The sequence below is a fragment of the Rhodoglobus sp. GW821-FHT12B09 genome, assembly GCF_058809925.1.
The window spans coordinates 697,094-753,809 of the sequence record NZ_JBXATB010000001.1 but is presented as its reverse complement, the minus strand read 5'-3'; the positions used below and the strand labels follow the sequence as shown (position 1 = coordinate 753,809).

Sequence of the window (56,716 nt, the reverse complement as noted above, 5' to 3'; positions counted from 1 at the left end):
CGCCCACGAGGGCGCCATCCACGTTGGGCTCGCGCATGAACGCGGCGATGTTGCCCGACTTGACGGAACCGCCGTACAGGATGCGCGTGGCCTCCGCGACCTCAGCGCCCAGCAGCTCGGCGAGGGTCTCGCGCAGCTTCGCGGCCACCTGCTCGGCCTGCTCGGGGGTCGCCGCCTGGCCCGAGCCGATCGCCCAGACCGGCTCATACGCCACGACGAGGTCGGGCGTGCCCGAGATGCCCTCGAGGGCGGCCTTCAGCTGGGCGACGGGGACGGCGCTCGGGCCGTGCTTCTCGAGGTCCTCCGCGGTCTCCCCCACGCACAGCACCGGGACGAGCCCGTGCTTGAGCGCAGCGGCTACCTTGCGGCCGAGGAGCTCGTCCGTCTCGCCGTGGTACTGGCGCCGCTCCGAGTGGCCGATGATGACGTACGTCGCATCGAGGGCCTTGAGGAACGCCCCGGAGATCTCGCCGGTGTAGGCGCCGGAGTCGTGCTCCGAGACATCCTGGCCCCCGAAGACGATCTCGAGCTTGTCGGCCGAGATGAGCGTCTGCACGGAGCGCAGGTCGGTGAACGGCGGGAACACTGCGACCTCCGCGCCGCCCACGCCGAACTCGTGCTTGGCGTCCTTGAGCGTCCACGCGAGCTTCTGCACGGTGGCGATCGCCTGCAGGTGGTCGAGGTTCATCTTCCAGTTGCCCGCGATGAGCGGGACGCGCTTTACTGCCATCCGAGTACCTCCAGGCCCGGGAGGCGCTTGCCCTCGAGGAACTCGAGGCTGGCACCCCCACCGGTAGAAATGTGGCCGAACTGGTCGTCCTTGAATCCGAGCTCGCGGACTGCGGCCGCGGAGTCGCCTCCGCCCACCACCCCGAACCCGTCGAATGTGGAGAGGGCGGATGCCACGGCCCGGGTGCCCGCGGCGAAGGGCGCGAGCTCGAACACGCCCATGGGGCCGTTCCAGAACACGGTCTTCGAGTCTGCGATCACCGCGGCGAACGCTGCCGAGGTCTCGGGACCGATGTCGAGCCCGAGGCCCGAGGCGCCGAACGGGCTCTCCTCGATCGTGTCCGCGGGGGTCACGACGTGCTCGGCGTCGCCGCCGAACTTCGACGCGACGACGATGTCGGTGGGCAGCACGATCTGCACGCCCAACTCTTTCGCCTTCTCGAGGTAGCCCTTGACGACGTCCACCTGGTCGGCCTCGAGCAGGCTCGCGCCCACCTTGTGGCCGAGCGCGTAGAGGAAGGTGAAGAGCATCCCGCCGCCGATGAGCAGCGAGTCGACCTTCGGCAGCAGCGCGTCGATGACGCTCAGCTTGTCCGACACCTTCGAGCCGCCCAGCACGACCGTGTAGGGCTTCTCCGGCGTGACCGTGAGACGCTCGAGCACCTCGAGCTCCTGCTGGATCAGCAGGCCCGCGGCGCTCGGAAGCTCCTCCGCGAGCTCGTAGACGCTCGCCTGCTTGCGGTGCACCACGCCGAACCCGTCGGAGACGAAGGCATCGCCGAACTTCGCGAGCTTCTTCGCGAAGTCCTTGCGGTCGCTGTCGTCCTTCGTGGTCTCGTGCGCGTTGAACCGGAGGTTCTCGAGCAGCGCGACATCGCCGTCCTGCAGGCCGTCCACGGCCTCCTGCGCGGCCGAGCCCACGGTGTCCTTGGCGAAGACCACGGGCTTGCCCAGAAGCTCGGAGAGCCGCTGAGCGACCGGCTCGAGACTGTACTTGGCGTCGGGCTCCCCGTCGGGGCGGCCGAGGTGCGAGATCACGACGACGCGCGCGCCGGCGTGGATGAGGGCGTTGAGGGTCGGCAACGAGGCGCGCACGCGCCCGTCGTCCGTGATCTGGCCGTTCTTCAGGGGAACGTTCAGATCACAGCGCACTACGACCCGCTTGCCCCGCAGGTCACCGAGTGACTCGAGGGTGCGGAGGCTCATGGTGCCGGTTACAGCTTCGCGCCGACGTACTCGGTGATGTCGACGAGGCGGTTGGAGTATCCCCACTCGTTGTCGTACCACGAGGCAACCTTGACCTGGTCGCCGATCACCTTGGTGAGGCCGGCGTCGAAGATCGAGGAGTGCGGGTCGCCCACGATGTCGCTCGAGACGATCTCGTCCTCGGTGTACTTGAGGATGCCCTTGAGGGGGCCCTCGGCGGCGGCCTTGTAGGCGGCGTTGACCTCCTCGACGGTGACCGGGCGCGACGCCGTGACCGTGAGGTCGGTGATCGAGCCGGTGATCACGGGCACCCGGAGGGCGTAGCCGTCGAGCTTGCCGACGAGCTCCGGGATGACCAGGCCGAGGGCCTTGGCCGCACCGGTGGAGGTGGGGATGATGTTGGCGGCGGCGGCGCGGGCGCGGCGGAGGTCGCTGTGCGGGCCGTCCTGCAGGTTCTGGTCGGCCGTGTAGGCGTGGACCGTGGTCATGAGACCGCGCTCGATGCCGAAGCTCTCCATGAACACCTTGGCGAGCGGCGCGAGGCAGTTCGTGGTGCAGGAGGCGTTCGAGATGATGTCGTGGACCGCGGCGTCGTAGGTCTCCTCGTTCACGCCGAGCACGAGCGTCGCGACGTCCGAGCCCGTGGCGGGAGCGGAGACGATGACCTTCTTGGCGCCCGCGGTGATGTGCTTGCGCGCATCCTCGGACTTGGTGAAGCGACCTGTCGACTCGATGACGATGTCGACGCCGAGCTCGCCCCAGGGAAGGAGCGCGGGGTCGCGCTCGGCCAGGACCTTGATCGGCTTGCCGTTGACGATGATGGTGTCGCCGTTGACCTCGATGGTGGCGTCGAGACGGCCGCCGACCGTGTCGTACTGGAGGAGGTGCGCGAGGGCCGCGGGGTTGTCGAGGTCGTTGACGGCGACGATCTCGAGGTCGCTTCCCTTGGCGAGTGCCGCCCTGAAGAAGTTACGGCCGATGCGGCCGAATCCGTTGATACCGATCTTGACGGTCACTTGCGCTCCAGTTGTTCGTGCGTCGCAAGACGCTCACTGCTCTTTGTGGTGGTGGGGTGGTACGAAGTGTGGCCGGGGCGGCTCTCACGAGCACTGCACCCCGGCCACGACGCCGTTATGAGAGTAGCAGCAGCCCGTTCGTCTTCTCGCGCGCTGCGTCGAAGCGCGCCTGCACGTTGCCCCAGTTGGCAATGTTCCAGAACGCCTTGACGTAGTCGGCGCGCACGTTCTTGTAGTCGAGGTAGTACGCGTGCTCCCACACGTCGAGCATGAGGAGCGGCACGATGCCGGCGGGCAGATTGCCCTGCTGGTCGAAGAACTGCACGATGATCAGGTTCTCGCCGATCGAGTCCCACGCCAGGACAGCCCAGCCCGAGCCCTGCACGCCCATCGCCACGGCAGTGAAGTGGGCCGTGAACTTGTCGAACGAGCCGAAGTGGTCGTCGATCGCGCTGGCGAGGTCGCCGGTGGGCTTGTCGCCGCCGTCGGGCGAGAGGTTGGTCCAGAAGATCGAGTGGTTGACGTGGCCGCCGAGGTTGAACGACAGGTCTTTCTCGAGCTTGTTGACGTTGGCGAGATCGCCCTTGTCACGCGCCTCGGCGAGACCGGCGAGTGCCGCGTTGGCCCCCGTCACGTACGCCTGGTGGTGCTTGCTGTGGTGAAGCTCCATGATCTGGCCGCTGATGCTCGGCGCGAGGGCCGAGTAGTCGTAGGCGAGTTCGGGGAGGGTGTATTCAGCCATCGTTTCTCCTAGCAAATAGGCCCCAGAACACGACTCTCAGGCCGAGCCGGGGTGACTTTTCCAGTCTACTCACGACAACCAGAGGGTCTCCCGGATGCTTCCCCTACTCGTCGAGGTCGGGCGGGAGATTCGCGTCCGTGCCCGGGATGCCGAGGTCGGAGGCCCGCTTGTCGGCCATCGCCAGGAGGCGGCGGATGCGGCCGGCGACCGCGTCCTTCGTCATGGGCGGGTCAGCGTGGTGGCCGAGCTCGTCGAGGCTGGAGTCGCGGAAGCGAAGGCGCAGCTCTCCCGCGTACTGCAGGTGCTTCGGCACGTCGCCCTCGAGGATCTCGAGCGCGCGCTCGACCCTGGCGCACGCCGCCACCGCCGCCTGCGCCGAGCGGCGGAGGTTCGCGTCGTCGAAGTTCACGAGCCGGTTGGCGGTGGCTCGCACCTCGCGGCGCTGGCGCATCTCGTTCCACGCCTCCACGCTGCGCTCGGCGCCCATGAGCACGAGCATGGCGCCGATCGCCTCGCCGTCTCGCACCACGACGCGGTGCACGCCGCGAACCTCGCGCGCCTTCGCGGCGATCTTGAGCCGGCCCGCAGCGCCCACGAGCGCCATGGCGGCTTCGTTGCCGGGGCAGGTGACCTCGAGGGCCGCGGAGCGGCCCGGGTCGGTGAGCGTGCCCGCGGCGAGGAACGCTCCGCGCCAGACGGCGGCCAGCTCCTCGCGGCTGCCCGTGGTGAGACGGTTCGGAAGTCCGCGGATCGGGCGGCGGCGCGCATCCAGCAGCCCGGTCTGACGGGCGAGAGTCTCGCCGCCGTCGAGGACTCGCACCAGGTAGTGGCTCGTTCGTCGGGTGCCCGACGCCGAGATGACGGAGACGTCGGCGCGCACGCCGTAGAGCTCCGCGATGTCCTTTCGGACCCGGCGCGCAAGGGCCTCGGTGTCGACCTCGGACTCGACGGCGATACGGCCCGAGATGACGTGCAGCCCGCCCGAGAAGCGCAGGATCGTTGCGAGCTCCGCCGCGCGGATGGTCGTCTTGCCCGACAGGATGCCTGTCAGCTCGTCTTTGACCTCGGCGGTAAGTGCCACGCGCGGTCCTCCTTCTGTGTTGTTATTCGCGCCCGAGGTCGCGGTGCATGACGCTCACGACCACTCCGGGCAGGCTGCTGAGCCTGGTCGCGAGCTCTTCGGCAATCGCGACAGACCGGTGCTTTCCCCCAGTGCAGCCAATGGCGATCGTAGCGTGTCGCTTGTTCTCGCGCTGGAAGCCGGCGAACACCGGCTCCATCGCGCGGGCGTAGTCATCGACGAACTCCGCCGCGCCCTCGCGGGAGAGGACGAACTCGCGCACGGACTCATCGAGGCCGTTGAGGGCCTTGAGCTCCGGGATCCAGAACGGGTTCGGGAGGAAGCGGCAGTCCGCCACGATATCGGCGTCGGCGGGAAGGCCGTACTTGTATCCGAAGCTCTCGATGGTCACCCGCAGGCCCGCGTCGTCGTCCGTGGAGAACTCCTCGCGGATATCGGTCGCGAGCTGGTGGATGTTGAGGTCGGAGGTGTCGATCACGATGTCCGCAGCGGCGCGGATCTCGGCGAGCCGCTCGCGCTCCGCCACGATGCCGTCAAGGGTCGTGCCGTTGCCCTGGAGCGGATGCGGGCGCCGGACGTTCTCGAACCTGCGCACGAGCGTCGCATCCGTCGCCTCGAGGAACAGCAGTCTGAGCACGATGGAATCGCGGAGCGCGTCGATGCTGCTGCGCACGTCCTGGAACATCGCGCCGCCGCGCACATCGACCACGGCGGCGATCCGCGGCAGGGAGTTGCCGGCGTGCTGCGCGAGCTCCACGAGGGGCTTGAGCATCTGGGGCGGCAGGTTGTCGACGACGTACCACCCGAGGTCCTCGAGAGCGTTGCCCACGGTAGATCGACCGGCACCGGACATGCCGGTGACGATGAGCATCTCCTGCTGTGGACTCTCGGGGGGCATTGTGGAACCAGACTACCCGCCGACGGGCTACTGCCGGAGTCGTTCGACGACGACCTGCGCCAGTTGCGGGCCGATCCCCCGCACCTCGGAGATGGCGGCGGCATCGGCGCTCTTGAGCCGCGCGACGGACCCGAAGTGCTTCAGCAGCTCGCGAACGCGCGACGGCCCGAGCCCCGGTATCTCGCCCAGCACCGACTGGATGTCGTTCTTGCGCTTCTGCCGCTGGTAGCTGATCGCGAAGCGGTGCGCCTCGTCGCGGATGCGCTGGATGAGGAACAGCGCGTCACTGTTGCGCGGCAGGATCACGGGGTAGTCGGAGTCGGGAAGCCAGATCTCCTCGAGCCGCTTCGCGATGCCGGCGAGCTGGATGCCCGTGATGCCGGCCTCGACGAGCGCCCGTTTCGCCGCGGCGACCTGAGGCTGGCCGCCGTCGACGATCAGCAGTTGCGGCGGGTACGCGAACTTCTTCCGGCGCTTCTCCTCGGCCTGGCCCGGGTCGTCGACAACGGCCGCGAGTGCCGGCTCCTCCTTGAGGTACGCGAGCCGCCGCGTGAGCACCTGGTGGATCGACTCGGTGTCGTCGGTCGACTCGGGGATGCTGAAGCGGCGGTACTGGTCTTTGCGGGGCAGACCGTCTTCAAAGACGACCATCGACGCGACGATGTTGGTCCCGCTCAGGTGAGAGACGTCGTAGCACTCCATGCGCAGGGGCGCCTCGTCCATGCCGAGCGCCTCCTGGATGTCGGCCAGAGCCTGGGAGCGGGCCACGAAGTCGCCGCTGCGGCGGGTCTTGTACAGGATGAGGGCGTTCTGCGCGTTCTGCGCGACCGTGAGGGCGAGTGCCGCCTTGTCGCCGCGCTTCGCCACCCCGAGCTTCACCCGCGAGCCGGGGCCGCGCAGCTCCCCCAGCCAGCGCTCGAGCGCGGGCGCGTCCTCGGGGAGCGCGGGGACGAACACGTCTCGGGGCGGGGTCGCATCCTCATAGGCGTTCTGGAGCACCGACTCGACGAGCTCTGCCAGCTCAAGGTCGAGCTCCTTGTCGACCACCCAGCTGCGCACGCCGCGGATGCGTCCGCCACGGACGATGAACTGCTGCACGGCGGCCGCGAGCTCGTCGTGGGCGATGCCGAACAGGTCGGCGTCCACCTCCTCGTCGAGCACGACGGCGTTCTTGGCGAGGGCGGTCTCCATCGCCGCCACCTGATCGCGGTAGCGGGCCGCCGACTCGAAGTCGAGGGCCGCAGAGGCGTCCTTCATGCGCTTCGTGATCGTCGTGACGTAGCGGGAGTCGTTGCCGCCCATGAAGCTCGCGAAGTCGAGCGCGATCGACTTGTGCTCCTCCAGCGTGACCCGGCCGACGCACGGCGCGGCGCACTTGCCGATATCGCCGAGGAGGCACGGCCGGCCGGTCTGCTGGGCGCGCTTGTAGGTGGAATCCGAGCAGCTGCGCATCGGGAACGCCTTGAGCATGATGTCGACGGTCTCGCGGATCGCCCACGCACGGCTGTACGGCCCGAAGTAGCGCGCGTTCGGGATCTTCCGGTTGCGGGTCACGAGCACTCTCGGCACCGGGTCGCCGAGGGTGATCGCCAGGTACGGGTAGGACTTGTCGTCCTTGTACTGGACGTTGAACGGCGGATCGAACTCCTTGATCCAGGTGTACTCCAGCTGCAGCGCCTCGAAGTCGTTGCCGACGACAGTCCACTCGACTGACGACGCGGTCAGCACCATCTTCCGGGTGCGGTCGTGGAGGGTGCTCAGAGGCGCGAAGTAGTTGCTCAGCCTCTGGCGGAGGTTCTTCGCCTTCCCGACGTAGAGCACACGGGACGAGGCATCCCGGAACCTGTACACGCCCGCCTGCTGCGGGATCTCGCCCGCCTTCGGGCGCCAGGCAACGGTCGACGCCATCAGACCCGCGTGCCCTCCAGTACCTCTTTGAGGAACACGCCCGTGTGGCTGCCCTCCACCGTGGCGAGCTGCTCCGGAGTGCCGATCGAGAGCACCTCGCCGCCGCCCGCGCCGCCCTCGGGGCCGAGGTCGATGAGCCAGTCGGCCGACTTGATCACGTCGAGGTTGTGCTCGATGACGATCACGGTGTTGCCCTTGTCGACGAGGCCGTTGAGCACCATGAGGAGCTTGCGGACATCCTCGAAGTGCAGGCCGGTCGTGGGCTCGTCGAGCACGTAGATGCTCCGGCCCATGGAGCGGCGCTGGAGCTCGGTCGCGAGCTTGACCCGCTGGGCCTCGCCGCCGGAGAGCGTGGTGGCGCTCTGGCCGAGGCGCACGTAGCCGAGGCCGACCTCCTCGAGAGTCTTCAGGTAGCGGTGGATGCTGGAGATCGCCTCGAAGAACTCGGCGGCCTCGCTGATCGGCATGTCGAGCACTTCGGCGATGTTCTTCGACTTGTACTTCACAGCGAGGGTCTCGCGGTTGTAGCGCGCACCCCCGCAGACCTCGCACGCGACGTAGACGTCGGGCAGGAAGTTCATCTCGATCTTGATCGTGCCGTCGCCCGAGCAGTTCTCGCAGCGACCGCCCTTGACGTTGAAGCTGAACCGGCCGGGAAGGTAGCCGCGAGCCTTGGCGTCGGCCGTCTCGGAGAAGAGCGTGCGGATCTTGTCGAAGACGCCGGTGTAGGTGGCGGGGTTCGAGCGCGGGGTGCGGCCGATCGGCGCCTGGTCGACGTGCACGACCTTGTCGAGGTCGTCGAGACCCGTGACTCGGGTGTGCTTGCCGGGGATCTGGCGGGCGCCGTTGAGCTGGTTCGCGAGCACCTTGTACAGGATGTCGTTCACGAGGCTGGACTTGCCCGAGCCGCTCACGCCGGTGACTGCCGTGAGCACGCCGAGCGGGAACCCGACGGTCACGCTCTTGAGGTTGTTGGCGCGCGCGCCCTCGACGACGACCTGGCGCTTCTTGTCGATCGGCCGGCGCTTCTTCGGCGTCGCGATCGACTTGCGGCCGGAGAGGTAGTCGCCCGTGATCGACGCGGTGTTCGCGATCAGATCCTCATAGGAGCCGGAATGCACGACGACGCCGCCGTGCTCCCCTGCTCCCGGGCCGATGTCGACGATCCAGTCCGCGGTGCGGATGGTGTCCTCGTCGTGCTCCACGACGATGAGCGTGTTGCCGAGGTTCTTGAGCTTCACGAGCGTCTCGATGAGCCGCCGGTTGTCGCGCTGGTGCAGGCCGATGCTGGGCTCGTCGAGCACGTAGAGCACTCCGGTGAGGCCGGAACCGATCTGGGTCGCCAGCCGGATGCGTTGCGCCTCGCCGCCCGAGAGGGTGGCTGCCGCGCGCATGAGGTCGAGGTAGCTGAGGCCGACCTCGATGAGGAACTCGAGACGAAGCCGGATCTCCCGCAGCACCTGGGCCGCGATCTTTGCATCGCGTGCGGAGAGCTCGAGCTGCTGCATGAACTCGTGCGCCTTGACCAGGCTGAGCTCGCACACGTCGGCGATGCTCGCGCCGTGCACGGTGACCGCGAGCACCTCGGGCTTGAGGCGCTTGCCGTCGCACACCGGGCACGGGATCTCGCGGAGGTACTCGGAGACGCGCTGGCGCTGCACGTCAGTCTCCGCCTCCAGGTACTTGCGCTCCATGTACGGGATGACGCCCTCGAAGCCGGTGGAGTACTTCATCTCCCGGCCGTAGCGGTTCTTCCACTTGACCGTGACCTGGAAGTTGTTGCCGCGCAGGATCGCCTCCTGCACGCTCGCGGGCAGCTCGCCCCACGGGGTGTCGAGGGAGAAGTCGAGGTCGCGCGCGAGGCCGTCGAGCAGCTTCTCGAAGTAGTTGAAGAGGCCCTTGCCCTGACTGGTCCACGGGAGGATCGCACCGTCGGCGATGCTGACCGACTCGTCGGCGATGAGCAGGTCGGCGTCCACGGACATGCGGGTGCCGAGGCCGGAGCACTCCGGGCACGCGCCGAAGGGGGCGTTGAACGAGAACGTGCGCGGCTCGATCTCGGTGAGCTGCAGCGGGTGGCCGTTCGGGCACGACAGCTTCTCGCTGAAGTTGCGCCACGCGGCATCCCCGGTCTCGTCAACGTAGTTGATCGACACTAGGCCGTCGGTGAGGCGCAGGGCCGTCTCCAGGGAGTCGGTGAGGCGCGTGAGGATGTCGTCGCCCGCCACGAGCCGGTCGATCACGACCGAGATGTCGTGCTTGAACTGCTTCTTCAGCTTGGGCGGGTCGCTCAGCTGGATCTGCTCGCCGTCGACGATCGCGCGCGAGTACCCGCTGGTCGCCAGCTCTTTGAAGAGGTCGACGAACTCGCCCTTCTTCTGCGAGATGACCGGGCTCACGATCTGGTACCGCGTGCCGGTCTCGAGCTCCATCAGCTGGTCGGCGATCTGCTGCACCGTCTGCTTCTCGATGCGCTCACCGCAGACCGGGCAGTGCGGCACGCCGATGCGAGCCCAGAGAAGGCGCATGTAGTCGTAGATCTCGGTGATCGTGCCGACCGTCGAGCGCGGGTTGCGGTTCGTGGATTTCTGGTCGATGGATACCGCGGGGCTCAGTCCCTCGATGAAGTCGACATCCGGCCGGTCCACCTGGCCGAGGAACTGCCGCGCGTACGCGGAGAGGGACTCGACGTAGCGGCGCTGCCCCTCGGCGAAGATCGTGTCGAACGCGAGGCTGGACTTGCCCGAGCCGGAGAGCCCGGTGAACACCACGAGCGAATCGCGCGGGATCTCGAGGTCGACATTGCGCAGGTTGTGAACGCGGGCGCCTCGCACCGTGAGCTTGCCGTTGGGCGCCGACTTTCCTTCGATCGCAGCCAACATGGACTCCTCGTCCAGCTCTTCAATCTCGGTTATCGACACTCTGTCCATTCTATGGAAGCCACTGACATTGCCCGGACCCGTTCGCCCGGAGCGGAGACCCAGTGCGGAGAACCCGGTGCGGAGACCCGGTGCGGAGAACCCGGTGCGGAGAACCCGGCGCTGACGACCCAGTGCTGAGGACCGCTACTTCAGGTGGCCCGCCTGCTCCATCTGCCGCAGCTCCTTCTTGAGGTCCTGCACTTCGTCACGCAGGCGGCCCGCGAGCTCGAACTTGAGCTCGGCCGCGGCCGCGAGCATCTGCTCGGTGAGGTCGGCCACGATCTTCTCGAGGTCGTTGCCGCCCTGCGCCGCGAGCCCCTCACGGCTGCGGACGCCCTCGCGCTTGAGGTTGGGCGTGGGCGCGCGCTTGCGACTCGCGTCGTTCTTGCCACTGAGCAGCTCTGCGGTGTCGCCGGCCTCGCGCATGATCTGGTCGGTGATGTCCGCGATCTTCTTGCGCAGCGGCTGCGGGTCGATGCCGCGCTCCTTGTTGTACGCGATCTGCTTGTCGCGACGGCGGTCGGTCTCCTCGATGGCCTTGGCCATCGAGTCGGTCATGACGTCCGCGTACATGTGGACCTCGCCCGACACGTTGCGCGCCGCACGGCCGATGGTCTGGATCAGGGAGGTGCCCGAGCGCAGGAACCCCTCCTTGTCGGCGTCGAGGATCGCCACGAGGGAGACCTCCGGCAGGTCGAGGCCCTCGCGCAGGAGGTTGATGCCCACGAGCACGTCGTAGACGCCCTGCCGCAGCTCCGTGAGGAGCTCCACGCGGCGTAGCGTGTCCACGTCCGAGTGGAGGTACCGCACGCGCACACCGTGCTCGCCGAGGAACTCCGTGAGCTCTTCCGCCATCTTCTTCGTGAGGGTGGTGACGAGCACGCGCTCGTTCTTCTCCACGCGGAGGCGGATCTGCTCCAGGAGGTCGTCGATCTGCCCCTTCGACGGCTTGACGATGATCGCGGGGTCGACCAGGCCGGTGGGCCGGATGACCTGCTCGACTATCGAGTCGGTGATCCCGAGCTCGTACTTGCCGGGGGTGGCGGAGAGGTAGACCTTCTGCCCGACTCGGGCGAGGAACTCCTCCCAGCGGAGCGGCCGGTTGTCCAGGGCGCTCGGAAGGCGGAACCCGTGCTCGACGAGGGTGCGCTTGCGCGAGGCATCCCCCTCGTACATCGCACCGATCTGCGGGACGGTCACGTGCGACTCGTCGATCACGACGAGGAAGTCTTCGGGGAAGTAGTCGAGCAGGCAACTGGGAGCCTCGCCGGGCTGACGGCCGTCCATGTGGCGGGAGTAGTTCTCGATGCCGTTGCAGAAGCCGATCTGCTCCATCATCTCGATGTCGAACGTCGTGCGCATCCGGAGCCGCTGGGCCTCCAGCAGCTTGCCCTGCCGCTCGAGCTCCTGGAGGCGCTCGGCCAGCTCCTCCTGAATGGAGACGATGGCGCGCTGGATCGTCTGGGGGCTCGCGGCGTAGTGGGTTCCCGGGAACACCGAGACGGCGTCCATCGTCTTCACCACGTCACCGGTGAGCGGGTGCAGCGCGTAGATGTGCTCGATCTCGTCGCCGAACATCTCGATGCGGATCGCGAGCTCCTCGTACACCGGGATGATCTCGATGGTGTCGCCGCGCACCCGGAAGGTGCCGCGCGAGAAGTCGTAGTCGTTGCGCTGGTACTGCATCGAGACGAACTTCCGGATGAGCGTCTCCCGGTCGATCCGCATGCCGACCTGGAGCGCGATCATCGCGTCGAGGTAGGACTCGGCCGCGCCGAGGCCGTAGATGCAGGAGACGGTGGACACCACGACCGTGTCGCGGCGGCTCAGCAGGGAGTTCGTCGTGGAGTGGCGCAAGCGCTCCACCTCGGCGTTGATCGAGGAGTCCTTCTCGATGAAGGTGTCCGTCTGCGGGATGTACGCCTCGGGCTGGTAGTAGTCGTAGTACGACACGAAGTACTCGACCGCGTTGTCGGGCATCAGGTCGCGGAACTCGTTGGCGAGCTGCGCCGCGAGGGTCTTGTTGTGCGAGAGCACGAGGGTCGGGCGCTGCACCTGCTCGATCAGCCAGGCTGTCGTCGCGGACTTTCCGGTACCGGTAGCACCCAGCAGCACGACGTCCGTCTCCCCCGCGTTGATGCGCTGGGCGAGCTCGGCGATCGCGGCCGGCTGGTCGCCGCTCGGCATGTACTCGCTGACGACCTTGAACGGCCGAACGGCTCGGGTGGGCTCCATGCATTCAGCATAGGCAGGGCCACCGACGCTAGAGGGCCTGTGCGCTATGAGCGGACGCGGCCGCCATCTCCCAGAGCTCGTCCGCCTGCTCGAGGGTGTGCTCGAGGGTCCCGTTGCTGTCGATCACGATGTCCGCGATCGCGAGCCTCTCCGCGTCGGAGGCCTGCGAGTTGAGCCGGTGGGTAGCCTCTTCCCGGGTCATCCCGCGCAGTTCCATCATGCGGTTCAGACGCACGGCCGTGTCGGCGTGGACGACGACCACGAGGTCGTACTTGCGCGGCCGCTCGTGCACCGCCTCGACGAGGAGCGGCACGTCGTAGACGCCCACGGCGTGGGGGTCCGCGGCGTCGGCGTCGGCGAACAGCCGGTTGCCGAGGCGCTGGATCTCGGGATGGGTGATGGCGTTGAGCGCCTCGCGCCGCTCCGGGTCGCTGAAGATGATCGCGCCGAGCGCCGCGCGATCGAGAGTGCCTTCGGGCGTGATCACGCCGGGGAACTCCTCCGCGATCCGGGCGAGGCCGGGGGTGCCCGGCTCCACGACGCGGCGGGCGAGCACGTCCGCATCGACCACGACTGCGCCGTGACTCGCAAGGCGCTCGGCGACCACGGACTTGCCGGACGCGATACCACCGGTGAGGGCGATCAGGTACATCCCGTAATGCTAGCCTCGGCGTGAACGAGGGCGTGAACGAGAGGATGCCGCATGTTCGAGGTGCTCACCGGCGCCGGGCTCGCTGTTGCGGCCGGCCTCAACGCCTACATCCCGCTGCTCGTCCTCGGGCTCGCCGGCCGGTTCCTCGACTTCGTCGACCTGCCCGCCCAGTGGCAGTGGCTCTCGAACCCGTGGGTGCTGGGGATACTGGGCGTGCTGCTCGTCATCGAGATCGTCGCCGACAAGATCCCGGTGGTCGATTCGATCAACGACTGGATCCAGCTCTTCGTCCGCCCCGTCGCCGGCGGCATCGCGTTCGGCACGGGATCGAGCTCCGGCACCGCGGTGGTCTCCGACCCCGCGCAGTTCTTCACCTCGAACGCGTGGGTGCCCATCGCCGTCGGCATCCTTCTCGCGCTCGCCACCCACATCGGCAAGGCCGTGTCCCGTCCGGCGCTCAACGTCGCCACGGTCGGCACTGCGACCCCTGTCGTCAGCACCGCCGAGGACTTCGGCAGCGTCATCCTGAGCGTGCTCGCCCTGCTGCTGCCCGTGCTGGTGATCATCGCGATCGGGGGCGTGATCGTGGGGTTCGTCCTGCTCTTCCGGCGGTTCCGGCGCGGGCGGCGCAGCGGCGCCGAAGTCACCACCTAGGCGCGGGAGACCCCGGTCCTCGGCCGCGAATCGGCTCCGAACGCGACGAAAACGCAGGACATTGGGCAATTTAGCGGCCCGAATATCGGGATGCCGCGGCTCACGTGACTGATCTCCTGCGTTTTCGGCGCGCAGCGGAAACGACGAACGGCCGGCCCTCCGAAGAGGACCGGCCGTTCGTTGCTGACTAGTTCAGCCTAGGAGTTGTTCGACAGCTTCTCGCGAAGCGCAGCGAGCGACTCGTCGTCGGCGAGGGTGCCGCCGCTGGCGGGGGCCTCATCGCTCGAGAAAGAGGACGCGCCAGCCGGGACGGAGCTGCTGGAGGAGATGACGTCCTCCTGCAGGGCTGCGGCCGCGACCTGCTTCTTGTGCTGCTCCCAGCGGGCCTGGGCGGCAGCGTAGTCCTGCTCCCACTTCTCGCGCTGGGTCTCGAAGCCTTCCTTCCACTCGTTGGTCTCCGGGTCGAAGCCGTCAGGGTACTTGTAGTTGCCCTGCTCGTCGTACTCGGTGAGCATTCCGTAGAGTGCCGGGTCGAACTCGGTGCCCTCGGGGTCGACGCCCTCGTTCGCCTGCTTCAGCGAGAGGCTGATGCGGCGACGCTCGAGGTCGATGTCGATGACCTTGACGAACACCTCGTCGCCGACCGAGACAACCTGCTCGGCGAGCTCGACGTGCTTGCCCGACAGCTCCGAGATGTGCACGAGGCCCTCGATGCCCTCGGCAACGCGGACGAACGCGCCGAAGGGGACGAGCTTCGTGACCTTTCCGGGAGCAACCTGGCCGATAGCGTGCGTGCGGGCGAACACCTGCCACGGGTCTTCCTGGGTGGCCTTGAGGGAGAGCGACACGCGCTCGCGCTCGAGGTCGACCTCGAGGATCTCGACGGTGACCTCCTGGCCGACCTCGACAACCTCGGACGCGTGCTCGATGTGCTTCCACGACAGCTCGGAGACGTGAACGAGGCCGTCCACACCGCCGAGGTCGACGAAGGCACCGAAGTTGACGATCGACGACACGACGCCCTTGCGAACCTGGCCCTTGGCGAGGTTGTTGAGGAACGTAGTGCGGCTCTCGCTCTGCGTCTGCTCGAGGAGCGCGCGGCGCGACAGGACGACGTTGTTGCGGTTCTTGTCGAGCTCGAGGATCTTGGCCTCGATCTCCTGGCCGAGGTACGGCGTGAGGTCGCGGACGCGGCGAAGCTCGATGAGCGACGCGGGCAGGAAGCCTCGCAGGCCGATGTCGACGATGAGGCCGCCCTTGACGACCTCGATGACCGAGCCGGTCACGACGCCGTCGGCGTCCTTGATCTTCTCGACGTCGCCCCATGCGCGCTCGTACTGTGCGCGCTTCTTGGACAGGATGAGGCGACCCTCCTTGTCCTCCTTCTGGAGAACGAGAGCCTCGACGGTGTCACCGACCTGGACTACCTCGGTGGGGTCCACATCGTGCTTGATGGAGAGTTCGCGGGAGGGGATAACACCCTCGGTCTTGTAACCGACGTCGAGGAGGACCTCGTCACGGTCGATCTTGACAACGGTGCCCTCGATGAGGTCTCCGTCGTTGAAGAACTTCAGCGTCTTTTCGACCGCGGCGAGAAAGTCTTCAGCAGATCCGATGTCATTGACGGCGACCTGCTTGGGTGCCTTGTCGGTCGTTACGATTGTCATGTAGTAGTTGCTCCGGATGGACATGAGTAAGGCCAGGGACGAGAGAATCTGTGGTTCGCCCGAGGCAGGCGGATAGAAGTGCCGCAGAAATGCGACGTTCCAGCTTAGCGCTTCTGTCAAGCCCGGGCTACCGCGACTCAAAGGGGCTAGGAAGCGCGCGACTCCTTGGACGCCCGTTCGGCGACGATCTCGCGCAGGGCAACGTTGAGATCGGGATACTCGAACTCGTAGCCCGCGGCGAGCAGCTTCTCCGGCACTACCCAGCGGCTCTTGAGCACGAGCTCCGTCTCCGAGCGGATCAGCGCGGTGCCGACCTCGAGCAGCGGCCGGGGCGCTGGCAGGCCGAACGGCACTCCGAGCGCCTTCCTGATCGTGCGCATCAGCTCGACATTGTCGACGGGATGCGGCGAGCTGGCGTTCACGACCCCCTCGACCTCCTCGTGAGAACGGAGGAACCTGATGATCCCGAGCACGTCGGCGATGTGGATCCAGCTGAACTTCTGCCGTCCCCACTTCGCCCGGAACTCGTGGAAGGTGCCGGCGGCGACCCGCGCACGCGTTCGGAACCACGGGCCGTCGAGCTGCGGCCCTCCCAGCCCGAACCGCGCGAGGCGCAGGAGCGGGACGAGCGCGCTGCCGTCGCCCAGGACGATGGCCATCCGCAGCGCGACCCGGCGGGTGCTGGGCAGGTCCGCGGCGCCGAGCTCGCGCTCCCAGGCGGTGGCGATGCCGACGGAGAACCCGGTGCCGATCTCCCCCGTCGACTCCGTCATGGGCCGGTCCTCCGCGTGCCGGTAGATGGTCGCTGTCGAGGAGTTGATCCACAGCGGGGGCGGCACCGCGCACGCGAGGAGCGCCGCCGACAGCTCCCGGGTGGTGTCGATGCGCGACCGCATGATCTCGGCGCGGTTCGCGGGGCCGTAGCGGCAGTTCACGCTCTTGCCCGCGAGGTTGACGAGCAGGTCGGCTCCGTCGAGCAGCTGCGTGATCGCGGCGGTGTCGCCCCACGCGGCATCCGGGCCATCACGGCCGATCAGCCGGACATCTGCGCCGTCAGCTCTGAAGGCTTTCGCCAGGTAGGTGCCGATGAATCCGGATGCCCCGGCGATGACGATGCGGTCAGACACCGTTCTCCTTCTCTACGCGGTAGGTGAAAGTGCCCGAGTACTCGTAGATCGTGCCCACGCCGGGCAGGCTCATGCGCAGGGACACGTGCTGCCGGCTGCCGTCGGTGCGCTCCACGAGAGTGACGCGGGGTGCGAGGACTCCCAGCGGCACGCGGACAGGGCCGAGTCTCAGAACCGCCCCTGTCGAGCGCAGGACGAGGCGGCCGTTGACGACGGTGGCCGACAGCGTCGAGGAGACGAGCGCGTGCTCCCCCAGTCGATCGGTGAGACCTGCGGACGTGATCCCGATCTCGTCGGACATCACGGCGTCTCCACCCGCGAAGTGGAACACCCGGCGCGCTCGCACGGTGCCCCGGCCCGTGGGCCGGTTCGTGATGGTGAACGGAACGGAGTGCTCCCACACCGGGAACACGATCCCGTCGAGCGCGAGCAGCGAGAGCAGCGGCCACAGCCAGCGGCGCGGGGTGCCGACGACATCGAAGACACCCTCGCCCCGGCCCGCGCTTCCGATCGGGATCGCCCCGAAGTACGCCCGGAGCGCCGGATCCAGCCGCGCGGCCTGCTCGCGGAGCGCCCGCTCCCAGGGGCTCACGAGGCGGTCGCGAGAACGCCGCGCATGTAGTCGAACTCGGTCTCGTACACGTGAGCGGACTTGACGATGAACGTCAGGGTGCCCACGGGCAGCCCGAGGGCACTCGCGACTGTGCGCTGCAGCTCCGCGAGCTGCACGAGGTTGCCGTAGCCCTTCGAGCCGAAGTCGATCGAGTGGGCGTACACCACGAGATCAACACCGCCCTCGGGTATCCAGAAGTCGAGCATGCTCACGCACGGGATGTAGGTCGTGTCGAGGGTGGGCTCGAAGGTCGTGATCGTCGCCGACCGCGAGGCAGGGTCATCCCGGAGCCTCTCGATCACCCACTGGACCTGGTCGGCCCCGGTGCCCGCGTAGTCGAAGAGGCGGCTCGCGTAGCTCCTGGCGTCGCCGAGCTCAGCGACGAGAGCGCGATCGACGAAGTTCGCCCGCATCCAGGCCAGGCGCTCGGGATTCGCGTGGGCGGCGATGAGCGCGTCGTCCGGGTCAGGGTGCTCGACCACGAGGGTCGCGTGGGCGATCTCGAGGATGGGCAGCCCGTCGTACGTCGTGGGGCGCCCCTCGGCGAGGATGCGGCGGGCAATGCCGAGCCAGGCCTCGCCGAGGGTCGCGCTCACTTCAGGAGTGCGGTCTTGAGCGTGTCGAGGCCCACCCCGCCGAGATCGAGTGCCTTCTTGTGGAAGTCCTTGAACGAGAAGGACGCACCGTCGCGCTTCTGAGCGCCGTCGCGGATCTGCTCCCAGATGCGCTGGCCGACCTTGTAGGACGGGGCCTGCCCCGGCCATCCGAGGTAGCGGTTCACCTCGAAGCGGATGAAGGAGTCGTTCATGTTCACGTTCTTGCGCATGAACTCGAGGGCGTAGTCCGCGTCCCAGGTTCCGGTGCCCTCGAGGTTGGGCTTGCCCAGGTGCACGCCGATGTCGAGCACGACGCGGGCGGCGCGCATGCGCTGGCCGTCGAGCATCCCGAGCCGGTCTGCCGGGTCCTCCAGGTAGCCGAGCTCCTCCATGAGGCGCTCGGCGTAGAGCGCCCAGCCCTCGGCGTGGCCGCTCGTGCCGCCGAGCTGGCGGCGCCATGTGTTGAGCGTCGCGCGGTTGTACACCGCCTGGCCGATCTGCAGGTGGTGGCCGGGAACGCCCTCGTGGTACACGGTCGTGAGCTCGCGCCAGATGTCGAACTCGGTGACGCCCTCGGGGACGCTCCACCACATGCGGCCGGCGCGCGAGAAGTCGTCACTCGGCCCGGTGTAGTAGATGCCGCCCTCCTGGGTGGGGGCGATCATGCACTCCAGCGCCTTGACCGGGTCGGGGATGTCGAAGTGGTCGCGGCTCAGTTCGGCGACGGCGCGGTCGCTCGTCTCCTGCATCCACTTCTGCAGCGCGTCGGTGCCGTGCAGCTTGCGCGCGGGGTCCTTCTCCAGGAACTCGACGGCCTCCTCGACGGAAGCGCCGGCCTTGATCTCCCCCGCGATGCGGGTCTGCTCGTCGACCATGCGCTGGAGCTCTTCGCGGCCCCACTCGTAGGTCTCGTCGAGGTCGATCTCGGCGCCGAGGAAGTGCTTCGAGTGCAGCTGGTAGAGCTCGCGTCCGACGGCGTCGCGCTCGGACGCGACCGGGGCGAGCTCCGTCTCGAGGAACTCGGCGAGACGCGAGTACGCGTCCGCGGAGGCCTCGGCGCCCGACCTCAGGTCGGAGGCGAGACTCGCCGGGATCTCCCCGCCGCCCTCGAGCGCGGCCGCGCCCGTGAAGTCGAAGAAGAAGCCGAGCGGGTCGCCGTGCTTGCGCGCCTGCTGGGCGACCTCGACGACCTGCCGGCGGGCCGGCACCACGCCATCGGCGATGCCCTTGCGGAGCGTCTCGATGTAGCCGTCGATCGCGCCGGGCACGTTCCCGAGGCGGGTGGCCACGACCGACCAGTCGTTCTCGGTGGCCGTCGGCATGAGGTCGAAGATCTCACGCACACCCTGGGCGGGCGACGCGATGACGTTCAGGTCGCGCTCGTTCAGCCTGGCCTCGGAGGACTGGACGTCGAGGCCGAGCTGGTAGCTGATGTCGGTCTTGGTGACCTCGTCGACCTCGTCGACGGGCGTCGCCGCAGCGAGCGCGGCGAGCACCTTCTTCGCCTCGTCGATGTACCGATCGTGGCCGGCCGGCGACAGGTCGCCGATCTCGCCGATGCGCCCCGGCAGTCCGAGCCAGATGGCGGTGTCGGGGTCGAGGTCGATCATGGTCTCGACCCAGGTCTCGGCGATCGCGTCGATCGCCGTGGGCTTGCGCGTGTCAGTCATACTCCGAGCGTAGCCCGGGGCACCTACTCCTTGTCGAGGTCCGTGCCGAGCAGGTCGGCAAGGGTGTCGAGTGCCGCGTCGGCGCCGTCGCCCTCCGCGCTCAGGGTCACTTCCTCGCCGTGGCCGATGCCGAGCGAGAGCACGCCGAGGATGCTCGCCGCGTTGACGCTCTTGCCCGCGGCGGACGTGAGCTGCACGGGCACGCCGGCCTTGGCGGCCGCCTGCGCGAAGAGCGAGGCGGGACGGGCGTGCAGTCCGACACTGGACGCAACGGTGACTGTTCTCTCGGCCATGAGTGCTCCTACGGTTCGATTGTTACTTTGATTGCTTCGCCCCTCGCCACGATGTCGATCGCGTCGAGAAGCCGGTCAAGGGGAAGCCTGTGGGTGATGAGGTCGGCAACCGGTACTGCGCCGGACGCTATCAGCTCGAGCGCCCGCTTGTTGTGGGCGGGGCTCGATCCGTTCACTCCGACGATCGTGAGTTCACGGTAGTGCACGAGGTTGGCATCCACCGTGATCGTCGGGTGGTCTTTCGCGAGTCCGCCGAACAGGCTAAGGCGACCGCGGCGGGCGAGCATCCGGAGCCCCTGCTCCTGCGCGGTGCCGGATGCCGCGGCGGTGATGACCACGTCGGCGCCGCGGCCGCCCGTGGCGGCGAGCACGGCCTCGACCGGGTCCGTCTCGCTGGAGACGATGGTGAGGTCCGGCTTCACGAGGGCGGCGGCCTCCGCCAGGCGCTCGCCGTTGATGTCGATGAGGATGATCGACGCCGCCCCGCGCGACCGGGCCAGCCGCACGTGCAGGCAGCCGATGGGGCCGGAGCCGACGATGACGACGATGTCGCCCTCCCCCACCCGCGCGAGCTCCTGGCCGTTGAGCACACAGGCGAGCGGTTCGGCGAGGGATGCCTCGGCGAACCCGAGCCCGTCGGGAATCCGGTTGAGGCCGTCGACGCGGAGCACCTCATTCGGCACGATCATGTACTCGGCGAAGCCGCCGGGGAACTGGTAGCCCATCGAGAGCTGGTTCTCGCAGATCGCCGGCGTGCCCGCGAGGCAGTACTCGCAGGTGCCATCGGGGATGGCGGCGATGACCTGCACGCGGTCGCCCGTCGTCCATCCCGGCACGCCATCCCCGACGTCGACGATCTCGCCCGCGATCTCGTGCCCCATGACCTGCGGCGGGGTCATGTTGGGGTGCCCCGACCGGAAGATCTTGACATCCGTGCCGCACGTCGAGCAATTGCGCACGCGGATCTTGACCTCGCCAGCCGAGACCTGCGGCTCCTCGGCGTCCTCGAGGCGGATGTCGCCGGGGGCGTAGAAACGGGCTACCTTCACTGCCTGTTACTCGTCCTCATCCTCGGACTCGAGGAGCGCGTAGACCTGCTCGACTGTCGTGGCGTCCCGGAGGGCCTCGGCCTTCTCGGGGTCCATGAGCACCGTGGCGAGCTGGGAGAGCAGGGCGATGTGCCCGTTGCCCTTGGCGGCAATGCCGAAGGCGATGCGCACGTCATTGCCGTCCCAGTCAACGCCCGCGGGGAACTTGACCATCGACAGGGCGTCCGACTTCACGGAGTCCTTCGCCGCGAGCGTTCCGTGCGGGATGGCAACGCCTTCGCCCATGAAGGTCGAGACGGAGTTCTCGCGATCGATCATCGCGTCGATGTACGCGTCGTCGATAGCGCCGACCGCTTTGAGGCCGGCACCGGCGAGGCGGATGGCCTCATCCCGGCTGCTCGCGGAGGCGTCGAGGGTGATCGACGCCTCCGCGAGGAGCTCGGTGAGAGGCTTCTGCTCGTCAGCCACGGTTAGAACTCCACCGTGTCGCCGTTGTGGATGGCCTTGACGAGCTTCGCAACGGCGGGGTCACCCAGAAAGAGCATGAACGGGATGACGGGCACGCCGGGAACAACGCCCCGAGCCCGGTCCGCCAGGTTCGCCTGGGTGACCACCACATCGGCGTCGCTCGGGATCGAGGCGACCGGCGAGTGCTCGACGGTCACCCCGTTCTTCGCGAGTTGCTTCTTGAGCGTGCTGGCGAGCATGACACTGCTGCCCATGCCAGCGTCGCACGCAACGATCAGCTTCTTGATGCTGGATCCGTCGATGGTTGCCATTGCTTATCTCCTTTGTTGGGACCTGATTCGAGGCTACGCCGTGGCGGCCGACTTGGAGCCGGCCTTGTTCGCCGCGCTCTTCTCGCGAGCCGCCTCGAGGTCGAGCTCCGAGTCGACAGCCGACTCCTTGCGGCCGAAGCCGAGGAGGACGGCGCCGAGCGCGAAGGTGACCGCCGCGGCGACGAAGATGCCGATCAGGTTGAGGACGATGTTGTCCGGCGGGGATACCAGAGCCCAGGCGATGATGCTGCCGGGCGAGGCCGGGCCGACGAGGCCGAGGTTGAAGATCGTCTCCCACAGCACGCCAGCAGCGCCACCGACGATGGCCGCGACGACCAGGATCGGCTTCATGAGCACGTACGGGAAGTAGATCTCGTGGATGCCTCCGAGGAAGTGCACGACCATCGCGGCGGGAACCGTCGGGCGGATCGCGCGCGGGCCGAACAGCAGCATCGCGGTGAGGATACCGAGGCCGGGGCCGGGGTTCGATTCGATCATGAAGAAGATCGACTTGCCGGCGTCAGCAGCCTGCTCGATACCGAGCGGCGTGAACACGCCGTGGTTGATCGCGTTGTTGAGGAACAGCACCTTCGCCGGCTCCACCACGATCGACACGAGCGGAAGTAGCCCCGTGTTGACGAGCGCGTTGGCGAGTGCGCCGAGGCCCTGCGAGATCCAGAACGTGATCGGGCCGACGATGTACAGGCCGACCACGGCCATGATGCCGCCGATGATGCCCGCGGCGAAGTTGTCGACGAGCATCTCGAAGCCGCCCTTGACCTTGCCCGCGATCGCGTTGTCCCACAGCTTGAGCAACCATGCCGTCAACGGGCCGAGCACGAACGCCGCCAGGATCGTCGGACCGATGTCCGCGATCGAGGCCGGCGGGGTGGTCTCCTCGCCGTTGAGCGAGATCGGGGTCAGCTGGAGCGCGACAGGTGCGAGCATCGCACCGATCAGGGCCACAGCGCCGACCACGCCACCGCGGTGCCCGTAGACGCGGGAGCCGCCGGTGAAGGCGATCAGGATCGGGATCAGGATCACGATCAGTGGCCCGACAACGCTCGAGATCTGGGTGCTGACCTCGGTCTGCGTCCCGGCGATCTTGTTGACCCAGCCGTCGGGGATGAAGAGCGAGGTGATGAGGCCGAACGCGATGAACGCTCCCAAGTTCGGCATGACCATGCCGGCGAGGAACGCACCGAACCGCTGAACGCGGGCGCGGACACCGGTACCGGTGGCCGCTGGTGTGTAATCAGACATTTCTGGTTGTACTCCTTCGTACTGGACGGGGGTGGGGTGAATCAGCTGGCCACAAGTGGCCGATCCAGGTCTGGCTGCCACACCAGCTGGACGTTCGTGTAGTCGATGTCGCCCGGTTCCGGCACCGCGGTACCGGGCAGGGATGCCGCGGCGGCGCCCCAGGCGAGCGCTTCGAGCAGCGCAGCATCGACATCCGTCTCATCGACGGAGAACTTGGAGAGGAAGCCGGCGAGGAAGCAGTCCCCCGCGCCGACCGTGCTCCGCGGGTGCTCCACGTGGGACTCGCCGACGATCACGCCGGCGGGTCCCACGAGCACTGCCCCATCCGAGCCGAGGCTCACGAGCACGATCTCCACGCCCAGCTCCCGCACGCCCTTCGCAGCGGCGATCACGTCGGAGATGGAGTCGAGCGGCCGTCCCACGACCTCGGCTAGCTCGGCGCGGTTGGGCTTGATGAGGCGGGGCCGAGCGGCGAGCGAGGCAACTAGCGCATCGCCGCTCGTGTCTATGGCGAGGTTCACCGCGCGGTCGGCCAGGCTGCCCGTGAGGGCCCGCACCTGCTCTGCGCTGAACTCGGGCGGAACGCTTCCGCTGATGACCACCCAGTCGCCGGCGGTGACCGTGGAGCCGACCGCGCTGGTGAGGGCGGCGAGCTCGTCGGGACCGAGGGCGGATCCGGGCTCGTTGAGCTTGGTGATGGTGCCGTCGGCCTCCGAGACCGTGATGTTGGACCGCGTGCGGCCGGCGACCGGCACATAGCGGGCGCGGACTGCCGCGGCATCCAGCAACCCTGTCAACTCGGCGCCCTCGTTCCCGCCTACAGGAAGCACCGCGATGCTCTCGGTGCCGTTGGCCGTCAGGGCGCGGGTCACGTTCACGCCCTTGCCGCCGGCCTCGAGGATGGGGTCGGAGGTGCGCAGCACCGCCCCGCGCTCGAAGGAGTCGACCTCGAGAGTCCGGTCGAGGCTGGGGTTGAGGGTGATGGTCACGATCACACGACCACGACCCTGGGGCCCGCGTTCTCGATGTCCTCCGCGAGTTCGACGTCGAGCTCGACGTCGGTGATCACGGTGTCGATATCGCTCAGCGGGGCGACGCGGGCGAAGTCCTCGCGGCCGAACTTCGTGTGGTCCGCGAGCACCACCGTGCGACGCGCGGCGTCGATGAGCGCGCGCTTGACGCTCGCCTCGGCGAGGTCGGGGGTGGTGAGGCCGCGCTCCACGCTGATGCCGTTGGTGCCCATGAAGGCCACGTCCGCGAAGACGTCGGCGATCTGCGCGCGAGTCCAGTCACCCACCGCGGCGAGCGTGCGCCCGCGAACGACGCCGCCCAGGAGGTGGAGGCTGATGTTCGGGCGGGAGATCAGGATGCTCGCCACGGGGATGGAGTGGGTGACGACCGTCAGCTCGCGGTCCGTCGGAAGAAGCTCGGCCAGCCGGACGGTCGTGGTGCCGGCATCGAGGATCACGGATCCGCCGTCAGGCAGCTCCTCGAGGGCGGCGCGCGCGATGCGCTCCTTCTGGCCGGCGGCGTGAACCTCGCGGTCGGCGACCCCCGGCTCGATACCCATGCGCTCGACCGGGATCGCCCCGCCGTGCACGCGGCGCAGGACGCCACGGCGCTCGAGGGCGGTGAGGTCGCGGCGGACCGTCTCAGGCGTCACCGAGAGGTCGCGCGCCAGCCCGGCAACATCGACGCGGCCCTGGGCGCGCGCGGTCTCCAGGATCTGCTGGTGCCGCTCCGGTGCGTACAATCCGACCTCGTTGTTGGGGGCTGCTGGGTAACGAATCAACCTAACCAAATGTGGTTATGGGTTTATGTAAGTCCGTTTGTGTCCGCTTGTCAACTCACGGCCAATTTTCAGCTTCGGGCGTGTCGGCACACGAAAGAGCCCCGCCGAGATCTCGGCGGGGCTCTTTCGGCGACGGGTCAGTGGGCGGCGGCGTCCCAGTTCGGCCCGGTGCCGATCTGCACGTCCAGCGGCACGCTCAGGTCGGCGGCGCCGGCCATGCGGCTGCGGACGATCGCGGTCAGGTCATCCAGCTCGTCCGGAGCCACGTCGAACACGAGTTCGTCGTGCACCTGCAGGAGCATCCGGGACTTCATGCCGCTCAGGTCCTGGTCGATGCCGATCATGGCCAGCTTGAGGATGTCGGCCGCCGTGCCCTGAATGGGCGAGTTGAGCGCCTGGCGCGCGGCGTTCTCGCGAAGCACCCGGTTCGACGACGAGAGGTCGCCGAACGGGCGCCGCCGGCCGAACTCCGTGGTCGTGTACCCGTCGGCCCTGGCCTGCTCGACCACGTTCTGCAGGTACTCGCGCACCGCGCCGAATCGCGCGAAATAGTCGGTCATGAGCTCCTTGGCCTCGCTCACCTCGATGCGCAGCTGCTTGCTGAGGCCGAAGGCGCTCAGGCCGTACGCGAGGCCGTACGACATCGCCTTGACCTTCGTGCGCATCGTCGGTGTGACCTCGGAGGGGTCGACGTGGAAGATGCGCGCGCCGACGAAGCGGTGCAGGTCCTCTCCCCCGTTGAAGGCCTCGATGAGGCCCTCGTCACGCGAGAGGTGCGCCATGATGCGCATCTCGATCTGCGAGTAGTCGGCGGTCAGCAGTGTCTCGTAGCCCTCGCCCGCCTCGAACGCCGAGCGGATGACCCGCCCGGTCTCGGTCTTCACGGGCACGTTCTGCAGATTCGGGTCGTTCGAGGCGATGCGCCCCGTTGCGGAGCCGGCCTGCTCGTAGGTGGTGTGAACGCGCCCGGCCGGGTCGACGGCCTTGTCGATGCTCGCAATGATCTGCATGAGCTTCGTGGCGTCGCGGTGCTGGAGCAGCAGGTCGAGGAACGGATGAGGGTTCTGCTCCTGCAGGTCGGCGAGGCTCGCGGCGTCGGTGGAGAAGCCGGTCTTGTTCGACCGGGTCTTCGGCATGCCGAGCTGGTCGAACAGCACCTCCTGGAGCTGCTTGGGGCTGCCCAGGTTGATCTCGCGGCCGATCTCGGCGAAAGCGCGCTCCGCGACATCTGCGGCCTTGGCCCCGAGGTCGGCGGTCAGTGCGCCGAGGATGCCGCGATTCACGGTGATGCCGGTGCGCTCCATGGTCGCGAGCACGGGGACGAGGGGCATCTCGATCGTCTCGAGCACGCTGAGCGAGCCGGCGTCGAGCTTCTCCGAGAGGTACGAGGCCAGGCGCAGCGAGTACCAGGCCTCCGTCGCGGGGCTTGCCGGCTCCGTCTCCGGGACGAGCTGGTTCGGGTCTGACTGCTGCAGCGTCTCCCCGAGGTAGTACTCGACCTGCGACTCCAGGGTCTCCGACTTCGAGCCGGGCTTCAGGAGCCAGCCCGCAAGGATCGTGTCGTAGGCGATCCCGTTGATCTCGAGCCCCGAGTCGCGCGCGATCTTGAGCTGTGTCTTCGACCCGGTCATGACTTTCGGCGCGTCGCTGGCCAGCCACTGCTCCAGGGCGACGTAGTCCATGCGGCCGGATGCCCACGGCACCCACGCGGTCTCGTCGGCAGCCCCGATCCCGAACCCGGTGACCGCGCCGTTCGCGCTCTCGATGCGCAGGCCGAGCGCGCTCTGGCCGTTCACGGACTGGGTCGAGAGCCACTTGCCGAGTTCCTCGTCGACCATGGTGCGGATCACGGGGATTCCCGCGGCCGCGGGAGCGCTGTCGGCGATCGCCTCGGCGCCGCCCTCCGCCGCGGCGATCTTCAGTACGCGCTCGAGCAGCGTCTTGAACTGCAGCCTGTCGAACACGTCCCGAACGGCGGCGATGTCCATGGGCTGCCGCACGAGCTCTGCCGGCCCGACAGGCAGGTCGACGTCCGTGAGGAGGTGGTTGAGCTTGCGGTTGCGGATCGCGCGGTCCTGCTGCTCGCGGAGCTTCTCCCCCACGACGCCCTTGATCTCGTCGGCGTGCGCGAGGATCTCGTCCAGCGAGCCGTACTGCTGGATCCACTTGACGGCGGTCTTCTCGCCCACTTTGTCGATGCCGATGAGGTTGTCGCTGGTCTCGCCCACGAGTGCCGCGATATCCGGGTACTGCTCCGGCTCGATGCCGTAGCGCTCCAGCACGGCGGCGCGATCGTAGCGCTTGAGCTCCGACACTCCGCGCGCGTTCGGGTAGAGCAGCGTCACCCCGGGCTTCACCATCTGGATGGCGTCCCGGTCGCCCGAGACCACCAAGACGTCGAAGCCCTCCGCGGAGCCGCGCGTGGCGAGGGTGGCGAGGATGTCGTCGGCCTCGTAGTCCTCCTTGCTCAGCGTCTGGATCCCCATCGCCTTGAGCGCCTCCTCGAGCAGCGGGATCTGGCCCACGAACTCGGAGGGGGTCTCACCGCGGGTGCCCTTGTACTCCGGGTACTCGCGGGTGCGGAACGAGTAGCGCGAGATGTCGAAAGCGACAGCGAGGTGGGTCGGCTTCTCGTTCTGCAGCAGAAGGATGAGCATCGACAGGAAGCCGTGGATGGCGTTCGTGTGCTGCCCGTCCCGCGTGGTGAAACTGTCGACGGGCAGCGCGTAGAAGGCGCGGAAGGCCAGCGAGTGGCCGTCGATGACGAGGAGGGTAGGCTTTTCTGAGTCCGGCACCAGCCCAGCCTAGCTGCGCCATCCGACACGCAAACCGCCGCTTCACCGCCGCCGTACCGCCGCAAAGGGGCCTCCATGACCAAGCTTCCCGACGACATCGACCCGGTCACCCGGCAGATCATCGAGAGCACCAACGGCGGCGAGCTCTCCGTCAAGATGGGCATCGAATTCCTCGAGTGCTCGGGCGAGTACTCGGTGGCGCGGATGCCCGTCGCGGGCAACCGCCAGGTGATCGGCCTGCTCCACGGCGGCGCCCACGTGGTGCTCGGCGAGTCGCTCGGCTCGATCTCCTCCGCGATCGCCGCGGGCCCCGGTCGCTACGCGGTCGGGATCGAGATCAACGCGACGCACAGCCGCTCGGCGACCGAGGGATGGGTCACGGGAACCTGCCGCGCGCTCAACATCGGCCGCACCCTCGCCACGCACGAGATCGTCATGACCGACGAGCAGGGCCGCCGCCTGTCGACAGTGCGCATGACCAACATGCTGCTGGACCGGCCGGCGACCTAGAAGGTCTTCTCCTCGGGGTCGCGCCCCCACACGGAGCGGCCCCCGTCCACCGGCAGCACCGCGCCGTTCACAAAGCTCGCCAGGTTCGACAGCAGCCAGGCCACTGCCTCGGCCGCCTCGCTCGCGAGACCCATGCGGTTGGCCGGGTGCGCCGCGCCGGTGGCTGCCGCATCACCGTCGAAGCGCTCGGTGACGATCGAGCCCAGGGCAACGGCATTGGCCCGGATGCCGCGGCTGGCGTAGTCCACCGCGGTGGCCCTCGTGAGGCCTTCCAGGGCGGACTTCGCGACCGAGTACGCCATGGCCCCGCCCACGGGCCGCTGTGCCTGGTGCGAGGACACGTTAACAATGGCGCCCCGGCTCCCCGCAGCGAGGAACCGCCGCACCGCCTCCGCCGTGCCGACCACGGCCGGGACGAGGTTCGCGGCTATGGTCTCCAGCACCGACTCGGGGTTCTCGTGCAGGAAGGCGTCGTCGAACACTGCCGCGTTGTTCACCCAGCCCACCAGGGGCTGCTCGGCCACGGCGGCGTCCGCGGCGCGGGCCACGTCAGACGGGTCGGCGGCGTCGCCGATCACCACGGTGAGTCGGTCGTGAGTCCAGTCCGGCGCGTCGAGCACGAGCACCGTGACGTCGAGGCCGCGCGAGAGCAGCGTCTTGGCGATGGCGGCGCCCACGCCGCGCCCGCCGCCGGTGATGACGACGGAGCCGGGCATCCGGAGCTGCCTACTTCTTCGCGCTGAGCTGCTCGATGATCGCCTGGGCGACGTCGTGCATGGTGAGCCGGCGGTCCATGGAGGCCTTCTGGATCCAGCGGAACGCCTCGGGCTCGGTGAGGCCCATCTTCTCGTTGAGGAGGCCCTTGGCCCGGTCCACGAGCTTGCGGGTCTCGAAGCGCTCCACCAGATCGGCGACCTCGGCCTCGAGGGTGATGATCTGGGTGTAGCGGCTGAGAGCGATCTCGATGGCCGGCAGCAGGTCGCTCGGCGTGAACGGCTTGACGACGTAGGCGAGGGCGCCCGCCTCGGAGGCCCGCTCCACGAGCTCCTTCTGGCTGAACGCGGTGAGGAGCACGACGGGCGCGATGTGGTTCTTGCTCAGGCGCTCCGCGGCGGAGATGCCGTCGAGCTGGGGCATCTTCACATCCATGATCACGAGGTCGGGGCGCAGCTCGGTCGCGAGTGCCACGGCGGTCTCGCCGTCGCCGGCCTCGCCGACGACCTCGAAGCCGTTGTCGCGCAGGATCTCGACGATGTCCATGCGGATGAGCGACTCGTCCTCGGCAACGACGACCCTGCGAGGGGCGGAGGGAGCAGCATCCTGATCAGTCACGGGGAAAGCCTACGGTATTCTTTCCACGGTGGTTGTGCGCCGGATTGGCGGAATGGCAGACGCGGGGCACTCAAAATGCTTTGCTCGAAAGGGCGTGCGGGTTCAAGTCCCGCATCCGGCACAGCTTTCGGCGAGGGGGCGTGTCATGAAGATCGTTCGCCTCGCCGTCGCGCTCCTGGCCTTGGCCGCCCTCGCGGGCTGCTCATCGCCTGACGAGAAGGCCCACGAGTTCGGCGTGTGGGCGAGCACCCTGGAGTTCGTCGCATCCGTTGACGCCCGGCCCGCAGGTGCAGACGGCCTCGTCGCGCACCTCGCGGTCGACGGCTCGATCAGCGCCGGCGACCTCGCCTCACTCGCCGAGACGCTGCGGGAGCGCGCCGACAGCCAGGGCATCGCCTCCCCCGAGATCAACCTGATCGTGGGCAACGCGTGGGGCTTCTCTCTCGATGACGAGGGCGTGAACCTCGCCACGATCAACCAGCTGCGGGATGCCCCGCTCCTCGTCGGCGCGACAATCGGCTACCAGCCTCTCGAGCCCTCCCCCGGCTACACGCCCGGCGTGCAGGCCACGGTGGGCAGCCAGGCCGGCCTGCGGGATGCCCCGGCAGAGCTCATGGCCGCGTACACCGGTGCCGGGGGCGCCCTGGACGGCAAGGCCGTCTCCGTCGCCACCGCCGACGGGAACTTCACCATCGCGGGCGAGGGCCCCGCCCAGCCAGACAACGCCATCCGCCTCTGGCAGGCGATCTCGGGCCGCGTGCTCCCCCTCGCGGTGCGCGCCGCACTCGCGGACGGCGTGCAGTCGCTCACGGTCACGGTCGGTACTGCGGAGGAGAAGGCCACGGCGGAAGCCATCGGCGCGCAGTACCCCGACGTGGAGCTACTGGTCTCCCTCTAGTCGACCGCAGCGAACCGCGGCCCGTCATAGCCGTCGCGCACGACGCGCTCGCCCCACATCGCCACCGGCCGTACCCACAGCTCCGAGGAGCCGTCGCGGCGGTACACCACGAACGGCTCCTCGGTCTCGCTATGGCGCGCGACGCCCACGACCACGTAGACCGCACCCTTGAAGTGGCGGTACCGGCCGGGAGCGGGCTCCAGGACTACTCCTCCCAGACCGGGGCCGCCGCGTTGACGGCGTCGCCGACGATGTGCACGCGGAGGTCGTTGGTCGAGCCGGAGATGCCGGGAGGGGAACCGGAGATCACGACGACCTTGTCGCCGACCTCGGCGAGCCCCTCGGCGAGGAGCACCTCGTCGACCTGGCGGTACATCGCGTCGGTGTGGGTGACGCGCTCCACGACGAACGACTCGATGCCCCAGATCAGGGCCATGCGGCGGCGGATCGCGGGGTCGGGGGTGAACGCCTTCATGGGAACGCGGAAGCGCAGCCGCGACATCCGGCGAGCCGAATCTCCCGACTCGGTGAAGACGCAGACGTACTTCGCGTCGACGAAGTCCGCGACCTCGGCGGCGGCGAGGGTGATCGCACCGCCCTGCGTGCGCGGCTTGGTGCCGAGCGGGGGAATGCGCTCGAGGCCGTGGTCCTCGGTGGACGCGACGATGCGCGCCATCGTCTGGACCGTGATGACCGGATACTCGCCGACGCTGGTCTCGCCGGAGAGCATGACCGCGTCAGCTCCGTCGAGGATGGCGTTGGCGACGTCCGAGGTCTCTGCGCGGGTCGGGACAGGCGACGAGATCATCGACTCGAGCATCTGCGTGGCCACGATCACCGGCTTGGCCATGCGGCGGGCGAGCTCGACCGTGCGCTTCTGCACGATGGGGACGGCCTCGAGGGGCAGCTCCACGCCGAGGTCGCCGCGAGCGACCATGATGGCGTCGAACGCGTCGATGATCGCCTCGAGGTGGTCGACGGCCTGCGGCTTCTCGATCTTGGCGATGACGGGGACCCTGCGGCCCTCCTCCGCCATGATCTCGTGCACGCGCACGATGTCGTCGGCGTTGCGCACGAACGAGAGCGCGATGAGGTCGGCGCCGAGCTTGAGGCCCCAGCGCAGGTCGTCCTCGTCCTTCTCGGAGAGCGCGGGCACGTTGACCGCGACGCCGGGCAGGTTGATGCCCTTGTTGTTGGAGACCGCGCCCGCGACGATGACCTCGGTCGTGACGACCGGCCCGTCTACCGAGGTGACCTTGACCTTGACCTTGCCGTCGTCGATCAGAAGGAAGTCGCCGGGCGACACATCGTCCGGAAGCCCCTTGAACGTCGTGCCCGAGAGCTCCCGGGTGCCTAGGACGTCCTCGGTGGTGATCTTGAAGATGTCGCCGACCGCGAGGTCGTAAGGGCCGGCCTCGAACTTGCCGAGTCGGATCTTCGGGCCCTGGAGGTCGACCATGACGGCGACTGCGCGGCCCGAGTCCTCGGCGGCCTTGCGCACATTCGCGTAGACCTCCTCGTGCACGGCGTACGAGCCGTGGCTGAGGTTCATGCGTGCGACGTCGACACCTGCATCGATGATCGCCCTGATGTTCTCGTAACTCGACGTTGCTGGGCCGAGTGTCGCGACGATTTTAGCTCGTCTCATGACTTCCTTCTGTGGTGGGTACTGCTGTGGTGGTGGTGGTGGTGGTGGAATGGATCAGAGTGAGATCGCGTGATCGGTGGGACGCACGGGGAACGGCAGCTGCGTCTCCCCCTCAAGGTAGCGATCCACGGCGGATGCCGCAGCGCGCCCCTCGGCGATGGCCCACACGATGAGCGACTGGCCGCGACCGGCGTCGCCCGCGACGAACACGCCCGACTCGCTCGTCTGGTAGTCGCCGTCGCGCTCGATGTTGCCCTTGGCGTCGAAGGGGACCGGGAGCTGCGCCTCGATCGTCTGCGACTCCGGACCGGTGAAGCCGAGTGCCAGCAGCACCAGGTCGGCGGGGATCTCGCGCTCGGTGCCCGACTTCGGCACGCGGCGGCCATCGATGTACTCGGTCTCGGCGACGCGGATCGCCCGCACCTCGCCCGCCTCGTTGGAGAGGAACTCGACGGTCGACGCCAGGTAGACCCGCTCGCCGCCCTCCTCGTGAGCGCTCGACACTTCGAACAGAGTCGGGGCCATCGGCCACGGCTGGTGCTCGGGGCGCTCGGTCGGCGGCTGGACGCCGATCGCGAGGTTGGTCACCGAGAGCGCCGACTGGCGGTGCGCGGTGCCGATGCAGTCGGCCCCCGTGTCGCCGCCGCCGAGCACGACGACGTGCTTGCCCTCCGCGCTGATCTGCTCGGGGACGAGGTCGCCGGCGCCCGCCTTGTTCTGCTGCACGAGGTACTCCATGGCGAAGTGCACGCCGAGGAGGTCGCGGCCGGGGATCGGCAGGTCGCGCGGCACCATGGCACCCGTCGCGATGACCACGGCGTCGTAGCGCGCCTTGAGGTCGCTCCAGGAGATGTCCACGCCGATCTCGACGCCGGCACGGAAGCGCGTGCCCTCGGCCTGCATCTGCGCGATACGGGCCTCGATGTGCTTCTTCTCCATCTTGAAGTCCGGGATGCCGTACCGCAGCAGGCCGCCGATGCGGTCATCCCGCTCGAATACCGCCACGGTGTGGCCCGCGCGCGTGAGCTGCTGGGCCGCCGCGAGTCCCGCGGGGCCGGACCCGACCACGGCCACGGTCTTGCCGGTGAGGCGCTCCGGCGGGTGCGGCGTGACGAGCCCGTTCGCGAACGCCTGGTCGATGATCGAGACCTCGACCTGCTTGATCGTCACGGCCGGCTGGTTGATGCCGAGCACGCAGCTCGACTCGCACGGTGCCGGGCACAGGCGTCCGGTGAACTCGGGGAAGTTGTTGGTCGCGTGCAGGCGCTCGATGGCCTGTGCGCCCTCGCCGCGCCACATGAGATCGTTCCACTCGGGGATCAGGTTGCCGAGCGGACAGCCCTGGTGGCAGAACGGGATGCCGCAGTCCATGCAGCGGCCAGCCTGGCGCTTGAGCTCCGAGGAGTCCTGCTGCTCGTAGACCTCTTTCCAGTCCATGAGCCGCAGGGCGACGGGGCGTCGAGCAGGAGTCTCGCGCTCTTGTACCTTGAGGAAGCCCTTCGGGTCAGCCACCGGTTACCTCCATGATGCGTGCCCAGGTGATGTCGCCATCCGGGTCAAGTCCTTCGTCGATGGCCGTCTGCCGCGTCTGCAGCACGGCCGCGTAGTCGCGCGGCAGCACCTTCGTGAAGTGCGCGATCGTGTCATCCAGGTTCTCGAGCATCTTCGCCGCCACCACCGAGTCGGTCTCGTCCCGGTGCCGGGTGAGCAGGTCGGTGAGGATCTCCACGTCGGCACTGCCGAGGGGCAGCAGCTCGAGCTCGCCGGTCGCCAGGGACTCGGCGTTCACGCGCTCGGGACGCAGGTCGTGGATGTAGGCGGTTCCGCCCGACATGCCTGCGCCGAGGTTGCGCCCGGTGCCGCCGAGGATGACGGCGAGTCCGCCGGTCATGTACTCGAGCGCGTGGTCGCCCACGCCCTCCACGACCGCGGTCGCCCCGGAGTTGCGCACCAGGAACCGCTCGCCCACGATGCCGCGCAGGAACATGCTGCCCTGGGTCGCACCGTAGCCGATGACGTTGCCGGCGATGACGTTGCGCTCCGCCGGGAACACGCTGTTGCGGTGCGGGCGGATGACGATCTCGCCGCCGCAGAGGCCCTTGCCCACATAGTCGTTGCTGTCGCCCTCAAGCCGCAGTCGGATGCCGGCCGGCATGAACGCGCCGAACGACTGTCCGGCCGTTCCGGTGAGGCGCACCTCGATCGTGCCCGTGGGCAGGCCGTTCTCGCCGTGGCGCACGGTGACCTCGTGGCCGAGCATGGTGCCGACCGCGCGCTCCGTGTTGCGCACCGGGAGCTCGATCACGACGGGCGTGCCGTTCTCGAGTGCGGCGCTGCTCAGGCGGATCAGCTGCTGGTCGAAGTGCTTCTCGAGCTCGTGGTCCTGCGGCACGCGGTTGGTGCGCGGCTCGTCGTCGTCGAACTCCGGGCCCACGAAGATCGGGGTCAGGTCGAGGCCGTCGGCCTTCCAGTGCTCGACAGCGCGGTCGACGTCGAGCAGCTCACTGTGGCCGATGAGCTCCTCGAGAGAGCGGAAGCCCAGCTCCGAGAGGTACTCGCGCACCTCCTGCGCGAGGAACTCGAAGAAGTTGACGACGAACTCCGGCTTGCCGGTGAAGCGCGCGCGCAACTCGGGGTTCTGGGTCGCGACGCCGACCGGGCAGGTGTCGAGGTGGCAGACGCGCATCAGGATGCACCCGCTCACGACGAGCGGGGCGGTGGCGAAGCCGTACTCCTCCGCGCCGAGCAGCGCGCCGATGATGACATCGCGGCCCGTCTTCATCTGCCCGTCGACCTGCACGACCACGCGGTCGCGCATGCCGTTGAGCATGAGGGTCTGCTGGGTCTCGGCGAGGCCGATCTCCCACGGTGTGCCCGCGTGCTTGAGCGAGTTGAGGGGGCTCGAGCCGGTGCCGCCGTCGTGGCCGGAGACCAGCACGACGTCCGCGAGCGCCTTCGTCACGCCCGCCGCGACCGCGCCGATGCCCGACTGGCTCACGAGCTTCACGTGCACCCGTGCCTTCGGGTTCGCGCGCTTCACGTCGAAGATCAGCTGCTTGAGGTCTTCGATCGAGTAGATGTCGTGGTGCGGGGGCGGCGAGATCAGCCCGACGCCGGCGGTGCTGTGGCGGGTGCGCGCGATCCACGGGTAGACCTTCGCCGCGGGCAGCTGGCCGCCCTCGCCGGGCTTCGCGCCCTGCGCCATCTTGATCTGGATGTCGGTGGCGTGCGTGAGGTACATGCTCGTCACACCGAATCGACCGGAGGCGACCTGCTTGATCGCACTGCGGCGCTCCGGGTCGAGGAGGCGCGCGACATCCTCGCCGCCCTCACCCGTGTTGGAACGGCCGCCGAGGTGGTTCATCGCGATCGCCAGAGTCTCGTGCGCCTCCTGGCTGATCGAGCCGTAGCTCATCGCGCCGGTGTTGAACCGCTTGACGATCGACTCGACCGACTCGACCTCGTCGATCGGCACCGCCGGACGGTGGCTGTCCTTGATCTTGAACAGGCCGCGCAGGGTCATGAGGTTCTCGGCCTGCTCGTCGACCAGCTTCGTGTAATCGCGGAAGATGTCGTAGCGGCGCGACCGGGTCGCGTGCTGGAGCTTGAACACCGTCTCGGGGTTGAACAGGTGGGGCGGCCCCTCGCGGCGCCACTGGTACTCGCCGCCGGTGGCGAGGCGCTCGTGCGCGATGACGGAGCCGTCCTCCGGGTACGCGGCCGCGTGACGGGCCGCGCTCTCGGCCGCGATGACGTCGATGCCGACGCCGCCGAGCAGGCTCGACGTGCCGGTGAAGTACTGGTCGACGAACTCCTGGTTGAGCCCGACAGCCTCGAAGGCCTGGGCCGCGGCGTAGGAGCCCACCACGGAGATGCCCATCTTGGACATGATCTTCAGCACGCCCTTGCCGAGGGCCTTGATGAGGTTCTTGACGGCCTTCTCGGGGGTGAGCCCCTGGATCATTCCGCTGCGGACGAGCTCCTCCGCCGTCTCCATCGCGAGGTACGGGTTGATCGCCGACGCGCCGTAGCCGACGAGCAGCGCTACGTGGTGCACCTCGCGCACATCGCCCGCCTCGACGATGATGCCGACCTTCATCCGGTTCTCTTCGCGGATCAGGTGGTGGTGCACTGCGGCGAGCATGAGCAGCGACGGGATGGGAGCCAGGTCCTTGTTCGAGTCGCGGTCGGAGAGCACGATGAACTGCGCGCCGTTCGCTATAGCCTCGTCGACCTCCGCGCACATCTTCGCGAGGCGCTTCTCCATGGCCTTCGGGCCCTTGTCGACGCGGTACAGGCCCTTGAGGGTGACCGTGGGCCGACGGCCGCTCGCGGTTTCGAAGTGCTGGATCTTCGCGAGCTCGTCGTTGTCGATCACCGGGAAGTCGAGCGCGATCTGCTTGGCGTGCTCGGGGGTCGCGGTGAGGAGGTTGCGCTCAGGGCCGAGGCCCGACCTCATCGAGGTGACGACCTCTTCGCGGATGGAGTCGAGCGGTGGGTTGGTCACCTGGGCGAACTGCTGAGTGAAGTAGTCGAACAGCAGCCGCGGCCGGTCGGAGAGGACGGCGATGGGCGTGTCGGACCCCATCGCGCCGAGCGGCTCGGCGGCGAACCGCGCCATCGGCATCACCAGGATGCGCACCTCCTCCTCGGTGTAGCCGAAGGTGCGCTGGCGGCGCGTGACGGAGGCGGGCGTGTGCACGATGTGCTCGCGCTCGGGGAGGTCCTTGAGGGCGATGCGGCCCTGCTCGAGCCACTCCCCCCACGGCTCGGAGGCCGCGAGCTCGGCCTTGACCTCGTCGTCCTCGATGATGCGGCCCTCTGCCGTGTCGACGAGGAACATCTTGCCGGGGCGCAAGCGGCCCTTGCGCACGACCTTGCTCGGCTCGATGTCGAGCACGCCGATCTCGCTCGCGAGCACCACGAGGCCCTCGTCGGTGACGAGGTAGCGGCCGGGACGCAGCCCGTTGCGGTCGAGCGTCGCGCCGACGAGCGAGCCGTCGGTGAAGACGAGCGCGGCGGGGCCGTCCCACGGCTCCATGAGCATCGAGTGGTACTCGTAGAACGCGCGGCGCGCCGGGTCGACGTCGGTCTGGTTCTCGTAGGCCTCGGGCACCATCATCATCATCGCGTGCGGCAGCGAGCGGCCCGCGAGGTTGAGCAGCTCCACGACCTCGTCGAACGACGCGGAGTCGCTCGCCCCGGGTGTGTTGATGGGCAGGATCGAGCGGATGTCGCCGAGCACATCACTCTCGAGCTGCGACTGCCGGGCGCGCATCCAGTTGCGGTTGCCCTGCACGGTGTTGATCTCGCCGTTGTGCGCGATCATGCGGAACGGCTGGGCGAGCGGCCACGACGGGAAGGTGTTCGTGGAGTACCGCGAGTGCACGAGAGCGAGCTTCGAGGTGAAGCGCTCGTCGGACAGGTCGGGGTAGAACGGCTCCAGCTGGAGGGTCGTGACCATGCCCTTGTAGACGAGGGTGCGCGCGGAGAGCGACGGGAAGTACGCGTTCAGCTGGTGCTCGGCCCGCTTGCGCAGGCGGAACACCTGGCGCTCGAGCTCGATGCCGCCCGCGGTGCCCTTGTCACCGACCCTCGTCGACTGGATGAACACCTGCTCGAAGGCGGGCATGGCGTCGCGCGCCAGGTTGCCGAGGTGGCTCGCCTCGACGGGCACCTCGCGCCAGCCGAGAACGGCCAGGCTCTCTTCGGCGGCAAGCTCGGCGATTCCCTGCTTGAGGGCCTCGCGCTCAGCAGCGTCGGTGGGCAGGAAGGACATCCCGACCGCGTAGCGGCCCACGGGAGGGAGCTCGAAGTCGACGACAGCCCTGAGGAAGGCATCCGGGATCTGGGTGATGATGCCGGCGCCGTCGCCCGTGCCCGCGTCCGAGCCGACCGCGCCGCGGTGCTCGAGGTTGCGCAGCGCGTTGAGAGCGGTCTCGATGATGTCGTGGCCCGCCGTGCCGCGAAGAGTCGCGACCATGGCGAGGCCACAGGCGTCCTTCTCATTGCGCGGGTTGTAGAGCCCCGTCGCGTGCGGAACTGAGCTGAAGCGCTCGAAAGTTGGCGTGAGAGCCATGGGAACCGTCCTCACGTTGGTGCATTTGCGGTGGGGGACGTCGGCGGCCCTAAGGAATCTGGCCCCCGGTTATTAGGAGCGCGTGTTACCAGAGTCGCTTGTGGCGAGCTTCTCGTCTGCGTCGGCGACTTCGTCGTCGGGTTCGTCAGCATCCGAATAGGTCTCTCCGGAGTCTACAGCACCCTCCGGCTTCCACTCCCGACCCGGCACGTACGGCCCGGGCTCGAGCCCGGGGTGGCGGCGGCGCTGGACGGCGAACAGGATGATACCGAGCAGGATCGCCGCGAAGGCGCCCCACACGTTCGTGCGGATCCCGAAGAAGACCTCGCTCGGGTCGATGCGGATCGACTCGAACCACGCACGGCCGATTCCGTACCAGATCATGTACAGCGCCCACACCTTGCCCCACTGCAGGCGCGGAACCGCGTCGCCCACCGGAACCGGGAGCGTCAGGCCGAGGACGGTCTTCTTCACGAAGCGGTACTGCCGCTCCATCGTCAGCAGGAAGACGATGCCGACGACGTTCCAGATCATCTCGTAGAGGAAGGTGGGGTGGAACAGCGTGCCCTCTGCGAGTCCGACCGGGAACGCGGGGTTGGACTTCTCGATCTCGAGCCCCCACGGCAGGTCGGTCGGCAGGCCGAAGAGCTCGTGGTTGAAGTAGTTGCCGAGGCGGCCGAGGGCCTGGGCGAGGAGTATCGCGGGCGCGAGAGCGTCGGCGAACGTCCAGAAGCGCAGGCCCGTGACGCGGCAGCCGATCCAGGCGCCGACGGCTCCGCCGATCAGGGAGCCGAAGATCGCGTTGCCGCCCTCCCAGATGGCGAAGACATTGCCGGGCTTGCTGATGTTGAACGGGTCGGCACCGTCGTAGAAGTAGTCACCGGGGTGCGTGAGCACGTGGTACGCCCGCGCGCCGATGAGGCCCAGCGGGATAGCCCAGATGATGACGTCGAGCACGATGCCGGGCTCGGCGCCGCGCGCCTTCAGCCGCTGGTTGACCATGACGGTCGCGGCAATGATGCCGACCAGGATGCACAGCGCATAGGTGTGGATCTGGATGACCTGGTCCTCACCGACGAACGGCAGGACCGCGTGCAGCCAGCCGATCGGGATCGACCACGGGATCTGCCAGTCGATGGGCGGGCTGGGGATGCTGAGCGGCAGGAGCGGCACGCCGGTCACCTTTCTAGAGCGAGGAGCCTGTATTAGCTGAAAAGGCCACGGGCAACTGTACCCGCTGCGAGGGCCTTTGCAGCGCGGGCCACGGCGGGCACTCCCCCGTCGGCCAGGGCGGAGACGAGGGCGGATCCGACGATGGCGCCGTCCGCGTAGCCGAGCACCTCGCGCACCTGGTCGCCGGTGGAGATACCGACCCCGACGCAGGCGCTCGTGGCACCCGCATCCCGGAGCCGGCCGATGAGCGAGCGCGCCGCCTGGTCGACGTCCGCACGTGCCCCGGTGATGCCCATCGTGGAGACGGCGTAGACGAAGCCGCGGCTCCTATCGACAGCCTGGCGCAGGCGGGCGTCAGTCGACGAGGGAGCAGCGAGGAAGACTCGGTCGAGATCGGTGCGGTCGGAGGCGGCGAGCCATTCCGAGGCCTCGTCCGCCACGAGGTCGGGCGTGATCAGCCCGGCACCGCCCGCGGCGAGGAGGTCGTCGGCGAATCGGTCGACGCCGTACTGGAGCACGGGGTTCCAGTAGGTCATCACGAGGACGGGGGCGTCGACGCGCGCGGTGATGGCCGCGACGGCCTCGAAGCCGTGGCCGAGCTTGAAGCCGTTGGCAAGGGCGGTCTGAGTGGCCTTCTGGATGACGGGGCCGTCCATGACCGGATCCGAGTAGGGCAGGCCCAGCTCGATGATGTCCACGCCGTTCTCGACGAGCGCCACCGCGGCGTCGATGCTGGTCTGCAGGTCGGGGAAGCCGACCGGCAGGTAGCCGACGAGCGCCCCGGACCCGGCGGCCTTGCGCGCGGCGATGACGCCTTCCGCGGGGCTCATCGCTCGGGGCTCTCGATCGGCTCGGCGTCCTCGGCGACGAGTGCCGCCGTGTCGAGGATGTCGAAGTACTTGCCGGCGGTCTCCATGTCCTTGTCACCGCGGCCGCTCAGGTTGACGAGGATGATCGCCTCCGGGCCGAGCTCCGTGCCGAGCTTGATCGTGCCCGCGAGGGCGTGCGCAGACTCGATGGCGGGGATGATGCCCTCGGTGCGGCTCAGGAGCCGCAGCGCCTGCATGGCCTCGTCGTCGGTGATCGGCAGGTAGCTCGCACGGCCGATGTCGTTGAGCCACGCGTGCTCCGGCCCGACGCCCGGGTAGTCGAGGCCCGCGGAGATCGAGTGCGACTCGACGGTCTGGCCGTCGTCGTCCTGCAGCATGTACGAGCGCGCGCCATGGAGCACTCCCGGCCGTCCGCGCGTGATGGTCGCGGCGTGCCGCTCGGTGAGGTGGCCCTCGCCCGCCGCCTCATAGCCGTAGAGCGCGACATCCGGGTCATCGAGGAACGCGTGGAAGATGCCCATCGCGTTGCTGCCGCCGCCAACGCACGCCGTGACGGCGTCGGGCAGGCGGCCGGTGAGGTCGAGCACCTGGCGGCGCGCCTCCTCGCCGATGATCTTGTGGAAGTCGCGCACCATGACGGGGAACGGGTGCGGGCCCGCGACAGTGCCGAGGAGGTAGTGGGTGTTGCCCACATTGGCCACCCAGTCGCGCAGTGCGTCGTTGATGGCGTCTTTGAGCGTGCGGGAGCCCGTGGTCACCGGGATGACCGTCGCGCCCAGGAGGCGCATCCGCGCGACGTTGAGGGCTTGGCGCTCGGTGTCGACCTCGCCCATGTAGACCACGCACTCCATGCCCATGAGCGCCGCAGCCGTCGCGGTCGCGACGCCGTGCTGGCCGGCACCGGTCTCAGCGATGAGCCGCGACTTGCCGAGGCGCTTCGCGAGGAGGGCCTGGCCCAGCACGTTGTTGATCTTGTGCGAGCCGGTGTGGTTGAGGTCCTCGCGCTTGAGGATGATCCGGGCACCGCCGGCGTGCTCGGCGAAGCGCGGCACCTCCGTGATGATGCTCGGGCGGCCGGTGTACGTGGCGTGGAGCTGGGCGAGCTCGGCCTGGAACACGGGGTCGGTCTTGGCCGCGGTGTAGGCCGCGTCGAGCTCGTCGAGGGCCGCGATGAGCGACTCGGGAACGAAGCGGCCGCCGTACTCGCCGAAGTACGGGCCGAGCTCGTCCCTAAGCATCGGCGCCGATGAATTCACGAAGGGTGGTCACGGGGTCTCCATTGGTCACGAGGGCCTCGCCCACGAGTACGACATCGGCGCCGGCACTGCGGTAGTGCGCGACGTCCGCGGGTGTCTTCACCGCCGACTCGGCGACACGGATGACCCCGCTGGGGATCTGGTCCGCGAGCCTGCCGAAGAGGTCCTGGTCGAGCTCGAAAGTGCTGAGGTCACGGGCATTGACCCCGATGACGTCGGCACCGAGGTCGAGCGCGCGCTCCACCTCGTCCGCGCTGTGGGTCTCGACGAGCGGGGTCATGCCGAGCTGGTTGATGAGAAGCGCGAGCTCCTCGAGCTTCGACTGCTCGAGCGCCGCGACGATGAGCAGCACGAGGTCCGCTCCGGCGGCGCGCGCCTCGAAGACCTGGTAGGGGTCTGCGATGAAGTCCTTGCGGAGCACCGGCACGGATGCCGCGTCCCGAACGGCCTCGAGATCGGCCAGTGACCCGCCGAAGCGCCGTCCCTCCGTCAGCACGCTGATCGCCGAGGCGCCGCCGAGTTGGTACGCGGACGCCAGCGCGGCCGGATCCGCGATCTCCGCAAGCGCGCCGCGCGAGGGGCTCGCCCGCTTGATCTCGGCGATGATGTGCACTCGGTCACGGGGTGCGAGCGCGGCGAGCACATCGAGCGCGGGCTCCCGGGCGAGAGCGGCCGACTCGACGTCGGCAAAACTACGAGCAGCGCGACGCTCCGAAGCGTCCGCGACTGCTCCGGCTACGAGGTCGGTGAGCACCCTAGCTGTGCACCTTGGGCTGGAGCCGTGCTCCGCCGACGCCGTAGCCGAGCTTGCCGAGAACGAAGCCCACGAGGGCGCCGACGACAACGAGGCCGGCGGAGGCGAAGACGAGCCAGGCGATGTTGAACCAGAAGGCGAGGGTGCCGATCGCGAACGCGACAAGCATGATGATGACTGCGGTCCAGGCGGCTGGCGAGTTCCCGTGGCCGGGGTCGGAATCAGCGTGGATCTGGCTCATCGAACGGGCTCCATTTCGTGGGGTACTGGTGAAATTCTAGCGGGTCGGGTCGGAGCCGTCGCTCAGGCTGTCCCATGCGCCGATCGGCGTGCCGGTGTCGTCAGCCGGAACCGCCTCGTACTTCGTGGTGGGGCCGGGCCAGCGATGGCCGGTGGCGAGGACAGCTGCCCCGACGAGGGCGGTGAGCACACCGGCGGCAACACCGACGGCGGGCCAGATGCTCACGGCGACCCCCGTGACGAGCGCGGCGATCGACTCAGGGCCGCCCACCGCAGTTGTGGCCGTGATCGTGCTCGCGGATGCCGACACCGGGTCCCCGAGGGCGCCCGCGGCGACCAGCACGACGAGCACGCCGATCGCGGTCTCGAGGATGCCCAGCGCGACCCGAACCCCGCGGCCGGCGATCGACAGCGCGCCGAGCAGCGCGAGCGACGCGAGGCCGAGGGCGGAGAGTGCCGGCGCCGCGGCCTGCCCGGCCACGGGCAGCGCCTGGCCGCCCTCGAGCACGAGGTCGAACCACGTCTGCGTCCACGACAGTAGGGCGAGGCCCGCGACGAGGATGCCGCCCAGGACGATCACGAGCCGGAGCCGTCCGGGCTTCACAGCACCCTCCGCATGGCGTTCGCCACGGCGACAGCGCGCAGGGGCGCTGCTGCCTTGTTCTGCGACTCCTGGTGCTCGGCAGCGGGGTCGGAGTCCGCCACCAGGCCGGCGCCGGCCTGAACCCGGGCGAGGCCGCCCACGATCGTGGCCGTGCGGATGGCGATCGCGAGGTCGGCGTCGCCCGCGAAGTCGAAGTACCCGACCACTCCGCCGTACACGCCGCGCTGCGCCGGCTCCAGCTCGTCGATGATCTCCAGCGCGCGCGGCTTGGGCGCCCCCGAGAGCGTGCCCGCCGGGAAGGTCGCCCGGAACACGTCGACCGAGCTCGCGTCGGCGTTGAGGTCGCCCTCGACAGACGAGACGAGGTGCATGATGTGGCTGAACCGCTCCACCTGCATGAACTCGGTGACCTCGACGGTGCCGGGCGTGCAGACCTTGAGCAGGTCGTTCCGGGCGAGGTCGACGAGCATCAGGTGCTCGGCCTGCTCCTTCGTGTCCGCGAGGAGCTCCTCCGCGAGCTCGAGGTCGCGCTCGGGCGTGTCGCCGCGGGGGCGCGAGCCGGCGATCGGGTGCATGTACACGCGCTGGTCGGAGACCTTGACGAGGGCCTCCGGGCTCGAGCCGACGATGGAGTACGACTCCCCCGCGGTATCGACGAGCGTCAGGAGGTACATGTACGGCGAGGGATTGAGCGTTCGCAGGACCCGGTAGATGTCGATCGGGTCGGCGGTCACCTCATGGTCGAAGCGCTGCGAGACGACGACCTGGAACACGTCGCCGTCGACGATGTACTTCTTCGAGCGCTCGATCGCGTCGTGGTACTCCGCCGGCTGGGTGCGCGGGATCGGTGTCGGCGCGATCGTGAGGTCGACCTCGGCGAGCCATGCCTCGTTCGGCTTGGCGATGGCCTGCTGCATCGCGTCGAGCCGGCGCTGGGCATCCCCCCACAGCGCGTCGCGGCCGTCGGACCCGTCGTTGAGGGCCGCGGCGATGAGGAGCACGGTGCCGTACCGGTGGTCGAGGACCACGAGCTCGGAGACGAAGCTCAGGGCCTGCCCGGGAACGCTGAAGTCGGCTGGCGGGACGTGCGGCAGCCGCTCGAGCTGGCGGATCGCCTCCCAGCCGATGAACCCGACGAGGCCGCCGGTGAGCGGCGGGTGGCCCGGCACGTGCGGGGTGCTCCAGCGCTCGTAGAGGTGCGCCACGGCGTCCAGCGGACCGGTCGGGTGCGACTCGCCGAGCGCGCGCTCGACCGGCAGCCCGTAGTCGAGCCAGGTCGCCCGATCGTCGACCTGGGTCAGCACGCCGAAGCTCGAAACGCCCACGAACGAGAATCGGGACCAGATGCCGCCCTGCTCCGCGGACTCGAGCAAGAAGGTGCCCGGCTTGCCCTGGGCGAGCTTGCGGTACACGCCGACGGGCGTCTCGCCGTCGGCGAAGAGCTCGCGGATGACCGGGATGACCCGGTGGCCGGCCTCGAGCCGGGCGGTGAAGTCAGCGGCGGTGGTCGAGTTATGCATTGTCGATCACCACCGGCTCGAGCGGGTCCACGTCGAAGCACGCGTGCGCGCCGGTGTGGCACGCGGGCCCGTGCTGGTCCACGGTGACGAGGATCGTATCGCCGTCGCAGTCGAGCGCGGCACCGCGGACGAGCTGGATGTTGCCGCTCGTGTCGCCCTTGCGCCAGAACTCCTGGCGGCTGCGGCTCCAGAAGGTCACCCGGCCCTCGGTGAGAGTGCGCCTGAGTGCCTCCGCGTTCATGTAGCCGAGCATGAGGACCTCCTTCGTGTCCCACTGCTGGATGATCGCGGGCAGCAGCCCGTCGGAGTCGAACGTCACGCGCTCGATCACATCGTCTGTCATCGCACTACCCATCCAGCCTCGTCGAGCGCGTGCTTCACGTCGCCCACCGTCAGTTCGCCGTTGTGGAACACGGATGCCGCGAGCACCGCGTCCGCTCCAGCCGCGATGGCGGGGGCGAAGTCCCCCACGGATCCCGCTCCGCCACTGGCGATCACCGGGACACTGCTGATCTCGCGCATCGCGGTGATCAGGTCGAGGTCGAAGCCCTGCTTCGTGCCGTCGGCGTCGATCGAGTTCACGAGCAGCTCGCCCGCGCCGCGCTCGATGGCCTCGCGCGCCCACTCGAGCGCGTCGATATCCGTCTCGGTTCGCCCGCCGTGGGTCGTCATGACGTACCGGCCGGCGCTTCGCTTGACGTCGAGCGACAGCACGAGAGCCTGCGCCCCGAATCGGTCGGCGATCTCGTCCAGCAGCGCAGGGCGCGCGATCGCGGCGCTGTTCACCCCGATCTTGTCCGCGCCGTTGGCCTGCAGCCGTGCCACGTCGTCCGCGCTGCGGACGCCGCCGCCGACCGTGAGCGGGATGAACACCTGCTCGGCGGTCGCGCGCACGACGTCGTACATCGTCGCGCGGTCGTCCACGGTGGCCGTCACATCGAGGAACGTGATCTCGTCCGCGCCCTGCTCGTAGTACTTGCGCGCGAGCTCGACAGGGTCACCGGCATCCCGCAGGTTCAGGAAGTTGACGCCCTTCACGACGCGCCCCGCAGACACGTCGAGGCACGGGATGACCCTGACGGCGACGGTCATATCCGTGCGGCGTGGATAGCGCTCACCAGGATCGCGCGGGCGCCGACCTGGTACAGCTCGTCCATGATGTGGTTCGTGTCCGCCCGCGGCACCATCGCCCGCACGGCTACCCACTCGGGATCGTGCAGCGGCGACACTGTCGGGCTCTCGATGCCGGGGGTGATGCGCGTGGCCGCCTCGAGGAGCGCGAGCGGCACGTCGTAGTCGACGAGCACGTACTGCCGGGCCACGAGCACGCCCTGCAGGCGCCGCTGCAGCACCGTGATGCCGGGAAGGTCGGCCTTGGTGCTGATGAGAACGGCGGTGGAGTCCAGGATGACGGGACCGAAGATCTCCAGACCCTGCGCGCGCAGGGTCGAGCCGGTGGAGACGACATCGGCCACGGCATCCGCGACGCCGAGCTTGACGGCCGACTCGACGGCGCCGTCGAGCGAGACGATCTGCACCTGCACGCCGTTGCGGGCGAGGAAGTCGCCGACCAGGGCCGGGTAGCTCGTCGCCACCCGCTTGCCCGCGAGGGCCGCGAGGTCGGCGAAGGCCCCGGGAGGCCCGGCGAAGCGGAAGGTCGAGGCCCCGAAGTCGAGGCTCGCGATCTCGCTCGCGGGGCTGCGGGAGTCGAGAAGCAGGTCGCGGCCGGTGATCCCCACGTCGAGGGCCCCGGAGCCCACGTACGTCGCGATATCGCGCGGGCGCAGGTAGAAGAACTCGACGTCGTTGCGCTCGTCGCGCACACTCAGGGCGCGCGGATCACGGCGGCCCGTGTATCCCGCCTCGAGAAGCATCTCGGACGCGGTCTCGCTCAGCGATCCCTTGTTAGGAACTGCGATTCTCAGCATGGTCTTCCTCTGGTCGAAGTGGATGGGGGCGACAGTTATAGATGTCGCCAGACATCCGAAGGGGTGAGCCCCTTCGCGACCATGAGCACCTGCAGGTGGTAGACGAGCTGCGAGATCTCGGCAGCCGTCTCCTCGTCGGTCTGGTACTCGGCGGCCATCCAGACCTCTGCGGCCTCTTCGACGATCTTCTTGCCGATCGCGTGCACGCCGGCGTCGAGCTCGGCCACCGTGCCGGAGCCCTCCGGGCGCGACACTGCCTTCTCGCTCAGCTCAGCGAACAGCTCGTCGAAGGTTTTCACGTGGTCAAGCGTATCGGCTGAAAACGCAGGAGATTCCCCCGCGAGGAGCCCCGGAGCGCGCCGAACGGCGCGCTTCCGAAGAATCTCCTGCGTTTTCGATCGACGGGCTAGTTGGTGCCGAGCAGGTCGATGACGAAGGTGAGGGTGCGGCCGGAGAGGCGGTGTCCGCCACCGGCGGGGCCGTACGCGAGGTGCGGCGGGCAGATGAGCTGGCGGCGGCCGCCGACCTTCATGCCGGGGATGCCCTCCTGCCAGCCCTTGATGAGGCCGGAGAGCGGGAACTGGATGGACTGGCCGCGGCTCCAGCTGGAGTCGAACTCCTCGCCGGTCTCGAAGTCGACGCCGAGGTAGTGCACGTCGACGGTGGCGCCCGGCTTGGCCTCGGCCCCGGTCCCCTCCTCGATGTCGATGATCACGAGATCGGTGGGCTCGGGGCCCTCGTAGAACTCGACTTCGGGCTTGGTCTTGGGTGAATCTGTCATGCTCCTATCCAAGCAGAGAAGGAAGGGCCCGACCGTGAGCGCAGTCTCCCCCGAGAACGCCGACCGCGAACACCTCGCCGAGGCCGTCGGGCTGGCCCGCCTGGCGCGGGAGCACGGCAACCACCCGTTCGGCGCGCTGGTCGTGGCATCCGACGGCCGCGTCGTCACCGCGGAGAACAGCGTGGTCACGACGGGCGACCCGACCGGCCACGCCGAGACGAACCTCGTCCGGCGCGCCGCGGCGGAGCTCTCCCCCGCCGAACTCGCGACGAGCGTGCTCTACACGAGCACCGAGCCGTGCGCCATGTGCAGCGGGGCCATCTTCTGGTCGGGCATCGGCACCGTGGTGTTCGCGCTCGGCGGCGACGAGCTCATCGATCTGCTGCCGGACGGCTCCGCCGAGTTCAGTCTCGGGATGCCCGCGCGCGAGGTCTTCGCCCGGGGCGGTCACCCCACCGCGGTGCGCGGGCCGTACGACATCGCCGGCGCGCGCGAGGTTCACGCAGGCTTCTGGGACTAGTGCGCGTGGCCCGCCGCGCGCTCGCGCAGGGCGGCGATCTGCGTGGCGGGGTCGCCCTTGAACACGGCTGAGCCCGCCACGAAGGTGTCCGCGCCGGCCTCGGCCGCAATGCCGATGGTGTTCTCGTCGACGCCCCCGTCGACCTGCAGCCACACGTCCCGGTCGCCCCGCGCGGCCTTGAGCGCCACGAGCTTGGGCATCACCGCCTCGATGAAGCTCTGCCCGCCGAACCCGGGCTCGACAGTCATGACGAGCACCTGGTCGAACTCCGGGAGCAGTTCGAGGTAGGGCTCCACCGGGGTGCCGGGCTTGAGCGCGATTCCGGCGCGGGCCCCGATCTCGCGCAGGCGCCGAGCGAGCGCCACGGCATCCGTCGCCGCCTCGGCGTGGAACGTCACCGAGAACGCGCCGAGTTCGGCGTACCCGGGGGCCCAGCGGTCGGGGTCGTCGATCATCAGGTGCACGTCCAGCGGGATCGACGAGACGTCCTGGATGCGACCGACCATCTGTGGGCCGAACGTGAGGTTCGGCACGAAGTGGTTGTCCATGACGTCCACATGCACGAGGTCTGCCGTCGAGATGCTCGCGATGTCCCGCTCGAGGTTGACGAAGTCCGCGGCGAGGATACTCGGGTTGATGCGCACCATTAGACCTTAGCCAGCAGCTGGATGAACATGGCGTCCGTGCCGTGGCGGTGCGGCCAGAGCTGCACGTGGCTCGCCTCGGGGAGGTCGAGGGGCTCGTTCACGATCGACTGGAGCACCCCGGGCGTGTCGAGGCGCTCGACCCCGGATGTCTTCCGCAGCACGGAGGCGACTATCGACTTCGTCTCGGCGGCGTGCGGCGAGCAGGTGACGTAGGCGAGGACTCCGCCCGGCTTGAGCGCGGCGATCGCCGAGGCCAGGAGCTTCGCCTGCAGCGTGCCGAGCCCGGCGACATCGCTCGGCTGCTTGCGCCAGCGCGCCTCCGGCCGGCGGCGCAGCGCGCCCAGACCGGTGCAGGGCGCGTCGAGCAGGATGCGGTCGAACGCCTCCGGGTACAGCCCGCCGATCGTCGTGCCGTCCAGCTCCCACACCTCGGGCGGCGCCTCGAACACCGCCAAGGCCTTGCGGACCAGTTCGGCACGGGCCGGCACGAGCTCGTTGGCCGTGAGAATGGCACCTCCCCCGCGCGCCTCGGCCGCGAGAAGGGCGGCCTTGCCGCCGGGGCCGGCGCACAGGTCGAGCCACTGCTCCCCCGGGATGATCGGGCGCGCGCGGCTGAGCGCGAGCGCCGCGAGCTGCGAGCCCTCGTCCTGCACTCGTGCCCGGCCCTCTCGCACCGGCCCGAGCTTCAGCGGGTCGCCGCCGTCGAGGATCGCGCCCACGGGCGAGAACTCCGCCGGATGCGCGTCCAGCTCCTCGATCGTCGACTCCCCCGGCAGGGCGGCTATCGATACGCGCGGCGCGACGTTGTCCGCCGCGAGCAGCGCCTCGAGCTCGGCCTCCCTGCCCTCCGCGGTGAGAACCTGCCGGAACGCGCGCGCCACCCATAGCGGGTGGGAGTACTCGATCGCGAGTCTCTCCTCCCCCGAGCCGGCTTCCGCGAGCACGCGGGAGCGCCAGGTGTCCGCGTCGGTGCGCGTGATCGTCCTGAGCACGCCGTTCACGAACCCGACGGCGGAGTTCGATCCGACGGTCTTCGCGAGCTCGACGGACTCGTCCACCGCCGCGTGCTGGGCGACCCGCATGGAGAGCAGCTGATGGCACGCGAGCCGGAGCACGTCGAGGATGGGCGGGTCGATCTTGTCCACGTCGCGGCCGGCGGCCAGGGCGATGATGCGGTCGTAGTAGCCCTGCATGCGCAGCGTCCCGTAGGTGAGCTCCGTCGCGAGGCCCGCGTCCGCCTCCGAGAGCTTCGCACGGCCGAGCCGCACGGGCAGCAGCAGGTTGGCGTACGCGTCCGAGTCGCGGACCGCCATGATCACGTCGAGCGCGATGCGACGGGCCGGCTGTGCGCTCATGCCTGCACCTGGGCCCGGCCGCGCCACCAGGACGCCGCGTCCATGGCCTTGCGCCCGGCGGGATGCACGACCAGCAACTCGATCGGCTCAGACCCGGTGCCGACCAGCACCGCCTTGCCGGCAAGGGCGAAACTGCCGGGCTCCAACCGCGGCACGTCCCGTGCGATCGACGCCTCGAGCACTTTGAGCCGCGCCCCGTCCACCGTGGTGAACGCGCCGGGCTCGGGAGTGACCCCGCGGATGAGGTCGTGGACGGCCTGCGCGGACCGCGTCCAGTCGATGAGGCCGTCCTCGAGGGTGAGCTTCGGCGCAAGTGTCACATCGCCCACCTGGGCCTCGGCGCGGGCCGTGCCGTCCGCCAGCGCGTCGACGACGCGCAGGAGCAGCTCGGCGCCGCCCACCGAGAGCGCCTCGAGGAGCCGGCCTGCGGTCTGGTGCGCGCCGATCGGCTCGGTCATCCGGCCGTAGACATCCCCGGCATCGAGCTCGGGCACGAGCTGGAAGACTGTCGCGCCTGTCACGTCGTCACCCGCGATGATCGCGCGCTGGACAGGGGCCGCGCCGCGCCAGCGCGGCAGGAGCGAGAAGTGCAGGTTGATCCAGCCGAGCCTCGGGGCCGAGAGCAGCGGCTCGCGCACGAGGCCGCCGTAGGCGACGATCACGCCGAGATCAGGCGCAAGGTCCTTCACCCGCTCGGTGGCGTCGCCCGCAAGGCGGTTGGCCTTGATCACCGGGATGCCGCGGCTCGCCGCCTCGTCAGCAACGGGCGTGGGCGTGAGCACACCGCGCCGCCCCTGGGGCGAGTCCTCACGGGTCACAACGCCCGCTATCTCGTGGCGGGACTCGGCGAGCGTGGCGAGACTGGGAACAGCGGCGGACGGGCTGCCGGCGAAGACGAGGCGAAGCGGAAGGGATGACATCGCATCCATTCTCTCGTGCCCGGGGATGTCTAGCTCTCCAGGAAGGGCTCGACGTCGTCGAGCCGGACTCGCAGGGTCGGGGCACCTGGCCCCCTGGACGCCGGGCCGCGGCGTCGGGACGTCGCCGCGCGGATCAGCTCAGCACGGAGCGCGGCAGCGATGTCGGCGCCGTGGTTGTAGTCGAACCGCAGGATGGTGCGCACGGTCGGCGGCGCCAGGTCGACCGGTCCGAGCACGTCCTCCGCCACGACGCCCGCGGCCGCGACGGCCTTGCCGACGGACTCCACGGTGCCGGTGATCGTCGCGACCCGCACGGCCGGCGGGAAGCGCAGCCGCCGCCGATCGGCGAGCTCAGAGCGCGCGTAGTCGGCGTGGCGCCAGGTGACGAGGGCTGTGGCGAGAGCGCCGCCCACGCCCACGAGCACCGTGGTGGCACCGCCGGCCGCGAGGGCCACGGCGTTCGACCACCAGCGCAGGCAGTCCTCCCCGACCCGAAGGCTCTCGCGGGCGAGCATCCGTTCGCCATCGAGGAGTAGAACGGCGCGATAGCCTCCCGCGGCGACGGGCTCGGCGCCGCGGGTGGCGATCACCAGCGCGGGCTCAGCTCCCACCGCGAGGACCTGCCGCTCGCCGTCCGCGATGATGACGCGCACACCGGGGAAGGCGCGGCCGAGGTCCTCCGCCGTGCGGGTGGCGCCGTTGCCCACCAGCCGGAGCTTCTCCCCATCGCAGTTGCCGCACTTCCAGTCGACGGCGAGAGCACCGCACCACGCGCAGGCCGGGACGGAGCGGGCCGACTTCTGCAGCAGCGGCCCCTCGCAGCGCAGGCAGCGCGCGGTCTGCCCGCAGTCAGCGCAGGCGAGGCGGGGCGCGTACCCCGGGCGCGCCACCTGCACGAGCACCGGCCCGCTCTCGAGCGCGGCTCGTGCGATCTTCCACGCGGCGGACGGGATACGGGCTTGCGCGGCGAGGCGGTCCGTGGTGGCCTGCTGCGCGGTCGGGACGACCTTCGGCAGCACGAGCGGCACGGGCGACACCGAGCGCAGCCAGCCGAGCTCGACGAGCCGCTCGACCTCGGTGCTGCGCGAGTTGCCGAAGAACGCGAGGGCGCAGCCCTGCAGCTCCTGCCTGAGCAGGGCGGCGTCACGGGTGTGGACGTAGGGGCTGAGGGGCTCGCTGTGCAGGGGGTCGCCGTCGTCCCACACGGCGATGAGGCCCAGGTTCGCCGCGGGCGCATACACGACCGAGCGGTTGCCGACGATGGCGAGCGGCCCGCCTCCGAGGCACCGCAGCAGTGCGCGGTAGCGTTCGGGATTCGACTGCTTCGCGTCCAGGCGGACGATGCACTCCTCGGGCAGCACAGCCCGCAGGGCGGCCTCCAGCTGCTCCTGGTCGCGGTAGTCCGGTACCGCGAGGATCGCACTGCGGCCCTCGGCGAGCACGGATGCCGCGGCCGCCGCCATCGTGACGGCCCAGGCGCCGACCCAGACGCCGTCGGCTACCTGCCGCACACCCGGCACCGCATCCACGGCCAGGCGCTCGTTGATCGACAGGGCCGACTCGAGCACCCGGGGCGCGTAGGACTCTATCGGCGCCGCGGTGACGACGGGGAAGGGCAGGTTGCCCTCGTCGGCGAGGTAGGCCTTCTCGACGCGCACCTGCCGCGTGGGCACCGCGAGCCGAACAATATCGCTCGCGGACCCTGCCGCACGGTCTGCCGCCTTGCGCGCCAGCGCCCAGACCTCGGGCGCGAGAATCCGCACCGGTGACACCACGGAGTCGAGCTCGCTCAGCACCCCCGTGTAGTCACCGGACTCCACGACCTCGATGAGAAAGCCGTCGGCCACCCGGCCCGCCGAGCGCAGCGGCACCTTGACCCGGACCCCGGGAACCGCCGACTCGGCAAGTTCCAGCGGAATGACGTAGTCGAACAGCCGGTCGAGCTGCGGCAGCGGTGAGTCGAGCAGCACGCGCGCGATCGACGCGCCCGCCAGCCCTAGCGCCGCAGGCAACGCACTACAGGCCGACTGCGGAGCGGAGGTCGCCGACGCGGTCGGTGCGCTCCCAGGTGAAGTCGGGCAGCTCGCGGCCGAAGTGGCCGTAGGTGGACGTCGCCGAGTAGATCGGCCGCAGGAGATCGAGGTCGCGGATGATCGCCGCTGGCCGGAGGTCGAAGACCTCGCGGATCGCGTCGATGATGAGCGCCTCGTCCACGTGGGCCGTGCCGAAGGTCTCGACGTAGAGGCCGACTGGCGCGGCCTTTCCGATCGCGTAGGCGACCTGCACCTCGAGCCGGTCGGCGAAGCCCGCGGCCACGGCGTTCTTGGCCACCCACCGCATGGCGTACGCGGCGGAGCGGTCCACCTTCGACGGGTCCTTGCCGCTGAAGGCGCCGCCGCCGTGGCGCGATGCGCCGCCGTAGGTGTCGACGATGATCTTGCGGCCGGTGAGACCGGCATCACCCTGCGGGCCGCCGATCTCGAAGCGGCCTGTCGGGTTGATGAGGATGGACGCGGCTGCGCTGTCGAGGCCGGCGGTCTCGAGGACGGGGCGGATGACCAGCTCCTCGACCTCGGCGAAGAGGGTCGCGTTGTCGACGGAGGGCGAGTGCTGCGTGGAGAGCACCACCGTGTCGACGGTGCGGGGCACGTAGCCCTCGTAGCCGACCGTCACCTGCGTCTTGCCGTCGGGCCTCAGGTAGGCGAGCTGGCCCGACTTGCGGACCTCGGCGAGCCTCTCGGCGAGCCGGTGGGCGAGCCAGATCGGCAGCGGCATGAGCTGAGGAGTCTCGACGGTGGCAAAGCCGAACATGATCCCCTGGTCGCCGGCGCCCTGGAGGTCGAGGTCCTCGGTAGCGCCCTCGCGCGCCTCGAGAGCACGGTCGACGCCCTGGGCGATGTCCGGCGACTGGGAGCCGATCGACACCTCGACACCGCACGACGCCCCGTCGAAGCCGACGAGCGAGGAGTCGTAGCCGATGCCGGTGATGAGCTCGCGGACGATGGTGGGGATGTCGACGTATCCGGAGGTGGTGACCTCCCCCGCGACGTGCACGAGCCCGGTCGTGACGAGAGTCTCCACCGCGACGCGGCTGCCGCGGTCCGCCGCGAGCAGGGCGTCGAGGATGCTGTCGCTGATCTGATCGCAGATCTTGTCAGGATGCCCTTCGGTCACCGACTCGGAGGTGAAAAGGCGCAGGGCTGTGCTCATTCGATGGCTCCAGTGATTGTTACGCGAGCAGGTCCAAAATACGGTCGGCGACCGACAACTTTGTACCGACGGCCCGGACTACTGTATCCCCGGCCGTGTCGATGACCACGACTGTGTTGCGCTCCGTGGCGAACCCCTCGGTCCACCCCACCCTGTTGACGACGAGGTAGTCGCAGCCCTTGCGGGCGATCTTCGCACGGCCGAGGGCGAGGAGCGCGTCGTCATCCTGCTCGGTCTCCGCGGCGAAGCCGATGATCACCTGGCCGGGGCTCCGGTGCTCGGCGAGCCCCCTGAGGATGTCGGGGTTCTTGACCAGGCGCAGGTCGAGCACATCGCCCTGCTGCTCCTTCTTGATCTTGCTCTGCGCGACGGACTCCGGCCGGTAGTCGGCAACGGCCGCGGCCATGATGATCACGTCGGCGTCGGCCGCGGCATCCGTGACCGCCTTCTCCAGCTCGAGGGTCGAGCCTACGCGCACGACCGCCACAGACGCGGGCGCCTCCACCTCGAGGTTCGCGGCGATCAGAGTGACGTCGGCGCCCCGCGCCGCCGCGGCCAGTGCGAGGGCGATGCCCTGGCGGCCGCTCGAGCGGTTGCCGATGAAGCGCACCGGGTCGAGAGGCTCGCGCGTGCCCCCGGCGGTGACGAGGATGCGCTTGCCCGCGAGATCCCGCGGGCCGACGACCGCGAGGGCCGCCGCAACGATGTCGTCGGGCTCGGACATCCTGCCCGGTCCCGCATCCTTGCCCGTGAGCTGGCCGCTGGCCGGGCCGACCACCGTGACGCCGCGCGACCGCAGTACCTCGACGTTGTGCACCGTCGCGGGGTTCAACCACATCTCCGTGTGCATCGCCGGGGCGACGACGAGCGGCGCGGTGCTCGCGAGGATCGTGTTGCCGAGCAGATCGTCGGCGAAGCCGCCGGCGAGTTTCGCAAGAGTGTTGGCGGTTGCCGGCGCGACGATGATCAGGTCCGCGGCCTGGCCGATCGCGACGTGCCTGACCTCGGCCACGCCCTCGTACAGGTCGGAGTGGACGAGGTTGCGACTGAGCGCCTCGAGCGTCGGCCGGCCCACGAACCGCAGCGCGTTGTCCGTGGCGACCACGTGGACGTCGTGGCCCGCGAGCACAAGCGCACGGACGACGTTGACGGCCTTGTACGCCGCAATGCCGCCGGTGATGCCGACGACGATGTTCATGCCGGGTGGTTAGTCTTCGCTGAGGCGCTTGAGCTCGAGCTTGTCCTCGTTGATCTCGTGGAGGGCAACGGAGAGGGGCTTGTCGTCGATCGTCGAGTCGACGAGAGGGCCGACGTTGTCGAAGAGCGAGCCCTCGTGGAGGTCGGCGTAGTAGTCGTTGATCTGGCGGGCGCGCTTGGAGGCGAAGATCACGAGCTGGTACTTGGAGTCGACCTTCGAGAGCAGCTCGTCGATGGGCGGGTCGATGATTCCTGAGTGGCGGTCAACCATGAGAAGGGCTCCTTGCGTAGGGATCCCGCGCTGCGAAAGTCAGCGGGAAGTCGGGGCGCCAGCGGGCGCATCCATCAATTCTACGACCTCCAGCGCCGCTTGGCCGAACAGCCCCGATAACCTTGACGTAAAAGCTGAACCGATAGGAACCAAATGACTGACGCCCTGCTCATCGTGATCTCCGGACCTAGCGGGTCGGGGAAGGGCGAAGCCCAGCGTCACCTGCTCGGCCAGGGTCTGGGCGTCAAGATACCGACCTACACCACGAGGGTCCGGCGACCGCAGGAGGTGGACGGGCGAGAGTACAACTTCGTGTCGGAAGAGGCCTTCGAGGCGCTGTACGAGAGCGGCGAGATCTGGGAGCGGGTGAAGACGTACGAGTCGCACTCCTACGGCTCATCACGATCTCTCCTCGAGTCAGATGGTGAGCGGGTGCTCATCGCGGAACTCGACCCGAAGGGCTTCCTGCGCACTCGGGCATTGAGCGCGCGGCGAACGGTCGGGATCTTCGTGCTCGCGCCGAGTCCCGAGGAACTGGACAGCAGGCTCACCAAGCGCGCCACCGACCAGGATCGACCTGCTCGCGTGCGCGTCGGACTCTCCCAATTGGACGACGCGTGGGCGTACGACTACGCCGTCCTCAACGACGACCTGGATGCGTTCCTGGAGACCCTCGACCACATTGTCCGGGCGGAGATCGCCAAGTCCCGCTCGGTGGCCACGGTGCAGAAGGTGGCGGCATTCACCACACATAAATGATTCATCTTCACCAACCGCTGGTCCAGACTGAACGCGCACGCCGTACCCGAAGCAGAGAGAATTCCGTGAAGATCGCTGGCGCCCCCCGGACGGTCGACGTCATGATCAACTCGGTGTGCAACCTGAGTTGTCCGTTCTGCTACGGGCCGGATCCGCTGGACCTTCGCGAGTTGGTGCCGGAGGACTTCCAGAAGATGGTCTCGTTCCTCAGGGACGCGGGAACCGAGGGCATCGTGGTCTCCGGTGGAGAACCGACCCTGCGTTCCGACCTGCCGGAGCGGCTCCACCTTATCGAGGAGGCGGGGCTCTGGATGGCCCTCCAGTCCAACGGCACCCGTCGGCGTCAGCTCGCCGCGGTGCTGCCGTCACTTCGCTGGCTGGCACTGCCCCTCGACACGGTGCGGAAAGATGTCGCCAAGGCCATCCGCACCTCGACCGCCCATGTCGACACTACGCTCCGAGCCGCCACGAGCCCGGCGGTGGTGGCCGCTCGCGAGGCCGGAATGCAGCTCAAGATCAGCACCGTCGTGACCAGCGCCAACGCCGCTGAGATGGGCGACGTCCTCGAGGTCGTCAAGGTCATCCGCCCCGACGTATG

At 68.9% G+C, this 56,716-nt stretch carries 54 protein-coding genes and 1 tRNA gene (2 of these 55 cut by a window edge); 7 read left to right on the top strand and 48 right to left on the bottom strand.

Translation table 11 applies throughout. The features are described 5' to 3' along the window. The 10 genes from tpiA to coaE all read right to left on the bottom strand — a co-directional run. Positions 1-730, bottom strand: the 5' portion of a protein-coding gene (tpiA, locus tag AC1RTC_RS03750; protein WP_493154110.1) for a triose-phosphate isomerase. The gene continues 65 nt to the left of window position 1, outside the view; only the first 730 of its 795 coding nucleotides appear in the window; it begins with the start codon at positions 728-730; the stop codon falls past the left edge of the window. Then, positions 721-1,935 (bottom strand): phosphoglycerate kinase, encoded by a 1,215-nt coding sequence (locus AC1RTC_RS03745; protein ID WP_493154109.1) that lies wholly within the window; start codon positions 1,933-1,935, stop codon positions 721-723. The genes tpiA and AC1RTC_RS03745 overlap by 10 nt, the downstream gene beginning before the upstream one ends. 8 nt (positions 1,936-1,943) lie before the next feature. After that, complete coding sequence (gap, locus tag AC1RTC_RS03740; RefSeq protein WP_493154108.1) at positions 1,944-2,951, bottom strand: type I glyceraldehyde-3-phosphate dehydrogenase; 1,008 nt, start codon at positions 2,949-2,951, stop codon at positions 1,944-1,946. A 115-nt stretch (positions 2,952-3,066) separates the two neighbouring features. Beyond that, on the bottom strand, positions 3,067-3,693 hold the full coding sequence (locus AC1RTC_RS03735; RefSeq protein ID WP_493154107.1) for a superoxide dismutase: 627 nt from the start codon (positions 3,691-3,693) through the stop codon (positions 3,067-3,069). Positions 3,694-3,796: 103 nt separating this feature from the next. Beyond that, positions 3,797-4,774: a DNA-binding protein WhiA gene (gene whiA, locus AC1RTC_RS03730; RefSeq protein ID WP_493154106.1), complete on the bottom strand. Its 978-nt coding sequence runs from the start codon at positions 4,772-4,774 to the stop codon at positions 3,797-3,799. Positions 4,775-4,796: 22 nt separating this feature from the next. Beyond that, positions 4,797-5,672, bottom strand: coding sequence for an RNase adapter RapZ (gene rapZ, locus AC1RTC_RS03725; RefSeq protein ID WP_493154105.1), 876 nt, complete (start codon positions 5,670-5,672; stop codon positions 4,797-4,799). 27 nt (positions 5,673-5,699) lie between these two features. Then, complete coding sequence (uvrC, locus tag AC1RTC_RS03720) at positions 5,700-7,580, bottom strand: excinuclease ABC subunit UvrC (protein WP_493154104.1); 1,881 nt, start codon at positions 7,578-7,580, stop codon at positions 5,700-5,702. Continuing rightward, a complete protein-coding gene (uvrA, locus tag AC1RTC_RS03715) occupies positions 7,580-10,462 on the bottom strand; it encodes an excinuclease ABC subunit UvrA (protein WP_493154279.1) in 2,883 nt (960 codons plus the stop codon). Before uvrA ends, uvrC begins: the two co-directional genes overlap by 1 nt. A gap of 183 nt (positions 10,463-10,645) precedes the next feature. Continuing rightward, positions 10,646-12,736, bottom strand: a complete 2,091-nt coding sequence (uvrB, locus tag AC1RTC_RS03710; RefSeq protein ID WP_493154103.1) for an excinuclease ABC subunit UvrB — start codon at positions 12,734-12,736, stop codon at positions 10,646-10,648. Between the two features lie 28 nt (positions 12,737-12,764). Continuing rightward, positions 12,765-13,388, bottom strand: coding sequence for a dephospho-CoA kinase (gene coaE / locus AC1RTC_RS03705; RefSeq protein WP_493154102.1), 624 nt, complete (start codon positions 13,386-13,388; stop codon positions 12,765-12,767). Between the two features lie 51 nt (positions 13,389-13,439). On the opposite strand from coaE, the gene AC1RTC_RS03700 reads away from it, so the two are divergent. Next, positions 13,440-14,042, top strand: coding sequence for a DUF4126 domain-containing protein (locus AC1RTC_RS03700; protein WP_493154101.1), 603 nt, complete (start codon positions 13,440-13,442; stop codon positions 14,040-14,042). Positions 14,043-14,239: 197 nt separating this feature from the next. Here the strand turns inward: AC1RTC_RS03700 and rpsA are convergent, their stop codons facing one another. The 13 genes from rpsA to polA form a co-directional block, all read right to left on the bottom strand. After that, positions 14,240-15,709: a 30S ribosomal protein S1 gene (gene rpsA, locus AC1RTC_RS03695; protein WP_493154100.1), complete on the bottom strand. Its 1,470-nt coding sequence runs from the start codon at positions 15,707-15,709 to the stop codon at positions 14,240-14,242. A gap of 146 nt (positions 15,710-15,855) precedes the next feature. After that, positions 15,856-16,836: an epimerase gene (locus tag AC1RTC_RS03690; protein WP_493154099.1), complete on the bottom strand. Its 981-nt coding sequence runs from the start codon at positions 16,834-16,836 to the stop codon at positions 15,856-15,858. Beyond that, a complete protein-coding gene (locus tag AC1RTC_RS03685; protein ID WP_493154098.1) occupies positions 16,829-17,428 on the bottom strand; it encodes a DUF4166 domain-containing protein in 600 nt (199 codons plus the stop codon). Before AC1RTC_RS03685 ends, AC1RTC_RS03690 begins: the two co-directional genes overlap by 8 nt. Then, positions 17,425-18,045, bottom strand: a complete 621-nt coding sequence (locus tag AC1RTC_RS03680; protein ID WP_493154097.1) for a thymidylate synthase — start codon at positions 18,043-18,045, stop codon at positions 17,425-17,427. The genes AC1RTC_RS03685 and AC1RTC_RS03680 overlap by 4 nt, the downstream gene beginning before the upstream one ends. Then, on the bottom strand, positions 18,042-19,715 hold the full coding sequence (locus AC1RTC_RS03675) for a DUF885 domain-containing protein (protein WP_493154096.1): 1,674 nt from the start codon (positions 19,713-19,715) through the stop codon (positions 18,042-18,044). Before AC1RTC_RS03675 ends, AC1RTC_RS03680 begins: the two co-directional genes overlap by 4 nt. A 23-nt stretch (positions 19,716-19,738) precedes the next feature. Continuing rightward, positions 19,739-20,008 (bottom strand): HPr family phosphocarrier protein, encoded by a 270-nt coding sequence (locus AC1RTC_RS03670; protein ID WP_493154095.1) that lies wholly within the window; start codon positions 20,006-20,008, stop codon positions 19,739-19,741. 8 nt (positions 20,009-20,016) lie between these two features. Continuing rightward, positions 20,017-21,057, bottom strand: a complete 1,041-nt coding sequence (locus AC1RTC_RS03665; RefSeq protein ID WP_493154094.1) for a zinc-dependent dehydrogenase — start codon at positions 21,055-21,057, stop codon at positions 20,017-20,019. Between the two features lie 6 nt (positions 21,058-21,063). Continuing rightward, positions 21,064-21,525 (bottom strand): PTS mannitol transporter subunit IIA, encoded by a 462-nt coding sequence (locus AC1RTC_RS03660; protein ID WP_493154093.1) that lies wholly within the window; start codon positions 21,523-21,525, stop codon positions 21,064-21,066. A 2-nt stretch (positions 21,526-21,527) separates the two neighbouring features. Further along, positions 21,528-21,836, bottom strand: coding sequence for a PTS lactose transporter subunit IIB (locus AC1RTC_RS03655; protein ID WP_493154092.1), 309 nt, complete (start codon positions 21,834-21,836; stop codon positions 21,528-21,530). 33 nt (positions 21,837-21,869) lie between these two features. Next, complete coding sequence (locus AC1RTC_RS03650; RefSeq protein ID WP_493154091.1) at positions 21,870-23,099, bottom strand: PTS transporter subunit EIIC; 1,230 nt, start codon at positions 23,097-23,099, stop codon at positions 21,870-21,872. A gap of 41 nt (positions 23,100-23,140) precedes the next feature. Continuing rightward, complete coding sequence (pfkB, locus tag AC1RTC_RS03645; RefSeq protein WP_493154090.1) at positions 23,141-24,088, bottom strand: 1-phosphofructokinase; 948 nt, start codon at positions 24,086-24,088, stop codon at positions 23,141-23,143. Between the two features lie 2 nt (positions 24,089-24,090). Next, positions 24,091-24,852: a DeoR/GlpR family DNA-binding transcription regulator gene (locus tag AC1RTC_RS03640; RefSeq protein WP_493154089.1), complete on the bottom strand. Its 762-nt coding sequence runs from the start codon at positions 24,850-24,852 to the stop codon at positions 24,091-24,093. A 176-nt stretch (positions 24,853-25,028) separates the two neighbouring features. Next, positions 25,029-27,686: a DNA polymerase I gene (polA, locus tag AC1RTC_RS03635; RefSeq protein WP_493154088.1), complete on the bottom strand. Its 2,658-nt coding sequence runs from the start codon at positions 27,684-27,686 to the stop codon at positions 25,029-25,031. Positions 27,687-27,761: 75 nt separating this feature from the next. Here polA and AC1RTC_RS03630 point away from each other — a divergent pair, with 75 nt between their 5' ends. Next, on the top strand, positions 27,762-28,196 hold the full coding sequence (locus tag AC1RTC_RS03630; RefSeq protein ID WP_493154087.1) for a PaaI family thioesterase: 435 nt from the start codon (positions 27,762-27,764) through the stop codon (positions 28,194-28,196). On the opposite strand, the gene AC1RTC_RS03625 is transcribed toward AC1RTC_RS03630, so the two are convergent. Together AC1RTC_RS03625 and AC1RTC_RS03620 are read right to left on the bottom strand one after the other, a co-directional pair. Beyond that, the gene (locus tag AC1RTC_RS03625) at positions 28,193-28,912 is read right to left on the bottom strand and encodes an SDR family NAD(P)-dependent oxidoreductase (protein ID WP_493154086.1); all 720 of its coding nucleotides are present in this window, start codon (positions 28,910-28,912) and stop codon (positions 28,193-28,195) included. The genes AC1RTC_RS03630 and AC1RTC_RS03625 overlap by 4 nt on opposite strands. A 10-nt stretch (positions 28,913-28,922) precedes the next feature. Beyond that, positions 28,923-29,528 carry an ANTAR domain-containing response regulator gene (locus AC1RTC_RS03620; protein WP_493154085.1) on the bottom strand — a complete coding sequence of 202 codons (606 nt, stop codon included), beginning with the start codon at positions 29,526-29,528 and terminating at the stop codon, positions 28,923-28,925. Positions 29,529-29,566: 38 nt separating this feature from the next. On the opposite strand from AC1RTC_RS03620, the gene AC1RTC_RS03615 reads away from it, so the two are divergent. Both AC1RTC_RS03615 and AC1RTC_RS03610 read left to right on the top strand, forming a co-directional pair. After that, positions 29,567-29,649, top strand: a tRNA-Leu gene (locus tag AC1RTC_RS03615). A 24-nt stretch (positions 29,650-29,673) separates the two neighbouring features. Further along, positions 29,674-30,426 (top strand): hypothetical protein, encoded by a 753-nt coding sequence (locus AC1RTC_RS03610; RefSeq protein WP_493154084.1) that lies wholly within the window; start codon positions 29,674-29,676, stop codon positions 30,424-30,426. On the opposite strand, the gene AC1RTC_RS03605 is transcribed toward AC1RTC_RS03610, so the two are convergent. The 16 genes from AC1RTC_RS03605 to AC1RTC_RS03530 form a co-directional block, all read right to left on the bottom strand. Then, entirely contained in the window at positions 30,423-30,629 is a 207-nt protein-coding gene (locus AC1RTC_RS03605) for a DUF1653 domain-containing protein (RefSeq protein ID WP_493154278.1), read from the bottom strand. The genes AC1RTC_RS03610 and AC1RTC_RS03605 overlap by 4 nt on opposite strands. Positions 30,630-30,631: 2 nt before the next feature. Then, positions 30,632-32,074, bottom strand: coding sequence for a pyruvate kinase (gene pyk, locus AC1RTC_RS03600; protein ID WP_493154083.1), 1,443 nt, complete (start codon positions 32,072-32,074; stop codon positions 30,632-30,634). Between the two features lie 54 nt (positions 32,075-32,128). Further along, positions 32,129-33,586, bottom strand: coding sequence for a glutamate synthase subunit beta (locus AC1RTC_RS03595; RefSeq protein WP_493154082.1), 1,458 nt, complete (start codon positions 33,584-33,586; stop codon positions 32,129-32,131). Beyond that, positions 33,579-38,153, bottom strand: coding sequence for a glutamate synthase large subunit (gltB, locus tag AC1RTC_RS03590; protein ID WP_493154081.1), 4,575 nt, complete (start codon positions 38,151-38,153; stop codon positions 33,579-33,581). The genes AC1RTC_RS03595 and gltB overlap by 8 nt, the downstream gene beginning before the upstream one ends. Positions 38,154-38,225: 72 nt before the next feature. Beyond that, on the bottom strand, positions 38,226-39,326 hold the full coding sequence (lgt, locus tag AC1RTC_RS03585) for a prolipoprotein diacylglyceryl transferase (protein WP_493154277.1): 1,101 nt from the start codon (positions 39,324-39,326) through the stop codon (positions 38,226-38,228). A gap of 32 nt (positions 39,327-39,358) precedes the next feature. Further along, entirely contained in the window at positions 39,359-40,156 is a 798-nt protein-coding gene (gene trpA, locus AC1RTC_RS03580) for a tryptophan synthase subunit alpha (RefSeq protein WP_493154080.1), read from the bottom strand. Then, positions 40,153-41,394: a tryptophan synthase subunit beta gene (gene trpB, locus AC1RTC_RS03575; protein WP_493154079.1), complete on the bottom strand. Its 1,242-nt coding sequence runs from the start codon at positions 41,392-41,394 to the stop codon at positions 40,153-40,155. Before trpB ends, trpA begins: the two co-directional genes overlap by 4 nt. Further along, positions 41,387-42,166, bottom strand: coding sequence for an indole-3-glycerol phosphate synthase TrpC (gene trpC, locus AC1RTC_RS03570; protein WP_493154078.1), 780 nt, complete (start codon positions 42,164-42,166; stop codon positions 41,387-41,389). Before trpC ends, trpB begins: the two co-directional genes overlap by 8 nt. Before the next feature lies 1 nt (position 42,167). Continuing rightward, positions 42,168-42,407, bottom strand: coding sequence for a DUF6704 family protein (locus tag AC1RTC_RS03565; RefSeq protein ID WP_493154077.1), 240 nt, complete (start codon positions 42,405-42,407; stop codon positions 42,168-42,170). A 36-nt stretch (positions 42,408-42,443) separates the two neighbouring features. After that, positions 42,444-43,010, bottom strand: a complete 567-nt coding sequence (locus AC1RTC_RS03560) for a Trp biosynthesis-associated membrane protein (protein WP_493154076.1) — start codon at positions 43,008-43,010, stop codon at positions 42,444-42,446. Then, complete coding sequence (locus tag AC1RTC_RS03555; protein WP_493154075.1) at positions 43,007-44,530, bottom strand: anthranilate synthase component I; 1,524 nt, start codon at positions 44,528-44,530, stop codon at positions 43,007-43,009. The genes AC1RTC_RS03560 and AC1RTC_RS03555 overlap by 4 nt, the downstream gene beginning before the upstream one ends. Next, positions 44,523-44,873 (bottom strand): phosphoribosyl-AMP cyclohydrolase, encoded by a 351-nt coding sequence (hisI, locus tag AC1RTC_RS03550; RefSeq protein ID WP_493154074.1) that lies wholly within the window; start codon positions 44,871-44,873, stop codon positions 44,523-44,525. The genes AC1RTC_RS03555 and hisI overlap by 8 nt, the downstream gene beginning before the upstream one ends. Continuing rightward, positions 44,870-45,622, bottom strand: coding sequence for an imidazole glycerol phosphate synthase subunit HisF (gene hisF, locus AC1RTC_RS03545; RefSeq protein ID WP_493154073.1), 753 nt, complete (start codon positions 45,620-45,622; stop codon positions 44,870-44,872). Before hisF ends, hisI begins: the two co-directional genes overlap by 4 nt. Continuing rightward, entirely contained in the window at positions 45,619-46,458 is an 840-nt protein-coding gene (gene hisG / locus AC1RTC_RS03540; RefSeq protein ID WP_493154072.1) for an ATP phosphoribosyltransferase, read from the bottom strand. Before hisG ends, hisF begins: the two co-directional genes overlap by 4 nt. Before the next feature lie 35 nt (positions 46,459-46,493). Then, positions 46,494-46,757 carry a phosphoribosyl-ATP diphosphatase gene (locus tag AC1RTC_RS03535; protein WP_493154071.1) on the bottom strand — a complete coding sequence of 88 codons (264 nt, stop codon included), beginning with the start codon at positions 46,755-46,757 and terminating at the stop codon, positions 46,494-46,496. A 107-nt stretch (positions 46,758-46,864) separates the two neighbouring features. Beyond that, on the bottom strand, positions 46,865-47,239 hold the full coding sequence (locus tag AC1RTC_RS03530; RefSeq protein WP_493154070.1) for an FKBP-type peptidyl-prolyl cis-trans isomerase: 375 nt from the start codon (positions 47,237-47,239) through the stop codon (positions 46,865-46,867). A gap of 34 nt (positions 47,240-47,273) precedes the next feature. Between AC1RTC_RS03530 and AC1RTC_RS03525 the strand changes: the two genes are divergently transcribed. After that, positions 47,274-47,759 (top strand): nucleoside deaminase, encoded by a 486-nt coding sequence (locus AC1RTC_RS03525; RefSeq protein WP_493154069.1) that lies wholly within the window; start codon positions 47,274-47,276, stop codon positions 47,757-47,759. On the opposite strand, the gene rpe is transcribed toward AC1RTC_RS03525, so the two are convergent. The 7 genes from rpe to rpoZ are packed head-to-tail and all read right to left on the bottom strand — an operon-like array spanning position 47,756 to position 55,359. Then, entirely contained in the window at positions 47,756-48,406 is a 651-nt protein-coding gene (gene rpe / locus AC1RTC_RS03520; protein ID WP_493154068.1) for a ribulose-phosphate 3-epimerase, read from the bottom strand. The two genes, AC1RTC_RS03525 and rpe, sit on opposite strands and share 4 nt — an antisense overlap. After that, complete coding sequence (locus tag AC1RTC_RS03515; protein WP_493154067.1) at positions 48,406-49,761, bottom strand: RsmB/NOP family class I SAM-dependent RNA methyltransferase; 1,356 nt, start codon at positions 49,759-49,761, stop codon at positions 48,406-48,408. The genes rpe and AC1RTC_RS03515 overlap by 1 nt, the downstream gene beginning before the upstream one ends. Continuing rightward, the gene (gene fmt / locus AC1RTC_RS03510; RefSeq protein WP_493154066.1) at positions 49,758-50,681 is read right to left on the bottom strand and encodes a methionyl-tRNA formyltransferase; all 924 of its coding nucleotides are present in this window, start codon (positions 50,679-50,681) and stop codon (positions 49,758-49,760) included. The genes AC1RTC_RS03515 and fmt overlap by 4 nt, the downstream gene beginning before the upstream one ends. A 29-nt stretch (positions 50,682-50,710) precedes the next feature. Continuing rightward, the gene (locus AC1RTC_RS03505; protein WP_493154065.1) at positions 50,711-52,693 is read right to left on the bottom strand and encodes a primosomal protein N' family DNA-binding protein; all 1,983 of its coding nucleotides are present in this window, start codon (positions 52,691-52,693) and stop codon (positions 50,711-50,713) included. Between the two features lie 4 nt (positions 52,694-52,697). Beyond that, a complete protein-coding gene (gene metK, locus AC1RTC_RS03500; protein ID WP_493154064.1) occupies positions 52,698-53,891 on the bottom strand; it encodes a methionine adenosyltransferase in 1,194 nt (397 codons plus the stop codon). A gap of 19 nt (positions 53,892-53,910) precedes the next feature. Continuing rightward, positions 53,911-55,089: a bifunctional phosphopantothenoylcysteine decarboxylase/phosphopantothenate--cysteine ligase CoaBC gene (gene coaBC, locus AC1RTC_RS03495; protein ID WP_493154063.1), complete on the bottom strand. Its 1,179-nt coding sequence runs from the start codon at positions 55,087-55,089 to the stop codon at positions 53,911-53,913. 9 nt (positions 55,090-55,098) lie between these two features. After that, complete coding sequence (gene rpoZ / locus AC1RTC_RS03490; protein ID WP_493154062.1) at positions 55,099-55,359, bottom strand: DNA-directed RNA polymerase subunit omega; 261 nt, start codon at positions 55,357-55,359, stop codon at positions 55,099-55,101. Positions 55,360-55,512: 153 nt separating this feature from the next. Between rpoZ and AC1RTC_RS03485 the strand changes: the two genes are divergently transcribed. Together AC1RTC_RS03485 and AC1RTC_RS03480 are read left to right on the top strand one after the other, a co-directional pair. Then, entirely contained in the window at positions 55,513-56,118 is a 606-nt protein-coding gene (locus AC1RTC_RS03485) for a guanylate kinase (RefSeq protein WP_493154061.1), read from the top strand. A gap of 65 nt (positions 56,119-56,183) precedes the next feature. Beyond that, a protein-coding gene (locus AC1RTC_RS03480; protein WP_493154060.1) for a radical SAM protein crosses the window boundary here: on the top strand, positions 56,184-56,716 show its 5' portion. Its footprint extends 421 nt past the window's final position; the window shows 533 of its 954 coding nt (coding positions 1-533); its start codon is at positions 56,184-56,186; its stop codon lies beyond the right edge, outside the window.

What these genes read in the sequence shown, in the direction of transcription:
- AC1RTC_RS03745 (WP_493154109.1), bottom strand. Translation starts at nt 1,935, where the DNA reads ATGAGCCTCCGCACCCTCGAGTCACTCGGTGACCTGCGGGGCAAGCGG.
- AC1RTC_RS03735 (WP_493154107.1), bottom strand. Translation starts at nt 3,693, where the DNA reads ATGGCTGAATACACCCTCCCCGAACTCGCCTACGACTACTCGGCCCTC.
- rapZ (WP_493154105.1), bottom strand. Translation starts at nt 5,672, where the DNA reads ATGCCCCCCGAGAGTCCACAGCAGGAGATGCTCATCGTCACCGGCATG.
- uvrC (WP_493154104.1), bottom strand. Translation starts at nt 7,580, where the DNA reads ATGGCGTCGACCGTTGCCTGGCGCCCGAAGGCGGGCGAGATCCCGCAG.
- uvrA (WP_493154279.1), bottom strand. Translation starts at nt 10,462, where the DNA reads ATGTTGGCTGCGATCGAAGGAAAGTCGGCGCCCAACGGCAAGCTCACG.
- uvrB (WP_493154103.1), bottom strand. Translation starts at nt 12,736, where the DNA reads ATGGAGCCCACCCGAGCCGTTCGGCCGTTCAAGGTCGTCAGCGAGTAC.
- coaE (WP_493154102.1), bottom strand. Translation starts at nt 13,388, where the DNA reads ATGTACCTGATCGCCCTCACCGGTGGTATCGCGTCCGGCAAGTCCGTG.
- AC1RTC_RS03700 (WP_493154101.1), top strand. Translation starts at nt 13,440, where the DNA reads ATGTTCGAGGTGCTCACCGGCGCCGGGCTCGCTGTTGCGGCCGGCCTC.
- rpsA (WP_493154100.1), bottom strand. Translation starts at nt 15,709, where the DNA reads ATGACAATCGTAACGACCGACAAGGCACCCAAGCAGGTCGCCGTCAAT.
- AC1RTC_RS03675 (WP_493154096.1), bottom strand. Translation starts at nt 19,715, where the DNA reads ATGACTGACACGCGCAAGCCCACGGCGATCGACGCGATCGCCGAGACC.
- AC1RTC_RS03670 (WP_493154095.1), bottom strand. Translation starts at nt 20,008, where the DNA reads ATGGCCGAGAGAACAGTCACCGTTGCGTCCAGTGTCGGACTGCACGCC.
- AC1RTC_RS03655 (WP_493154092.1), bottom strand. Translation starts at nt 21,836, where the DNA reads ATGGCAACCATCGACGGATCCAGCATCAAGAAGCTGATCGTTGCGTGC.
- AC1RTC_RS03650 (WP_493154091.1), bottom strand. Translation starts at nt 23,099, where the DNA reads ATGTCTGATTACACACCAGCGGCCACCGGTACCGGTGTCCGCGCCCGC.
- AC1RTC_RS03630 (WP_493154087.1), top strand. Translation starts at nt 27,762, where the DNA reads ATGACCAAGCTTCCCGACGACATCGACCCGGTCACCCGGCAGATCATC.
- AC1RTC_RS03625 (WP_493154086.1), bottom strand. Translation starts at nt 28,912, where the DNA reads ATGCCCGGCTCCGTCGTCATCACCGGCGGCGGGCGCGGCGTGGGCGCC.
- AC1RTC_RS03610 (WP_493154084.1), top strand. Translation starts at nt 29,674, where the DNA reads ATGAAGATCGTTCGCCTCGCCGTCGCGCTCCTGGCCTTGGCCGCCCTC.
- pyk (WP_493154083.1), bottom strand. Translation starts at nt 32,074, where the DNA reads ATGAGACGAGCTAAAATCGTCGCGACACTCGGCCCAGCAACGTCGAGT.
- gltB (WP_493154081.1), bottom strand. Translation starts at nt 38,153, where the DNA reads ATGGCTCTCACGCCAACTTTCGAGCGCTTCAGCTCAGTTCCGCACGCG.
- trpA (WP_493154080.1), bottom strand. Translation starts at nt 40,156, where the DNA reads ATGAGCCCCGCGGAAGGCGTCATCGCCGCGCGCAAGGCCGCCGGGTCC.
- trpB (WP_493154079.1), bottom strand. Translation starts at nt 41,394, where the DNA reads ATGCTTAGGGACGAGCTCGGCCCGTACTTCGGCGAGTACGGCGGCCGC.
- AC1RTC_RS03565 (WP_493154077.1), bottom strand. Translation starts at nt 42,407, where the DNA reads ATGAGCCAGATCCACGCTGATTCCGACCCCGGCCACGGGAACTCGCCA.
- AC1RTC_RS03555 (WP_493154075.1), bottom strand. Translation starts at nt 44,530, where the DNA reads ATGCATAACTCGACCACCGCCGCTGACTTCACCGCCCGGCTCGAGGCC.
- hisI (WP_493154074.1), bottom strand. Translation starts at nt 44,873, where the DNA reads ATGACAGACGATGTGATCGAGCGCGTGACGTTCGACTCCGACGGGCTG.
- hisF (WP_493154073.1), bottom strand. Translation starts at nt 45,622, where the DNA reads ATGACCGTCGCCGTCAGGGTCATCCCGTGCCTCGACGTGTCTGCGGGG.
- hisG (WP_493154072.1), bottom strand. Translation starts at nt 46,458, where the DNA reads ATGCTGAGAATCGCAGTTCCTAACAAGGGATCGCTGAGCGAGACCGCG.
- AC1RTC_RS03530 (WP_493154070.1), bottom strand. Translation starts at nt 47,239, where the DNA reads ATGACAGATTCACCCAAGACCAAGCCCGAAGTCGAGTTCTACGAGGGC.
- rpe (WP_493154068.1), bottom strand. Translation starts at nt 48,406, where the DNA reads ATGGTGCGCATCAACCCGAGTATCCTCGCCGCGGACTTCGTCAACCTC.
- AC1RTC_RS03515 (WP_493154067.1), bottom strand. Translation starts at nt 49,761, where the DNA reads ATGAGCGCACAGCCGGCCCGTCGCATCGCGCTCGACGTGATCATGGCG.
- fmt (WP_493154066.1), bottom strand. Translation starts at nt 50,681, where the DNA reads ATGTCATCCCTTCCGCTTCGCCTCGTCTTCGCCGGCAGCCCGTCCGCC.
- metK (WP_493154064.1), bottom strand. Translation starts at nt 53,891, where the DNA reads ATGAGCACAGCCCTGCGCCTTTTCACCTCCGAGTCGGTGACCGAAGGG.
- coaBC (WP_493154063.1), bottom strand. Translation starts at nt 55,089, where the DNA reads ATGAACATCGTCGTCGGCATCACCGGCGGCATTGCGGCGTACAAGGCC.
- rpoZ (WP_493154062.1), bottom strand. Translation starts at nt 55,359, where the DNA reads ATGGTTGACCGCCACTCAGGAATCATCGACCCGCCCATCGACGAGCTG.
- AC1RTC_RS03485 (WP_493154061.1), top strand. Translation starts at nt 55,513, where the DNA reads ATGACTGACGCCCTGCTCATCGTGATCTCCGGACCTAGCGGGTCGGGG.